The 57,075-nt window shown below is 63.7% G+C and carries 51 protein-coding genes, 1 tRNA gene and 2 pseudogenes (2 of these 54 running past the window's edge); 22 read left to right on the forward strand and 32 right to left on the reverse strand.

What is annotated here, in order from left to right; all coding sequences use genetic code 11:
* On the forward strand, positions 1-313 hold the final stretch of the coding sequence (locus IPF76_RS01170; protein ID WP_293838533.1) for a hypothetical protein. 1,856 nt of this gene lie to the left of the window's left edge; 313 of the gene's 2,169 nt are visible here — the last part of the coding sequence; the start codon falls outside the window, past its left edge; it ends in the stop codon at positions 311-313.
* 45 nt (positions 314-358) lie between these two features.
* Here IPF76_RS01170 and IPF76_RS01175 read toward each other — a convergent pair whose 3' ends face one another.
* The 7 genes and pseudogenes from IPF76_RS01175 to IPF76_RS01205 form a co-directional block, all read right to left on the reverse strand.
* Positions 359-2,416, reverse strand: a complete 2,058-nt coding sequence (locus IPF76_RS01175; protein WP_293838536.1) for an AAA family ATPase — start codon at positions 2,414-2,416, stop codon at positions 359-361.
* 375 nt (positions 2,417-2,791) lie between these two features.
* Complete coding sequence (locus IPF76_RS01180; protein ID WP_293838538.1) at positions 2,792-3,454, reverse strand: hypothetical protein; 663 nt, start codon at positions 3,452-3,454, stop codon at positions 2,792-2,794.
* The gene (locus IPF76_RS01185) at positions 3,358-7,125 is read right to left on the reverse strand and encodes a hypothetical protein (RefSeq protein ID WP_293838541.1); all 3,768 of its coding nucleotides are present in this window, start codon (positions 7,123-7,125) and stop codon (positions 3,358-3,360) included. Before IPF76_RS01185 ends, IPF76_RS01180 begins: the two co-directional genes overlap by 97 nt.
* Before the next feature lie 264 nt (positions 7,126-7,389).
* A complete protein-coding gene (locus IPF76_RS01190) occupies positions 7,390-8,238 on the reverse strand; it encodes a hypothetical protein (protein WP_293838544.1) in 849 nt (282 codons plus the stop codon).
* A gap of 191 nt (positions 8,239-8,429) precedes the next feature.
* Complete coding sequence (locus tag IPF76_RS01195; protein ID WP_293838547.1) at positions 8,430-8,933, reverse strand: hypothetical protein; 504 nt, start codon at positions 8,931-8,933, stop codon at positions 8,430-8,432.
* Positions 8,934-8,942: 9 nt separating this feature from the next.
* Positions 8,943-11,785 (reverse strand): annotated as a pseudogene (mobQ, locus tag IPF76_RS01200) (MobQ family relaxase).
* Between the two features lie 149 nt (positions 11,786-11,934).
* On the reverse strand, positions 11,935-12,150 hold the full coding sequence (locus IPF76_RS01205; RefSeq protein ID WP_293838550.1) for a hypothetical protein: 216 nt from the start codon (positions 12,148-12,150) through the stop codon (positions 11,935-11,937).
* On the opposite strand from IPF76_RS01205, the gene IPF76_RS01210 reads away from it, so the two are divergent.
* Together IPF76_RS01210 and traD are read left to right on the forward strand one after the other, a co-directional pair.
* Positions 12,052-12,276: a hypothetical protein gene (locus IPF76_RS01210; protein WP_293841832.1), complete on the forward strand. Its 225-nt coding sequence runs from the start codon at positions 12,052-12,054 to the stop codon at positions 12,274-12,276. The genes IPF76_RS01205 and IPF76_RS01210 overlap by 99 nt on opposite strands.
* A complete protein-coding gene (gene traD / locus IPF76_RS01215) occupies positions 12,233-12,502 on the forward strand; it encodes a conjugal transfer protein TraD (RefSeq protein ID WP_366499276.1) in 270 nt (89 codons plus the stop codon). The genes IPF76_RS01210 and traD overlap by 44 nt, the downstream gene beginning before the upstream one ends.
* Here the strand turns inward: traD and IPF76_RS01220 are convergent.
* From IPF76_RS01220 to IPF76_RS01235, 4 genes are read right to left on the reverse strand one after another with little or no spacing between them, the layout of a single operon-like run.
* Entirely contained in the window at positions 12,486-12,941 is a 456-nt protein-coding gene (locus IPF76_RS01220; RefSeq protein WP_293838553.1) for a MucR family transcriptional regulator, read from the reverse strand. The genes traD and IPF76_RS01220 overlap by 17 nt on opposite strands.
* A gap of 26 nt (positions 12,942-12,967) precedes the next feature.
* The gene (locus tag IPF76_RS01225) at positions 12,968-13,888 is read right to left on the reverse strand and encodes a nucleotidyltransferase and HEPN domain-containing protein (protein ID WP_293838556.1); all 921 of its coding nucleotides are present in this window, start codon (positions 13,886-13,888) and stop codon (positions 12,968-12,970) included.
* Between the two features lie 58 nt (positions 13,889-13,946).
* Positions 13,947-14,198: a sigma factor-like helix-turn-helix DNA-binding protein gene (locus IPF76_RS01230; protein ID WP_293838559.1), complete on the reverse strand. Its 252-nt coding sequence runs from the start codon at positions 14,196-14,198 to the stop codon at positions 13,947-13,949.
* Positions 14,195-15,088, reverse strand: a complete 894-nt coding sequence (locus tag IPF76_RS01235) for a zincin-like metallopeptidase domain-containing protein (RefSeq protein WP_293838561.1) — start codon at positions 15,086-15,088, stop codon at positions 14,195-14,197. Before IPF76_RS01235 ends, IPF76_RS01230 begins: the two co-directional genes overlap by 4 nt.
* A 492-nt stretch (positions 15,089-15,580) precedes the next feature.
* On the opposite strand from IPF76_RS01235, the gene IPF76_RS01240 reads away from it, so the two are divergent.
* Positions 15,581-15,808: an AlpA family phage regulatory protein gene (locus IPF76_RS01240; protein ID WP_366499278.1), complete on the forward strand. Its 228-nt coding sequence runs from the start codon at positions 15,581-15,583 to the stop codon at positions 15,806-15,808.
* A 102-nt stretch (positions 15,809-15,910) separates the two neighbouring features.
* On the opposite strand, the gene IPF76_RS01245 is transcribed toward IPF76_RS01240, so the two are convergent.
* The 5 genes from IPF76_RS01245 to IPF76_RS01265 form a co-directional block, all read right to left on the reverse strand.
* Positions 15,911-16,234 carry a DUF736 family protein gene (locus tag IPF76_RS01245; RefSeq protein ID WP_293838563.1) on the reverse strand — a complete coding sequence of 108 codons (324 nt, stop codon included), beginning with the start codon at positions 16,232-16,234 and terminating at the stop codon, positions 15,911-15,913.
* A 778-nt stretch (positions 16,235-17,012) separates the two neighbouring features.
* Positions 17,013-18,797 carry a ParB N-terminal domain-containing protein gene (locus IPF76_RS01250; protein ID WP_293838565.1) on the reverse strand — a complete coding sequence of 595 codons (1,785 nt, stop codon included), beginning with the start codon at positions 18,795-18,797 and terminating at the stop codon, positions 17,013-17,015.
* A gap of 490 nt (positions 18,798-19,287) precedes the next feature.
* Complete coding sequence (locus IPF76_RS01255; RefSeq protein WP_293838567.1) at positions 19,288-20,529, reverse strand: integrase arm-type DNA-binding domain-containing protein; 1,242 nt, start codon at positions 20,527-20,529, stop codon at positions 19,288-19,290.
* A gap of 215 nt (positions 20,530-20,744) precedes the next feature.
* Positions 20,745-20,819: transfer RNA gene (locus tag IPF76_RS01260), tRNA-Gln, on the reverse strand.
* 57 nt (positions 20,820-20,876) lie between these two features.
* Entirely contained in the window at positions 20,877-21,962 is a 1,086-nt protein-coding gene (locus IPF76_RS01265) for a branched-chain amino acid aminotransferase (RefSeq protein WP_293838569.1), read from the reverse strand.
* A gap of 78 nt (positions 21,963-22,040) precedes the next feature.
* On the opposite strand from IPF76_RS01265, the gene IPF76_RS01270 reads away from it, so the two are divergent.
* Positions 22,041-22,553, forward strand: a complete 513-nt coding sequence (locus tag IPF76_RS01270; protein ID WP_293838571.1) for a MarR family transcriptional regulator — start codon at positions 22,041-22,043, stop codon at positions 22,551-22,553.
* On the opposite strand, the gene proC is transcribed toward IPF76_RS01270, so the two are convergent.
* Positions 22,550-23,380, reverse strand: a complete 831-nt coding sequence (gene proC, locus IPF76_RS01275; protein ID WP_293838573.1) for a pyrroline-5-carboxylate reductase — start codon at positions 23,378-23,380, stop codon at positions 22,550-22,552. The genes IPF76_RS01270 and proC overlap by 4 nt on opposite strands.
* A gap of 20 nt (positions 23,381-23,400) precedes the next feature.
* Positions 23,401-25,068, reverse strand: a complete 1,668-nt coding sequence (locus IPF76_RS01280) for an alkaline phosphatase family protein (RefSeq protein WP_293841835.1) — start codon at positions 25,066-25,068, stop codon at positions 23,401-23,403.
* 130 nt (positions 25,069-25,198) lie between these two features.
* Here IPF76_RS01280 and IPF76_RS01285 point away from each other — a divergent pair, with 130 nt between their 5' ends.
* The 5 genes from IPF76_RS01285 to IPF76_RS01305 all read left to right on the forward strand — a co-directional run bounded on the left by IPF76_RS01285 (position 25,199) and on the right by IPF76_RS01305 (position 29,710).
* Positions 25,199-27,238: a thioredoxin family protein gene (locus tag IPF76_RS01285; protein WP_293838575.1), complete on the forward strand. Its 2,040-nt coding sequence runs from the start codon at positions 25,199-25,201 to the stop codon at positions 27,236-27,238.
* A gap of 103 nt (positions 27,239-27,341) precedes the next feature.
* A complete protein-coding gene (locus tag IPF76_RS01290) occupies positions 27,342-28,082 on the forward strand; it encodes a TlyA family RNA methyltransferase (RefSeq protein WP_293838577.1) in 741 nt (246 codons plus the stop codon).
* 61 nt (positions 28,083-28,143) lie between these two features.
* On the forward strand, positions 28,144-28,695 hold the full coding sequence (locus IPF76_RS01295) for a TspO/MBR family protein (RefSeq protein WP_293838579.1): 552 nt from the start codon (positions 28,144-28,146) through the stop codon (positions 28,693-28,695).
* 37 nt (positions 28,696-28,732) lie between these two features.
* Entirely contained in the window at positions 28,733-29,074 is a 342-nt protein-coding gene (locus IPF76_RS01300; protein ID WP_293838581.1) for an accessory factor UbiK family protein, read from the forward strand.
* 129 nt (positions 29,075-29,203) lie between these two features.
* Positions 29,204-29,710, forward strand: a complete 507-nt coding sequence (locus IPF76_RS01305) for a YbjN domain-containing protein (RefSeq protein ID WP_293838583.1) — start codon at positions 29,204-29,206, stop codon at positions 29,708-29,710.
* A 116-nt stretch (positions 29,711-29,826) separates the two neighbouring features.
* On the opposite strand, the gene IPF76_RS01310 is transcribed toward IPF76_RS01305, so the two are convergent.
* From IPF76_RS01310 to IPF76_RS01330, 5 genes are all read right to left on the reverse strand, one after another.
* Positions 29,827-30,783 (reverse strand): right-handed parallel beta-helix repeat-containing protein, encoded by a 957-nt coding sequence (locus IPF76_RS01310; RefSeq protein WP_293838586.1) that lies wholly within the window; start codon positions 30,781-30,783, stop codon positions 29,827-29,829.
* A 93-nt stretch (positions 30,784-30,876) separates the two neighbouring features.
* On the reverse strand, positions 30,877-33,504 hold the full coding sequence (gene metH / locus IPF76_RS01315; RefSeq protein ID WP_293838589.1) for a methionine synthase: 2,628 nt from the start codon (positions 33,502-33,504) through the stop codon (positions 30,877-30,879).
* Between the two features lie 147 nt (positions 33,505-33,651).
* Positions 33,652-34,701 (reverse strand): homocysteine S-methyltransferase family protein, encoded by a 1,050-nt coding sequence (locus tag IPF76_RS01320; RefSeq protein ID WP_293838592.1) that lies wholly within the window; start codon positions 34,699-34,701, stop codon positions 33,652-33,654.
* Positions 34,698-35,636 carry a methylenetetrahydrofolate reductase gene (gene metF / locus IPF76_RS01325; protein WP_293838595.1) on the reverse strand — a complete coding sequence of 313 codons (939 nt, stop codon included), beginning with the start codon at positions 35,634-35,636 and terminating at the stop codon, positions 34,698-34,700. Before metF ends, IPF76_RS01320 begins: the two co-directional genes overlap by 4 nt.
* A complete protein-coding gene (locus tag IPF76_RS01330; protein ID WP_293838598.1) occupies positions 35,633-36,625 on the reverse strand; it encodes a metalloregulator ArsR/SmtB family transcription factor in 993 nt (330 codons plus the stop codon). The genes metF and IPF76_RS01330 overlap by 4 nt, the downstream gene beginning before the upstream one ends.
* Positions 36,626-36,854: 229 nt before the next feature.
* Here IPF76_RS01330 and IPF76_RS01335 point away from each other — a divergent pair, with 229 nt between their 5' ends.
* From IPF76_RS01335 to IPF76_RS01350, 4 genes are all read left to right on the forward strand, one after another.
* Positions 36,855-37,175 carry a hypothetical protein gene (locus IPF76_RS01335; protein WP_293838601.1) on the forward strand — a complete coding sequence of 107 codons (321 nt, stop codon included), beginning with the start codon at positions 36,855-36,857 and terminating at the stop codon, positions 37,173-37,175.
* 192 nt (positions 37,176-37,367) lie between these two features.
* The gene (locus tag IPF76_RS01340; protein ID WP_293838604.1) at positions 37,368-37,697 is read left to right on the forward strand and encodes an entericidin EcnAB; all 330 of its coding nucleotides are present in this window, start codon (positions 37,368-37,370) and stop codon (positions 37,695-37,697) included.
* 68 nt (positions 37,698-37,765) lie between these two features.
* Entirely contained in the window at positions 37,766-37,996 is a 231-nt protein-coding gene (locus IPF76_RS01345; protein WP_293838607.1) for a hypothetical protein, read from the forward strand.
* Between the two features lie 148 nt (positions 37,997-38,144).
* On the forward strand, positions 38,145-38,834 hold the full coding sequence (locus IPF76_RS01350) for a DJ-1/PfpI family protein (RefSeq protein ID WP_293838610.1): 690 nt from the start codon (positions 38,145-38,147) through the stop codon (positions 38,832-38,834).
* Here IPF76_RS01350 and IPF76_RS01355 read toward each other — a convergent pair.
* The 5 genes from IPF76_RS01355 to IPF76_RS01375 all read right to left on the reverse strand — a co-directional run bounded on the left by IPF76_RS01355 (position 38,831) and on the right by IPF76_RS01375 (position 44,068).
* Complete coding sequence (locus tag IPF76_RS01355; RefSeq protein WP_293838613.1) at positions 38,831-39,577, reverse strand: glutaminyl-peptide cyclotransferase; 747 nt, start codon at positions 39,575-39,577, stop codon at positions 38,831-38,833. The two genes, IPF76_RS01350 and IPF76_RS01355, sit on opposite strands and share 4 nt — an antisense overlap.
* Positions 39,578-39,779: 202 nt before the next feature.
* Positions 39,780-41,429 (reverse strand): chaperonin GroEL, encoded by a 1,650-nt coding sequence (gene groL, locus IPF76_RS01360; RefSeq protein ID WP_293838616.1) that lies wholly within the window; start codon positions 41,427-41,429, stop codon positions 39,780-39,782.
* A 63-nt stretch (positions 41,430-41,492) separates the two neighbouring features.
* Positions 41,493-41,780 (reverse strand): co-chaperone GroES, encoded by a 288-nt coding sequence (gene groES, locus IPF76_RS01365; RefSeq protein ID WP_088440350.1) that lies wholly within the window; start codon positions 41,778-41,780, stop codon positions 41,493-41,495.
* Positions 41,781-41,900: 120 nt separating this feature from the next.
* Entirely contained in the window at positions 41,901-43,298 is a 1,398-nt protein-coding gene (locus IPF76_RS01370) for an MATE family efflux transporter (protein ID WP_293838619.1), read from the reverse strand.
* A gap of 197 nt (positions 43,299-43,495) precedes the next feature.
* Positions 43,496-44,068 carry a Pycsar system effector family protein gene (locus tag IPF76_RS01375; protein ID WP_293838621.1) on the reverse strand — a complete coding sequence of 191 codons (573 nt, stop codon included), beginning with the start codon at positions 44,066-44,068 and terminating at the stop codon, positions 43,496-43,498.
* Positions 44,069-44,232: 164 nt separating this feature from the next.
* Between IPF76_RS01375 and IPF76_RS01380 the strand changes: the two genes are divergently transcribed.
* The 3 genes from IPF76_RS01380 to IPF76_RS01390 all read left to right on the forward strand — a co-directional run bounded on the left by IPF76_RS01380 (position 44,233) and on the right by IPF76_RS01390 (position 47,762).
* Positions 44,233-44,469: an acyl carrier protein gene (locus tag IPF76_RS01380; RefSeq protein WP_293838624.1), complete on the forward strand. Its 237-nt coding sequence runs from the start codon at positions 44,233-44,235 to the stop codon at positions 44,467-44,469.
* A 7-nt stretch (positions 44,470-44,476) separates the two neighbouring features.
* Positions 44,477-45,679, forward strand: a complete 1,203-nt coding sequence (locus IPF76_RS01385; RefSeq protein ID WP_293838627.1) for an aminotransferase class I/II-fold pyridoxal phosphate-dependent enzyme — start codon at positions 44,477-44,479, stop codon at positions 45,677-45,679.
* Between the two features lie 112 nt (positions 45,680-45,791).
* On the forward strand, positions 45,792-47,762 hold the full coding sequence (locus IPF76_RS01390; RefSeq protein ID WP_293838630.1) for an ATP-binding protein: 1,971 nt from the start codon (positions 45,792-45,794) through the stop codon (positions 47,760-47,762).
* Positions 47,763-47,773: 11 nt separating this feature from the next.
* Here the strand turns inward: IPF76_RS01390 and IPF76_RS01395 are convergent, their stop codons facing one another.
* Genes IPF76_RS01395 through IPF76_RS01405 form a run of 3 tightly spaced genes read right to left on the reverse strand, consistent with a single transcriptional unit; the run spans position 47,774 to position 50,199 of the window.
* Positions 47,774-48,694, reverse strand: coding sequence for a hypothetical protein (locus IPF76_RS01395; RefSeq protein WP_293838633.1), 921 nt, complete (start codon positions 48,692-48,694; stop codon positions 47,774-47,776).
* Between the two features lie 8 nt (positions 48,695-48,702).
* A complete protein-coding gene (locus IPF76_RS01400; RefSeq protein WP_293838636.1) occupies positions 48,703-49,677 on the reverse strand; it encodes an acylglycerol kinase family protein in 975 nt (324 codons plus the stop codon).
* Between the two features lie 6 nt (positions 49,678-49,683).
* On the reverse strand, positions 49,684-50,199 hold the full coding sequence (locus IPF76_RS01405; RefSeq protein ID WP_293838639.1) for a DUF2141 domain-containing protein: 516 nt from the start codon (positions 50,197-50,199) through the stop codon (positions 49,684-49,686).
* Between the two features lie 134 nt (positions 50,200-50,333).
* Between IPF76_RS01405 and lptF the strand changes: the two are divergent.
* Positions 50,334-51,553, forward strand: a pseudogene (gene lptF, locus IPF76_RS01410) (LPS export ABC transporter permease LptF).
* Position 51,554: 1 nt separating this feature from the next.
* Positions 51,555-52,652 carry an LPS export ABC transporter permease LptG gene (lptG, locus tag IPF76_RS01415; RefSeq protein WP_293838642.1) on the forward strand — a complete coding sequence of 366 codons (1,098 nt, stop codon included), beginning with the start codon at positions 51,555-51,557 and terminating at the stop codon, positions 52,650-52,652.
* 183 nt (positions 52,653-52,835) lie between these two features.
* Here the strand turns inward: lptG and IPF76_RS01420 are convergent, their stop codons facing one another.
* Positions 52,836-53,942 (reverse strand): fatty acid desaturase, encoded by a 1,107-nt coding sequence (locus tag IPF76_RS01420; RefSeq protein WP_293838645.1) that lies wholly within the window; start codon positions 53,940-53,942, stop codon positions 52,836-52,838.
* 119 nt (positions 53,943-54,061) lie between these two features.
* On the opposite strand from IPF76_RS01420, the gene IPF76_RS01425 reads away from it, so the two are divergent.
* The 3 genes from IPF76_RS01425 to IPF76_RS01435 all read left to right on the forward strand — a co-directional run.
* The gene (locus IPF76_RS01425; protein WP_293838648.1) at positions 54,062-55,228 is read left to right on the forward strand and encodes an N-acetyltransferase; all 1,167 of its coding nucleotides are present in this window, start codon (positions 54,062-54,064) and stop codon (positions 55,226-55,228) included.
* A gap of 64 nt (positions 55,229-55,292) precedes the next feature.
* Positions 55,293-56,723, forward strand: coding sequence for a DUF1800 domain-containing protein (locus IPF76_RS01430; protein ID WP_293838651.1), 1,431 nt, complete (start codon positions 55,293-55,295; stop codon positions 56,721-56,723).
* A gap of 3 nt (positions 56,724-56,726) precedes the next feature.
* Positions 56,727-57,075 carry the beginning of a DUF1501 domain-containing protein gene (locus IPF76_RS01435; RefSeq protein ID WP_293838654.1) on the forward strand. Its footprint extends 773 nt past the window's final position, so 349 of the gene's 1,122 nt are visible here — the first part of the coding sequence; the start codon lies at positions 56,727-56,729; its stop codon lies off the right edge, out of view.

Genomic DNA, 57,075 nt, shown 5'->3' on the forward strand with positions numbered 1-57,075 from the left:
GCTCGACCGAGCCGCGCGCATTCTCGGCGACATCAATGGCGTCGTGATGGGCGAAATGGGCATCGTCGAAAGGCTGGATCGAACGCGCACACTGCTCCGGGATTGGCTCACGGACCCCAATGCGCGGGTACATACGTTCGCCGCCCGCGAGATCGAAACACTCGATCGCAGGATTGCCGCTGAAACGCGCGCCGCCGAGATTTCCCGTGCTGCCCGAAAGCTGGAGTTTGGCGACGATCTCGACGAGGTCGGCGATGGGAGCGCTAGGCCTTCACTGTTGCAAAGACGCCAAGTTGAAGCCGCTCGATTCTAATCACCTAGCCGTTCCAACTGTTAGGCCGTCGTTAAACCGCCGCTCTTACCGTCGTGTGAAGCTGATGACCCTCTGACTGAATCCCGTGAGTTCCTGGTTGTTTATTGCCTGCGTCTGCCATGCCGGGTTGGTGTCGTGGTGGAAGTTGTTGCCATAGTCCTTGAGCGCGCGAAGTTCATCGATGTTCGCTTGGTCGAGGATCGGGTCCCCGGCGCCGAGCCGCTGCACGCATACATTGATGAAGGGCCCGATCAGCTTGCCGGGTGGAAAATCCACGGGATAAGCGACGCGAAGATAAGCTTCGAGCATCGGACGAAGCGCGGTCGCAACCGCGCGCTCGATCGCCGGATTGCCCGTGTGGACAAACTCGGCGACGAGGGCATGATTCTTGTCATGCTCGGTGATGCAATCCTGCCGCACATCCCATTCGGCGATCGACGAGCCCTGCCCGTCGCGCCGAACAAGGAAAGCGCTCCGGTCATTTACGCCCGCGCCATTCCACACCTCGCAAAGATAAGGCTTGAAGTGCGAGAGAATGATCACCTGCCGGACACGGCCGAGCAGAGCCCTGATCTGCTGGACGGTCGCGACCGAGCGATGCTCGTCGAGGCTTGTCATCGGATCGTCGATCACGACGATCGCATTCGCGAGCTGCGCATTCTGCTCGAGCGAAGCGAAGAAGAATGCGAGTGCCAATGTGTTGCGATCCCCGGCGCTCAGCGTGTTGCGAAAGCTCGTTCCCTCGTTTGCGGTCACTGGCACCGCCACCTGGTTGATGACGACACTATAGGTGCAGGATGATCCACCACGGGTGTTCACCGAGTTCACGGCATCGATGCGAAAGCCCGCGCCGAAGCGCTGCAGATAATCGTTGGTCGCCTGCTGATAGGCGGGGAAGACATTCTCGCGGTAATTTGTGAGGGCGTCGCGCGCGGCATCGCGCAGACCTTCGGTGACGAGCTTCGCGGCCTTCTCGTCGATGCAGGCCTGGCAAAGCGTCGCGGTGGGTTCGCTATGACGAAGCTTGATGAGCCGCAGCCGCGCAAGATCGGTCTCGGCGTTACCGACATTCGCGCCCGCGGCCTGCTCCTTCACTAGCGCGATCGCGTCGTTCCGCGCCACAAGCTCCGCCGTCGCCGCACTCACCGCGTCGCGCTCCCGGTCATAGGCCGCGATCCCCTCCAGCGCGTCGGCACCGAGCTCCGCCGCCTCGAGCGGAGCCGCGAACTTCGCGCGAAGCGCGGTCAGGACAAGATCGCGCGCCGCATTCCAGTTCCGCAGAATCGCAGCTGTATCGAGCTCGAACGCCGGCAATTCGACATAGGCACTCCAGAAGGTTCGTGCCTCGCTCACCTCTCGCACCGCGCGCTCGAAGCCCGCCTGCACCTCGCCGCGATGGGCATCGGCGAAACTCTTGCCGGCATCGGTGACGGCTGCCTTGAGCGCGTCATAGGCCTCGCTGAAATAGGCCTGATAGTGGCGCAGCAGCGGCGAGGCAGCGAGATCCTGCTCGCAGAAGGGGCAAGGCTCGGCGGCGCCGTCGGCCGCCAGCGCGGGCAGGAAGCCCATGCCCCTCGCGACCCATTCCTCGCCCTCCTTGCCGAGACGCTGCAGATGCTCGCGCACCCGCGCCATCGCCTCGGCTTCGACATCGCCCAGCGTCCGTCCCAATATCGCGTTGATCGAAGCGGCGTCGATCGCCGGCAATGCGGCCGAGACGAATACTGCGCGAGCGCCAATGGCTTGGGCATCGCGTGCCGCCGCGAGAGCGCGTTCCGCGCCGCCGATCGCGGCATCAACATCATTCTCATTCGGCAAGGCGCAGAACTGGTCGACCGTGAGCGTGCCGCGCGTCGCCGCGGGAATCGCCGCCTCATGCTGGCGGATGGCGCGATTATGCTCCTCGATCCGCGCCACATGCCCGAGGAGCGCCGCGTTGAGGGCGACTCCCGGCGCACCGAGGATAAGCTCGTGCAGATTTTCGCGGTGCCCGGCCTCAAGCTCGATGCCCGAACAGACATTGGCGGCGACAAAGGCATCGTCGAACACCATGATCTCGGGCGAGGCGCTGTTCCAGGCGCCATTCTGGAACGTCCGGTTCACCCCGGCAACGCTCAGGACGATATGCGGCTGACCGGCGGCGCCAAGGCGCCGACGCTCGGTAACGCCTGCGGGATCGCCGGTCCCTGCAGACTTCAGGATCGCGGCAAGTGTCGTCTTGCCGCGTCCATTCTCGCCATAGACGAGGCTGAGCTTCGTCAGCGGGGAAGCTGCGCCGCCGCGACCGCATGATCAAATTGTCCGATATTGCTCAGTAATTGAAAGCACTCGAGCAACGCCCATCCCCCCTGCCAGATTATGCCCCAAAACTACCCCGTCGATCTCCGGGTCCGCGCGGCGGATCCCGCAGGCGCAGCGCGGCATCGATAGCCCATTCTACCGCCCAGTCACGCCCCAGACTGATCCAATCCGACTTGTTCAATCGCCGCCTCGCTGCCGCTCGCGCTCGGTCGGAAGCGGCGGCCGAAGATCGAGCCCGCGCGCAAAAAGCCGGACCGCGCCGCCAAGCTCCTCCTCGATCCTGGCAGCCTCCCCCTCAAGGAACGCCATCAGCCCTACAAAGTCCAGCATTTCAGCCGTCTCGGGATGCTTCCAGCTGCAGTCGGATCCGACCGTCACGAGCAGGCATCCGGTGCGGCGGGTCTCCGGGCCGAGATATTTCTCGACAATCTGTTCGCGGAGCGCCGCGCGAAGCTTCGCCGCCGACCGCCGATTCTCGCCGATTTTGAGCTCGATCACGCCCTCAATTGGTCCGCCGAGCGAGGACAGCCGGATATCGGTTTCCTTCTCCTCGGCGGTCACCCTCTCCTGATCGACCTTATAGGCGCTGCGTGCTGCATGCTCCAGTTCGCGCGCGATTTGCCGGCGCATCAGCTTCTCGTCGCTGACAAGCTGCCATACAGCGCGCGGCGACGCATCGTGGCGCAGTTGATCCTCAAGATCATCGAGCCGATCGACAAGAAGCGCCGCCATATCGGCATTGGTCATCGGCGGCAGGTCCCGGCGCGCGAGAAGCGCGACGACCGCCGCCTCGTCGAAGCTTGCCGCATCGGCTTCCTCGGCCGCCTTTTCGTGCGCCATGACCAGTGCCCGGTCGCGAAAATCCTCGAACAACGGATCGGCGGCGACGGCCAGCTTGTAGGGCCATGCCTCGGGCCCCGGCATGCGCAGCAGCATCGCCAGCACATGGCCGCGGCCACGCTCGGCATGATCGCGGGCCTTGGGCGAATAGGAGCCTTCGTGGACGAGGTCGGTAGCGGGATCGACGTGGACATAGGCGAGACGCGACAGCCTCGCGAGCAGATCGGCAGTGAAACCCGGCCGCGCCAGATCCACAAGGGCCTCGCTATGCCGGTCGCCAAAAGCAAGGAAATCCATTCAACTGCAGGGCCTTGCTGCGACGGCTCGTAATTCCCGATAATATCCTCGATCGCCCGCACGCCGGCGGGCGGGTCATGGTTCAGAAGGAAGGGCATCCATATGCGGGTCATCGCATTGTCGCCCCTGGCAACCGCCGTCTTCGCCATCGTAACGATGTCGCCCACAATCTCCGGCCCGCAATGCCGGGTGAGGATCTGCAGCACATCACGGAGGCGCTTGGCCTGCCCGCCCTCGTCGCCGCCGCTCGCGCGCCACTGCCCCGTGTCGAGCCACGCGCGAAGCCGGGGAACGAAAAAGGCCGCGATGGCGGGCACGGCATAGCGGATATTCTGGAGCTGGAACGACTGGAACGCGATCGGCTCTGAAAGTTCGGCCGTAAGCTCGCCGCCCAGCATCTCATCGACGATTGCAGGATGGAGCTCGACGAGACGGCCCAGCCATACCGGGAATCCCGGAAGTTCGAGCGGCGCGTAGCGCAGCGCGGGACGAACCTCGTCGGGCGACAAGCCGTCCGTCCATGCCGGATCCTCGGCTTCCGCCGCAATGCCCGCGAGCCCGAGCCGCCAGATCGTCTCATAGGCACCGCGTTCGTCGGCGGGCCGCTCGCTGCGCAGGCTCGGCCAGTCCTGCCGCCAGAAGCGCATGAGCGCGGCGCGCATGCGATCGGCGACATCCTTTCCGAACTGCCGCTCGATGAAGGCGCGGTTCCAGCCCGACGAATGGCAAATATCGCCGCCCTGCTCCATCGCATGCCAGAGGCCGCGAAGCGTGCCGACGACGCGCTCCTCGCTGAAGGCCGCATCGGGGCTCCGCGCGACCTCGCGCCAGAACAGCATCCAGCTCGCGAGCTCCTTCGCCTCGCGCCGCGCGTCGCTGCGTTCGCGGCGCTCGCGTTCGCGCATCATGCGTTTCGCCTCGCGGCTCATTGCGGAGGGCTTGGCCAGATCGCCGAGACGTGCGCCGAGCGCCGGCAGGTCGGCGACATAAGGCCCCAGCGTCGCGAGATGCTCGGCCCAGGGCTTTCCCTCCTCCCCCATGCGCGCCGCCGCCTCGAGGAAGAATGCGCGATCCTCGGCGGAGCGCGACCGGTCGGCGAGTCCGGCGATCGCCCAGGCCAGATCCTTTTCGTCGCGAGTCCATGATGTGAGCGAGGCGAGCCGCACATAGCGCGCGAACGGCGTAGAAGCGGGCTCGTAGCTCTGGAAGAAGCGATCTTCGAGTTCGAAGACCAGCTGCCGCGTCTCCGGCAGAAGCGCCGGCAGCGCCGCGCGAAGTGCCTTCATGCCGTCATCATGGTGAAGCCGGCGCGGCGCTGTTCCGATCGCGACGATGCAAGACCAGATGATCTCGCGCGTGACGGCGGTCTCGCGCAGTTGCCGGAGGCAGGTCGCGATCAGCGCGGGCGTCAGGAACGGCCGCGGCGTCGGCAGATGCGGATAGCTCCGCTCGTCCCATGTGAGACCTTCGACAACGAGCGCCGTGAGCCCGGCGCGGAGGCCGTCCAGCATATCACGGCCGACCTCGGACGAGGCGATGAGCCGCGGCAGGTTGAAGGAAATATCGCCGACCGTTCTTTTGGCCTCGGTCACGCGCGCGAGCGCGGCGCAGAGCGCATCCACCGGCATATGGCGCGGGAAGAGCCGGAGCAGCGCCGCTCGTCTCAGGCGGACCGACCAGCGCCCCTCGTCGCCGGCGACCGCCGCGACGACATCGGCGAGCCGCAGATCGCCGAGCAGGATGAAAGCGTCGAGCGCCGCGATGCGCTCATCGTCGGCCGCGCCATCGATGACCAGGCCATATAATATGTCGGCGCAGCCGGTCATGCGGCCGCGCCCCATCATCGCGATGAGGATTTCGCGCACCTCGCCATTTTCGACGCCCGCCGCCCAGATATCCTGCACGAGCGGATCGAGATCGGGCGCGGCGAAGCGGTGGATCTGGATCGAGGGCGCGCGAAGCAGCCGCCATCCGCCCTTTCCATAGCGATCAACGAGAGCGGTGAGCGCCCGCCCGCGCTGCGTGAGCGAGAGCGATTGCGGATCGCCCGCCATGAGGAGAAGCTCGGGCTCGCGCGTGCGGAGCTCCCCGAAGATCATGTCGTTTCCGATCGCCATCCATGCCGCGACGGGGCGCAGCGAAGGCCGGACGACATGCTGTCCATTGGCGGTACGAGCGAAGAGCAGCCGCTTGACCGATTTCAGCGGCAGGCCTTCGGCGAGAAGCAGCGCAAGCTGCTCGGCCGCGAGATATTCGATGACCGAGCGATGGTGGAAGCGGACGCGCCCGTAGGAGGCGAAGCCGAAAAGCGGCCGCTCGAGCAGGGTCGCGATATCCTCGGCTGCCCATCCGGTGAGAATGCGCGCCGGATCGAGCGGCGCCTGGTCGGCGGGACCGTCGCGGTCGGCCGCGGCGCTGTGGCGCAGCGTGAGCTTCCTTGCGAGGGTCGCCGCGAGCGCGAGCTTGCGCGCGCCCTCCATCGCCCGGTCGGCCGCGAGCGGCGTCGGTTCGCGCCGGTCGCTGCGCGGTTTCAGTTTCGCCGCGATATTGGATGCGACCTGGTCGCGGTGCGTGCGGATCCGTCGATGTTCGCGCCAATCGGCGCAAAGCTCGACAAGATCCTGCGGCCGGCGCGCGAACTCCTCGGCGCCCCGCTCCCGGATATCGGCAAGCAGCGCCCCGGGATCGTCGATAGCCTGCGAGCGCGCGAGCGCTTCGATATTGCCGAGCGAGAGCGGCAGTAGCGCGACATTGCGCCACTCGCGCGCCGGCGGCGGGTCATCCTCGCCGCGGCCCGGCCGAGGGCGACCAGTCGCGATTTCCGCAAATTCGCGCTCACCGCCTTCACCCATGTCGATCGCCGGAACGGGCAGATGTTTGCGGACGAGCTGCATGTCGAGCGGAATGGGGCGGCTGGTGATGACGATATGCGCCCGGCCCAATTGCCCGGCAAGCTCCCGTGCGAGGCGTTTCAGTGCCTGCTCGAACGATCCGAGACTGAGCTTGAGCTCGTCGATACTGTCGAGAAAGAAGGTCGCAATCTCGCCCTGCGAACCATGCCATGCGTCGAAGCGCGCCTGCTCCTCGGCCGAGAAGAGTTCGGCAAGCCCTTCGCGCGCGAGACCCGCGAGTTCGATGAAGAATGCGGGCTCGCCCGCATCGCGCATCGCCTCTTGCCGCGCGCGGCATTCATGCGTCTTGCCCGCGCCCGCTTCGGAGATGATCAGCACTCGCTTCGATCGCAGGAGATCGTCCCACGACGAGCCCTGGTGCCAGCCAAGCTCCATCAGATAGGCCGTCTGCTCGCCCTCGCTGAGCTTGTCGTCTGGGATATCCTGGAAGAAGCGCTCGATCAGCGCCGGCTCGCTTTGCACGGGTCATCGGGCGATTCTACATGATTTGACGGTTTCGCAAAGATCGTTCGCCGGCGTCGACAAGAAGTTCGATAAAGGTGTTCGAACGCTTTTCCGCTCGGACGGGGCGCAAAAAGTCCACACATTCCAGGCTTGGTTTGAACCGCCCTGGGCTCAGAGGCTATCTCGACCTGCCGCCAAAGTTTCACAAATCAATCCAGTGACCACTTTCAGGCGACGCGATCTAGATCCGAATGTCCGACATGAGGCGCGAAACTAGACCACTCAGTTGGGCAGCTTCACGATCTCGGCTTCGATATGCTTCACGATTGCGCGCACGTCAGCATCGATCTGTTTGACGAAGGTATCGTTGACTTCGGAACGCTCATTGCCCTCCTTGTCCTTGCCGTTCCTGTGAACACAGTCGTGCCGAATGGGCAGCGCCTTGAACATTCGCTGCCGGCAATCACTATCAGGGAAGAGATGGAATCCGAGAGTGGCGTGATAAATCGAGCCGACCTTTTCGAAATTATGGTACATGAGATCGCGAAGATTCCCTGCCACCGTGCGCTTCACGATGTCCGGGTCGGCATAGATGTCCGCGAGTGAAAGTTTCATGTCCCTCAAACCGTGTATCGCGGTCAGCGCCGTCGCCAGAACAGCTGGCTTGTTCAGGACCAAGCCAATCAGTGTGTCTGATAGATAGGCTTCCAAAGCCGCGAACTGCTGGATGAAAGCCATTCGGTTTACGGTCGGCGTGTAGAAGGACGCGTTCGCAGCCCTGAGCACATGGCTCACATCGACCAATGTGTTAATCAGACTTTCCGCCGGGTTCTCGGGAATGTCGAGGTCATCATAATCCGGCGGATCGGGCATGGTCATGAACGCGTTGCTGCATTCGACCTCCACTTCCTCATGATCGTAGACCATCGCAGCGATGTGGCAGTCGCCGTTCTGTACGTGGAGCATGAAACCAGTGCTGCAATGATCGCAGTCGACGTCGGCATCGTCCTCTACAAACCGCTCGTCCGCGTTGTCACCGATCCAGTGGGTCTCGGGCACGACGATGTCCGCCTGCACCACTTCGCTGCAGATCGGACACTTGAATTTGATCGACGATTCGTATCGCGCCATGCTCGCCCTTGTCTTCAGTCAAATCTATGCGGCATCCGAGGCGAAGTCTATTTTGTTGAAACCTGATGTAGGTGGGGAGAGCTGAAACGGCGCCGATACACCGTATCCTAACAACGGCAGCTTTCAGTTCACAATGGCGGACCATCGCAACGGCGACAATCAGGCGCGTTCCGGACATGACTGGCTGAACACTATTCTGTCCGCGTAAAAACGCAGCCATCTCCAGTCGGCGTCAACTCCAAGTCGCCACGCCGATCAGGGCCATGAATGCGCCAAGCAGGACGCCCCCGGTTGCCGCCCAAGTCACCCACCAGTCCTGCTCGTCGCTCGACCGTCGCTCCTTGATCATGCCCTCGACGCGGCCAAGTGCATGTGAAAGCGCGTCGCGAGGCGTCGCCGACAGATTTGCGATACTCCGCACTAAAAGCCATCGATGCTTGGTGACTTTCGGCGGCAAGGGTCAGTGGCGTGAGACGCATCGCGGGTTTGTCGTGGATGCTCGCGATGTGCTGATCGATCTGATCGAGGCGCGCTCCCATGTCACGAAGCGTCGGCAAATAGTCGGGCAGCTTTTCCTTGGCGGACGTAAGCCCTTCGATCGCGGACCGTTGCAGGGAAATTTCGCTGCGCAAATCATCGAAGGCTTTGGCAGCATCGTTAGCGGGCGGGGGGACGGGCGTGAGTTTGCGTGTCATGGACGCAGCCTACATCGAGATCCCCAGCCCGCGTCCAGCGCCTAGACTTAGCTGGAGATCCTGGAGACAGCGTTTTCCCTCTCATAGCGTCCAGCCCAAGCTGGGCGCGACGATTTCGAAGGAGCGACTCGAGCTGTGGATCGCGGTGTAGGCTCTTCGCCATGCTCGTGAGGTTGGCGCGCGCCTCGTCCCGCGCCGCATAAGTCGGTGCCTTGCGGGCTATCGTGCTCTCCTTCTTCCATGTCTCAACAAACTGGTCGGCACGCTTCTCGGTCTCGGCGGCGAGCCGCTTCGTTTCGACGGCGAGCCGAGCGCGATCGCGCGCCGCGCGCTCGGCCGCGACGCGCTCGGCGGCGCGTGCCGCCTCCTGCCGGTCCATCGCCGCGATCGCCCCCGCCGTCCGTCCTTCGGCCGCCTCGCTGGTGAGCTTGTAGCTTTTCCCGAATGCCTCGCGCAGATCGTTCGCGCCCCCCGGACGCAGCGCATCGAGTTCCTGCCGAGCCTTGCGATAGGCGTCGAGCTCGTGCGGCAGCTCCTTCCCGCCAGCGCGTCGGACATCGACGATGTCCTTTGTCACCCGCGCAAATCGCTCGACCGCCTTGTCGAGCGGCGGTTGCGCAACCGCGGGTTCGAGCGAACGGGCGCTGACGCGGACCTCCGATAGTTTGACCTGCCGCAGCCGCTGGGGTGGAGACTCATCAAGCGATTTGCGCGAGACGGTGAGTTCTAGCCCATCGAACATGCCGCGCTTGGGCTCGACCGTTTTTGCCGGTTCCGGCGCACGCACGCGATAGTCGCTAGCCATATCCTTGCCGCGCTCGCGGCTGAGGGTGCGGACAAGTTTGGACTGGTCGCGAAAGTCGTCACGGCCATAATGAAGATCAACGGACTCGCGGTGGCGCGACATCGCAACATAGGCTCCGTGCCGGTCCATCCCCGGCGTCGCAGTACCTGGACGCGGTCCACCGTCATGCCCTGCGCCTTGTGGATCGTCGCGGCATAGCCATGATCGATATGGGCGTAGTCCTTCAGGTCGAACGCGACACAGCGCCCATCGTCGAGCATTACCGCCATGCGCATCCGATCGATATTCTGGACCGTGCCGAGCAGGCCATTCTTCACGCCCATGTCGCGCTCGTTTCGAAGGAACGCTGATGCGGTCGCCTTCCCGCAAAGCTGCGATCGCCGCGCTCGACCTTGATCAGGATTTCGGCGCCAAGCGCGCCGCTCGCCTTCAATCGTTCGCGGACCTCCTCATTGAGCTGGCGAACTTCATCATTGGTGTGAGTGAGGATGATCCGGCTAGCATCGGGATGACGTTGCCGATCGCGATCCCACGCGTCGACCAGTTCGGTGCGCGCGGCATCGCGGGTATTGGCGGCGTGGACACGTACCGCGTCGGCATAGCGACCGATCGCTTCGCCGGTCCGCCCGGTGGCAAGCTCGCGCGTGGCATCGCGCTGCCATTCCTCATGCTGCCGGCGGATCGAACTGATCTCGACAGCGCCGTGGCGTTCGGCCGCGGCGCGGAACGCGGCGCCGGCCTCGATCGCCTGCAACTGCTCGGGATCGCCGACCAGCACAACCTTGGCGCTCCAAGGTTCGCGAGCCGATGCCAGAACCACGTTCCAAGCCCTCGGCGGCGATGCCCGACAGCGCGGCGCCCTGCACCTGATAGCCGGCGGCTTCCCACGCCTCGCGCGCGACCCCAAGCATCGCGCTCTTGCCGGTACCGGCATATCCGATGACGTTACTTACACCCCTTGCCGATGTGCATGCTCAAAGCGCGCCGCGCTGTTCAGCGGAAAGTTCTGAACCGCGGCCGCTGGCGCCAAGGCAAGCTGACGATGCCGATCGGCGACGCCGTGATTGCGGCGCGCGTCGAGCGTCGCTGTGGCACGCTCAAGCCGCTGCTCCGTCTCGATCATCGCCCGCGACGTAAAGCGATCGTCGCCGCGCCCGTCCTTGCCGAGCGCGATCAGGTCGGGCGACGCTTTCACCGCACCCATGACGGCATCGAACTGGATTGTTCCGGCACTATGCCGGTGCACGAACATCGCAAGGTCGCGGTTGGTAAACGTCGCCTGGTTATGCGGTGATCGTGTCGAGCGCGATCGACGGGTTGGCGAGTATCTTCTCGCCGTTCCGCCGCGCGATATCGAGATGCTCTTCGGCGCGGTCGACTTCGAGCCCCTGCTCGACCATGCGCGATGCGGCCGGGCCGATCTTGTGCTGGGGTTCGAGCTCGATCCCCTGCGCCTCAAGGTTCGATGATCGATGCGCGCATCGATATCGAGCGAACAAGGCGCTCATTCACGTGATCGGCCCAAGCTTCACGCCAGTGAGTCAACAGCTCAGTGCGATTCCAGTCGCGGACCTTGGCGCCAGAACTCGGCCGATCCATCTTCGCCGATCCTGATCTCGCGCATCGTCAACATGACATGCGTGTGCGGCCGCGCGAGTCCGTCGGCGCCGATGTCCCAGTGGACATTGAGGTCGGCGACCATGCCGCGGTCGACGAACTCGTCTCGGACGAAGTCGCGGGCAAGCTCAATTCCCTGTTCCTGGGTCATCTCGCGCGGGATCGCGAACTCGATCTCGCGCGCCAGCTGCGCGTCCTTGCGGATCTCCGCGGCCTCGACATCATTCCACAGCTTTTCGCGATCGCGCCACTCCTCCGGCGCGCCGTCGGGGCAACCTCGCTGTGGACGACGCCCGCCTTGTTCGAGAAGTCGTGGCTGCGACCGAGGCGTTCATCGTGGAGCCGGTCGGCCGAACGATAGGCAGCGGCGGCCACCGCGCTGCTCCCGACCGCTCGGGAAATGACTTTGGCCGAAATGATAGATCGCCATCGCGGCAATCCATTTACAGCAAAACGAGCACGTCGGCACGACGTATAAGCGCGCCCTCACGATTTCATCGCGCTCGGGATCACAAAGTCGCAGAGATTTCAGCTGCCTGAATGGCGATGGACTCGGCATAGCTGGTTCGTCCGACTCCCTCAAACGGAAGGACAGACGATGCGCAAACCCCGCGATTTCGATGCCGAACTCAGGCGCTCACCGACAAGGCAAAGGCGCTCAAAACGAAGAAGCAAGGGCAGCTGGGCGAGCTGGTCATCGCGACGGGCGCCGATGCGCTGTCGATCGAGCAGCTTGCGGGCGCGTTGATCAAGGCTGTCGGCGCAGAACGCAGCGCGGAAGGAGATGTGGCGCAAAAGCGGCGCGGCCTTCTTTCGCGAAAGCAGCACCGGTACTCGCCAGACGATCGCCGCAACGCAGGCGGCGCATCGGCGAGCGGTGCAGGCGCGCAATCGCCTTCAGGCGAAGCGGGCGCGGTATGACACGCGGGCGTGGCGGTTGAAGCGCCGCGAGCGCACGCGTCAGCTGATCGAGCTGGGCGGCCTCATTGCCAAAGGCCGATCTGATCGGGCTGACCGGCGACGATCGCGCGGTTATCCTCGGCTTGCTGGTCGAGGGCTGCCGCGACGCTGCGCGGCGAAGGCCGCGAGCAGCAGTTGTTGCTATGGCGCCGCCGGGGGGCGCGCGTTTTCTAACGGCAGACGCTGAGGCTATTTAGCCTTGGCGCTGCCACGCGCAGCAGGTTTGCGACCGCCGCCGCCATGGTGCCAAGGCCGATCTGCTTCGCGAGTACACGCCGCTTCTCGGCATAGTCGGGCGCGACCATTGGATAATCTTTAGGCAGGTTCCATTTCGCGCGATACTCGTCGGGCGTCATGCCATGGTCGGTCGAAAGATGACGGCGAAGCATCTTCATCTTCTTTCCGTCCTCAAGGCAGACGATATGTTCAGGCTTCACCGACGACCGGACGGAGACCGCAGGCTGCTGCGGTTCGGGTGCAGCCTCCGCTCCCGTGGCAAGTCCGGCGAGCGCATCATGTACCGACCGAATGAGTAGCGGGATGTCCGAAATGGCAACGCTGTTGTTGGTGACATGCGCAGCGACAATATCGGCGGTCAGCGTGACCAAAGTTTCGGATTCTTCCACGGCATTTCCTTTCGGGGCGGGCGAGACTATTTCGCCTGCGCCTCTAGCAGGGCAATGCGTTCCGAACAAATGGCATGCACGGCGCGGCCAGGTTCTTCGACGCGCTCGCCGAGCCAGCGCAATTCCTCTTCGGTGATCCGATAATGTTTTGAATAGCGAGCCTTCACATAGGCTTCCTTGAGCTTCTCGAAGTGCTTTCGATCAGCTTTCAGCTCACGCGGCCAAGCATCGACGAGACGCATGTCGATGCGCTCTGCCTGAGTGCGAAGAAAGCCCAAATTATGAACGTGCGGCGTGTAGAAAGTGCAGACTAATAAGACGCAGTGGTAGAGCGTCTCGGTCGTCTGATGAAGTTCGAACGCCGTTTCTTTGAGGTGGCCTTTCTCAAGACCGAACTTGGCGAAGTCATGTCGGCGCATCGCAGCAGGAAACCACTCGTCAAAATATTCCTGCGCCATGGCGAGCGCCTGCTCGGGCGTCTTGGGCTTAGGCTTGTGCAGTTCCTTGTCATCAAACTCGTAAAGCGCGACGCCGTCCTTCGCGATGTCCATGAAGAAATAGCGTCCGTGCGCGAGCCCGTCGTTCACTTCCTGGATGGTGTGGACGATGAAATTGACTGGCGTGTGCAGCGTCTTGTCGATCGCCAGCTCGCGGTTGAGCCGGTCCTCGACCTTGAGCCAGTAATCGACCTTGTCAGTCAGCCGCTTATCGCTGACGATGATGAGCAAATCGAAGTCCGAGCGATAGCCTTTCGCCGTGTGCGGTTCATCGACCCAGCCGCCGCGTGCATAGCTGCCATACAGGATGATCTTGTCGATCCGGCCCTTCTTCTTCCAGTTCATCGTCGCGAGCGCGATGCTGTCAGCAAATTCTTCGAAGATGATCTGCTTCACGCGCTCGAGTTCGCGCTGCTTGTTGGCTGGAAGATGGTCGAGGTCGGTACGCATTGGTTTTACCCTGTATTTGGATGCGCCGGATGGCAAGCGCCATCCGGCGCGAACATCGTCACCACAGCCGAAAACGCCACCACCATGGATCCTTTTCATCCATGGCTTTCATCATGATACGCAGGCTCGCTGCGAAGTGATTTTCGACGTCGGCGACGCTGATGTCGAACCGTTCTGCAATTTGCGGATAGGTCATCTCATCGACGCGGATCGCGAGGAAGACCTTGCGGTCCATGCCGTGCATCCGGTCCACCACGCGCTCGGCGCGCCATAGGCGAAGCCGCTCCTCGCGGGACTTGGGAGCGGTCACTGGTCGTCTCCCGCGAAGGCGAGCAGGAAATCGCTCGCCTTGCTGGCGAGACTGGCGGCGCGAAAGATCGCCTTGTCATCGTCGCGAAGGACCGAAAGCCAAGATGCAATATAGTCCGAATGACGCACGGTCGGCGCGATGCCGAGCGACGCGCAAATAAACGCCGCCGCCATCTCCGCGACCAACTCTTCCCTGGCATAAGCCTCCGATCCGAACCCGCCCTTCTGGTCGCGGTCCAACCGGCTGCCATGGCCGGTCCAGTGACCAAGCTCGTGAAGCGCGGTGCGATACCAGTTGATCGGTTCATGAAACGCCGCCTGCGGCGGCACCTGCACGAAATCATGGCCCGGGCTGTAGAAAGCCTCACCGCCGCCGATATTGACGCGCGCGCCGGTCGCGGCGATCAGCGCATCGGCCTCGACAATCGCAATCGCCGGATCGGGGCTGACCATTGGGGCGAAATAGTCTTCGGGTAATCCCTCGCACTGGTCGATGTTGAAGACGAAAAAGCGTTTCAGGAACGCTACCTGCCGCGCCTCGCGATCCTCGCCCCGCGCTGCCTCGGCTTCGGCCTTCGGCGTGAAGCGGTCGGCATAGCAGATGACCGTGCCTTTCTCGCCGCGCCGAACATTGCCGCCTACCGCCTCGGCCTGCCGATAGGTGAGCCAGCGCTGTGACGCATGGCCCCTCGCGACCGCCTCGGACCACAAGATCAAAACATTGATCCCGCTATATTTGCGGCCCGTACCTGCATTCTGCGGGATCGTGCATCCGCACGCCGCGCTGTCCCAAGGCTGCACCCAAGGCAGCCGACCTTCTTCGAGTTCCGCAATGATCCGGTTGGTGACCTCCGAATAGAGGCTCGCCCGTTCGATCCTGTCCCTGACCATATCCTTTCTCCTTCCAGCCACCGCACCCCGGCCCGGAAGGGGGCGGGGTGGGCGGCAGGAGGGAGCCGACAGACCCGCATCATCGGGCGGGCTGCATCCGCAGGACCGGAACGAAGAGGAGGACCCGCGGCACGCAGGTTGCGGCCCGGCCGGGCGGGGCTAGAGGCGAGTGACGCCCACCCTGCCCCCGACCTGCCGGGACAGACCAACGCCGCCGCGCAGCGGCGACCGCATGCGCGCCAGCGGCGCCTAACCGACACCGAATCGGAAAATGTCCGCGCCGGTCACGGCGCGTCATTTGCGAACGCGGCCGTCGCCGACGGCCTCATCAGACGGATGCGACTGACGACGAGACCTCATGAGACAGAAAATTTCAGCCTACGCCGCAACTGCCAGGAAGTCCCCATAGATACCGGCGGATACCCACAGCCCTACGCCAGCGCACTACGCCAGAAATGGCCGTTTTCTGCGGCGTTGACGTTAGCGCCCGTCATGCTTTCTTTATCTCGTGTCGACGCAAAATCGTTCAACAGATGGAGTAGAACATGGCATTCCAATCTCCCCTCCGCCTCATGCGGCTCAACAGAAGTCCTCGATCTGACGGGCCTCAGCCGCGCGACTCTCTACCGCAAGATCGCCGCCAGGACGTTCCCGACGCAGCACAAGCTCGCGACACGCTGCTGTGGTTGGCGCGCGGGCGAGGTCGGTGTGGCTGCGTAATCCGCACGCGTTCACCATCGCCGATCTCAAGCGCGAAGCCGCCTGAAAGGCCAGGCACGCAAAGCCCCGCGCCGCCAAGGCGGCGCGGGGTAGAACCAAGCTTCAGTTGTCGGGATTCCAGATGATCGCATAAGCGTCGTCGCTGTCCTGGCCGGCGGCGCGGCCGAGGTTGGCGTAGATGCGCCGCGGGCCGAACTCAGGTGCCGCCAGCGTCAGCGACACAAAGGGCTTGCCCGAGGTTTCGCCGATGCGGATCCAGCCGGCCCCGATCTCGACGCCTTCGGAATAGACCCGGTAGTCGGGCTGGACGTCGCCGTTCTTCGAGGGGTTGGGGCGGATCTCGATCGCGGCGCGGATCGAGAGGGTTTTCAGCTGGCCCACGAAGCCTTTTTCGATGGTGCCGTTCACAAAGCCGATAGCTGCCATTGGTCGTCTCCTTGAAACTGCCGCGGGACCATCCCTGCGACATGGGCGGACCAGAGACCGGCGCATGAGGCGCCGCGCGAACCCGTCAGGGTCGCAGCGCAGCGGAGGAGTGCGGCGGCGCGATTATTTGAAGCGCAGCGGCCGCGAGGAACCGGCGCAGCCGGCAGGGAAATAATCGCGCCGCCGCACTTTCGCGGGGCGCCGCGCCGGTTCAGGTCAGTCGCCCGTCGCCGAGGATGGTCCTGGGTTGATTTCGAGGCGACTTTGGCCACCGGCGCTGGACGGTGCTTTCAGGGATTCAGCGACAGCGGATGCAATCCGGTCCCGCACATCGGCGATCATCCGCCTCGGCCGCGACGGACTTTCCCTACCGAGATTTCCCAGAAGGCTGAGAGGCGCGTGTCGAATCTGTAACGCAGATGGCGGAAAAATGGAGGATTATTGCGTCGCTGCGCGTCGATTTGGCGGATTTGTACAATATCTTTAACCAGGCCATGCGAATGGGATGGGCAACAAGTTCTTCTGTCGGACGGTGATGGTAGCGACCCCGGTGACCGACCGGCGGCAGGGGCGATGATGTGCGAAAGCGTTCATCGTTGTAGGGCGGTGCGAAGCTGGTCTTCGCGCCGCCCTCTTCTTTTGTGCAGTTCGCGCGCCGGTGCCGCTTGCGGCGGCGGCGCGCCAAACATGAAAACGCCGCGCCGACCCGCAAGGTCGGCGCGTCATCATCCCGCGGGCGAAAAATGAGCGGGCGACCGTGGCCGCCCGCCCGTAGCGATCACGCTGCCAGCCGCTGCTCCGCACTATCGGCGGTTCCCCGATCCTCGGCAGGATTAGGAACGACCTCTGCGGCAAGCGCATAGCGCACCCGCGCCGCCGCCGTGACGCTGCCGACCCCGCCGCGCGCGGTGTAGGCGGTCGGCGGAAAGTTCATCCACCGCGGCACCCACGGCTCGACCTTAGCCCTGCCGTTGGTACCGGCAAGGCAATCAGCAATGATCGCTTTCAGCGCCTTGGTCTTCTCACCGGCGTTTGCCGCTGCAACCTCGGCCCCCGCGACCTCGCCGGTGATCGCGAGCAGCACTTCGCGGTCGCGCAGCTGGTCGAAGAATGCCGCGTCCGCCGACCAATGGCGCCGCATGTCGGTGCCGAGATGGAGGCCGATCATTTCGACCGCCTCGCTGCCCGCCGCCAACGTCTCGCCCATGACGATGGCGATGATCTCCATCACCACCGGATCGGGCAATTCGAGCAGCCGCGTGAACAGTGGTGCAAAAGGGGGGCGATGAAAACCCTCACGCGTGACCGTCGGTGCATCCTCGTCAAAGCCGAGCACCGCGAGAACGGCGCGGCGCTTTTCGTCGAACGCCGTCTCGGCAGAGCAGGTTTCCACACTCTCGGCGATATCTTCCTTCGGCGCCCGCTGCGCCTCGATATCAACCCGCCAAAGCGCCGAGCCCGCGATGACATGCGCGAGCATCGCCCGCAGGGCGACCCCGGCATGTCCTACCAGATCGGCGCGCACCGCCGCATGGCGGTGCAAGTCGATATAGGCATTCAGCGGACCCGACACTTCGGGACGGCTCGGCTTCTCGGGGGCCGCGCCATCATTGCCGTCGCCGCTCGAAAGCCGCTTCGCTTCTTTGGTGGTCAAAAAGCCTTCGTGGAAGCTCACCTCACCGCTATCGCGAACCTCGACATAGATGCGGCCACCCTTGCGCTTGCCCGCATGAACATGATCCCATGAGCGGAACCACTCGCCGCGCGGCATGATCTCAACACCGGACCAACCGGCGTTCAGATAGTCGGCCTTACGCGCTCCGATGGCATCCATCTGCGCCGACCAGAACGCATCGCTGTCGGCAAAGAAGCGGTCCTCGCCAAACAGGTCGGCGACGATGCCGCCCTTGAACATATCGATGTCGAACAGCGCATGCGTCACCGCAATGGCACTGCCACCGAACAGCCAAGCTTTGAGCTGATGGCCGGTCGGGCAATAGGCCGCTTCATCATCGAACAGCGCCAGCCATGCCTTCTGCTGGCTTTTCGACGCGAGGGTCAGATGGCGCACCGTGTTCACGTCGATCTGCCCGCCGCGATAGAGGGTGCGGATGCGGGGGAGCAGGTTGCCGAGTGCAAGGATGCGTTTCACCGCAGACGGCTCGAACCCGAACGTGTCGGCGACCTCGTCCACGCTGCGCCCCGATTTGACCAGCTCAACAAAGGCCTCCCATTGGCGGACCTCGTCGGGCTGCACCCGCGCAAGGTTTTCTAGCATCGACGCTTCGAGCGCATCCACATCATCGCCCTCGTCGAGGATCGCACAGGGGAGCGGCTTCACCGCCCCACCCTCGCGCGCCACGGCATTGACGGCGGTAAAGCGCCGACGGCCCGCGACGATCTCGAAATGGCCTTCGGCGCAGTTCGGACGAACGAGCAGCGGAACCAGCACCCGCGCGCGAACGCTGGGGAGAAGGTCGGACACATCGGCGTCTTTCCCCTTCCCGCGCATATTGGTTGCAGCAATCGACAGCTTGTCCATCGGGATAAAATCGAGCTTCATGACTTTCTTCCTTCCTTCAACCACACCCGGCCCCGGACGGCGGGGCGGGCGGCGAGGAAAGGCGACGGGACCGCGCCCAAGGACGGGGCGCACCCGCAGGGCCGCAACGCAGTGAAGGAGCCGGGGCGAAGACCCGGCTTGCGCACCGGCCGAGCGGTCCCATAGCCGTGCGCCGACTGCCCCGCTGTCCGTGGCCGGCCAACGACAACGCCGCCGTGCGATCAGCGCGGCGTCCACCTCGGACAACAAACGCGCCCTCGTCGCAGCCGCAGGCGCCGCAGCGTGCGCGGACCGGTGGCGGGTCGGGCGTGGCAAGGCCACGACCGGAGCAGCGCTACGCGCTGCTTACCCGCCGCAAGGGCCACGCGCCCGCGGCGCCAAGAAGCGAGACGAGAGCGCTGCGCGGCCAACCGTGCAAACGCGCGACCTCTGGCGGCGCCTGCCGCCGCCAGTGCGCGCTCATTTGAGGCCGCGCTCAATTTGCGGTGGTTCAGGCGGCGATCGCGCGCAAGCCCTTGACCTCAGCCTCGTCGAGATAGTCTGCCCACCACTGCATCATCGGCCGACGATGAGCGAGATAGCGCGCCGAATTATATGCCGCACGCACGCCGCGTGGCTGATGGGCAAGCTGGTTTTCGATCCAGTCCGGCTCGAACAAGCCGCTCTCGTTGAGCACGGTGCTGGCGAGACCACGAAACCCGTGCACGGTCGCTTTCCCACGAAGGCCCAAGCGATACATAATGTCGAGCATCCTATTGTCACTGATGACCCGCGACTTCGAATGTGCAACTGGAAAAAGGTAGCGGCCCAGCCAGTAGTTCCCAGCCTTGCGGTACACGTTGATCTCGCGAATTTCTTCGAGCAGAACGAGAGCCTGTCGCGGTAGCGGAACCAAGTGCTCGGAGCGCATCTTCATCCGGTCCGCCGAAATCCGCCAGAGCGGCTCGGTACCGTCAAGGTTCTCGAACTCATCCCATTCGGCAAATCGCGTTTCTTGCGTGCGCACCATGGTCAGAATGGTCCAGCGCAGGGCGAGATGGCTCATTCGTTCGGCGCCGTCCGCGTTCAACTTCATGAAGAATGCGGGTAAGTCCTTCGCCGCAACTTTCGGGTGGTGCTTCACCGGCCGGGCTTTCGTCATTGCAGGGGTAAGGTCGCGGCAGGGATCGCTCTCGCATCGCCCGTCGGGGATCGCGTAGCGGAAGATTTCACTGCAGTGGTTTTTCACCCGGTGCGCCATTTCGATCGCGCCGCGCGCTTCGATCTTGCGCACTGCCTCAAGCATCAAGCGCGGCGTAATCGTGCTGATGTCTAGATGACCGACGACGGGAAAGATGTCGGCCTCAAGGCGGCCCGACACAAGCGCCGCATAGCGGGGGGTCCAAGCGAGCGTGCGCGTTTCGAGCCATTCGCGCGCGACATGCTCGAATGTATTGTTGGACTCGACCGTTGTGTCAGTCGCCTTGGTTTTCGCCTTCTTGCGTTCTTGGGACGGGTCCATCCCCAGCGCCAGCTGGTGTTTCATCATGTCGCGCCAAGAGCGCGCGGCCAATAGCGTTGTCTGGGGAAAGGGCCCGCCGGAAAGCAGCTTCTGCTTTCCCTCAAACCTGTAGGCGAAGCGCCAAGATTTCCCGCCATTCGGCTGAACCAGAATGAAGAGGCCGCCGCCGTCGGATTTCTTGTACGGCTTGCTCGCAGGCTTGAGCGCCTTGATCGCGATGTTGGTAAGCATGTTGGTACCCTTTCCCCACGCGCACGGGTTCGGATCCCGAACGCTGAAATTTGTTGGTAGGAGCAAAATCGCTACCAACATTTTGGGTAAAAATGGGCTGAGCTGCAAGGGCAGCGCCTGAGCCGTAGCGCGATGCCGTCTCAAGATAACTCATTGTTTTCATTGAATTGATTGAAACACTTTGAGCGTCTCTGGTACGCTCTGAAAGCACCGGCTGGCTGGGGCGGCAGGATTCGAACCTGCGAATGGCGGCATCAAAAGCCGCTGCCTTACCACTTGGCGACGCCCCAACGGGCCGGTGCGAGCGCGCTCTATAGCGGCTTGATATATGTTGGCAAGGCGACCGCTTAGAGCCGCGTCACCCAGCCGTGCGGATCTGCGGCGCGGCCGCGCTGGATATCGACCAGCTTGTCCTTGAGCTTGGTCGTCAACTGCCCCGGGCCGCCCGCACCGATCGTGAAGCTCACCTCGCCGCGGGTCACCTTGCCCACCGGAGTCACGACCGCCGCGGTGCCGCAGGCGAAGCTTTCGGTCAGCTTGCCGCTCTCCGCATCGGCATGCCACTGGTCGATCGCATAAGGTTCCTCGCGCACCGTCAGGCCAGCGTCGCGCGCGAGCGTGATGATCGTATCGCGCGTGATGCCCGGAAGGATCGTGCCGGTTAGCGGCGGGGTGAGGATGCTGCCGTCGTCGAAGACGAAGAACATGTTCATGCCGCCCAATTCCTCGATCCAGCGATGTTCGGCCGCGTCGAGGAAGACGACCTGATCGTGCCCCTTGGCGATCGCCTCGCGCTGCGCGACGAGGCTGGAAGCATAATTGCCGCCGCATTTGGCGGCGCCGGTGCCGCCCGGCGCGGCGCGGGTGTAATCCTCCGACACCCACAGCGAGATCGCGGGCGCGCCCGATTTGAAATAATTGCCGACCGGCGAGGTGATGACGAGGAACTGATATTCGGCCGCGGGCTTCACGCCGAGGAACACCTCACTCGCGAACATGAAGGGGCGCAGATACAATGCGCCGCCCTCGACCGGCGGGAACCAGTGCGCGTCGGCGGCAACGGCTTCCTTGACCGCGGCGATGAACAGTTCTTCGGCCATTTCGGCCATCGCCATGCGGCGTGCGCTCGCGTTGAAGCGCGCCGCATTCGCCTCGACCCGGAACAGCGCCATCGACCCGTCGTCGAGGCGGTACGCCTTCAGCCCCTCGAAAATTTCCTGCGCATAATGGAGCACCGCGGTCGCGGGATCGAGCGTCAGCGGCCCGCGCGGCATCACTTGTGCGTCGTGCCAGCCCTTGCCTTCCGTATAATGGATCGACACCATATGATCGGTAAAGACGCGCCCAAAGGCGGGATCGGCAATCGCCACCGCGCGAACGTCGTCCGCCACGCGATTGGGGTGCGGCAGATGAGTGAAAGCGGGAGCGGACATGCGAAAACACCTATGGGTCGGGGGTCGATGGAGCGCGCCTCTTGCCAAAGTCGGGCGCGGCGCGCAACGGTAGTGACCATGGCTGAGGAAAATTTTCTTTCACAAACACCCGCTGCATCTGCCCTTTTCTTGCGCGAAGACGAAGTTCGGCGGGGGATTGAATTTCTGTTTTTCGCGCATGCTTCGCTCTGGCGGTCGATCGACGCAAAGCTGGCCGAACAGGAATTGGGCCGTGCGCATTACCGCGCCCTCTATTTTATCGCACGGCAACCAGGACTGACGATTTCAGACCTGCTTGCGTTGCTGGGCATCACCAAACAGTCGCTCGGCCGGGTGGTGAAGGAGCTGGAAACGCGCGAGATGCTGACGACGCGCCCCGGCAACCGCGACCGGCGACAAAAGGAATTACGCCTGACCGAAACCGGACGCGCGACGGAGGCTGCTATATTTATCCTGCTGCGCGATACGATGAGCCGCGCCTATACCCATGCCGGACAACAGGCGGTAACCGGCTTCTGGCACGTCAGCGAGGCATTGGTCCCGGCACGCGACCGCAAACGCATCGCCACGCTGGGGCGCGATCGGACTTAGCCCTCGCCGCGCGCCAGTTCGGCCAGCTCGCGCCCGCGGTCGCGCGCCGCGCGCAGCACATTGGTGAGCAGCGCGGCGATCTGTCCATCGCTGTCGAGCACATCGAGCCCAGCCTGCGTCGTGCCGCCCTTGCTCGCGACCTGCGCAATCAGCACGCTGGGCTTGTCGCCGCTTTCGGCGAGCAGCGCGGTCGCGCCGCCAAAGGTTGCCGTAGCCAGCGCAAGCGAATCTTCTGCCGACAGACCCAGCCGTTCGCCCGCGGCAGCGTAGGATTCGATCAGTCGAAAGACAAAGGCCGGGCCGCTGCCGGTAAACGCGGTGACCAGATCCATCGTCGAATCGTCGGGCAATGTCACCGTCTGCCCCAGCGGATGGAGCAGCGCGGCGATCGTCGCCTCATCGGCGTCACCCAGCGTCGCAACGGCGGTCACCCCGGCTCCAATGCGTGCAGCGAGGTTGGGCAAGATGCGAACCTGCGCATCTGCATCCGGAAAACGCGCCGCAAGATCGGCAAGCGATACGCCCGCCAGGATCGACATCAAATGGACGCTACGGGTTGCCAGCGGCGCCAGCATGTCAGCCACATCGCCCAGTTGCTGCGGCTTCATGCCAAGCATGATCCAATCGGCAGTGCCGCCCGCGGCCTGCCATTCTGCCAGCGATGCGTATTGGGCGACGCCATCGCGCGGCGTCGCAAAAGGATCGACGATCGCAATCTGCTCGCGGTTGAGCCCCGCCGCCAGCCAACGATCGAGCATCGCGCCCGCCATGTTGCCGCAGCCGACCAGCAGCAACCGGCCGGAGAAATTCCGCAAAACCTTCGTCATCTTCGTTTCTTTTCTTGTCCCTAACGGCAACTGCTGTCGGCACCCGACAACAGGTCGAGGCAACGTCCGTCGATCTTGCCCGTATCGACCGGAACCCCGATCAGCGATGCCAGCGTTGGCATGATATCAACCGTCATCACCGCATTGGGCTGTTCGAACCCAGCCAGCCCCTTACGCCAGAACAGCATCGGCACGCGCCGGTCATAGTCCCACACCGACCCGTGCGTCGCAACATAGCCGAGTCCCGATTCGGGAATGGGTGTAACGCGCGGCTTGAGCACCACGATAAAATCACCCGAGCGACCTTGGTGGAATGATGCGCGCAGCTTGTCATGCAGGCCCCACGTATCAGGTGCATGTTTCGAGATCGGTCGGTTCGCCAGCTCATCGGCGGTCACTACCGCCTCGATCTGCGGATGTTCGCGCAACCGCGCCAAAATCTCGGCCTGCGCGGCCTTGCGCTGCGCCGCGGTGAGCGCCTTCGACAGATACATGTCGCCGAAAGGGCCGTCGCCGTAAAGCAGCGGCTGCGGCAGCCCGAGCTTTTCTGCGACCGCCTTGCCCAGCGCGTCGGGGTCCAGCGCGCGATCGACGCGCTGCGCTGCAGTCCAGCCATTTTGGCGATTGCGTTCGGGCATGTCGTGCCCGCCATGGTCGGCGGTCAGCGCGACGGCATAGTCGATGCCGGTCGCATCGAGCCGCGCGAAGAAATCGCCCAGCTCGCGGTCGAGCCCCATCATCTGGAGGCACATTTCCGCGCCCTCGGTACCGACGCCATGGCCGACATAATCGGTCGCCGACAGGCCGACGATCAGCAGGTCGGTGCCGCTGCCTTCGCCCATCTTGCGCACCTGGCGCAGCGCCGCGGCGGTTGCGAGGACTGCGCCGTCGGCTTCGGGTGAAGCCATAAAGCGCCGGAAGTCGCCCGCATCGCGCGCCATACGTCCTGTGCCGACGGTAGCGCCCTTGTCGCCCACCGGAATGGCGATGTCGTGCGCCGCGCAATCGGCGGGGAGCGCCAGCCCCGGGCGTGGCTGTGCGATCGCCGCCGCGATCGCCGTACCGGCCTGCGTCGCGGTTGGCGACAGGGTGGTGCCGCGGTAGCTGGTGAGGCCGGTGGGCGCGAGCCACATCAATTCGTCGGCCTGACGCCCACCCATCATGATCGCCGCGCGATCCTTGCCCGCGACCGACACGACCTGCGCCTCGGGATCGCGCGCCTTCATCAGATCGCCGAGAGTCGGGACGAGCAGGTGGTTCACCGACGGCGCATATTTGCCGCCGCCTGATGCGGTGCCGGGGACGCTTTCGTCTTCGGCGCAATAGATGCGCTTGTCATCGCGGGCGACCGACAGGTCGAAATAATTATTAGCGACAATCCCCGCCCGCCCCGGATGGCTACCAGTCAGGATCGTGGCGTGGCCGGGGCAAGTTTCGGTCGCGCCATGCGCCTGATAGCCCGACGGAAAGACAACGCCCGACGCCAGCCGCGCGAGGCCGCCGGTAAACTTTCCGCGATATTCGGCGAACAGATCGGCAGAAAATTGGTCGACCGCTATCATCACGACCAGCTTGGGCGGCGGCGTCGCGGCGGTCACTTTTGCCACCGGGGCCGAATTTTGCGCAAGACCGGGGCTGCCGCTGCCGATGCAGACGGTGGCGGCCAAAGCGATTTTGAGATGGTTCAGCGTCACGAACGGTGTCTCCGTCATACAGGGTGTCAGCGCGGGCTGTCCTCTCGACGAAACCCGCCTATATGGCAAGCCTCGAGAGACAGGTGATAGCGGGACCGGCATGAATCGCGGCAACGACGTTTTTGTGACAGCGCTTTGGCGCTCAGTGCTCGCGCTGCTGGCGTTCGCCCTGCTCGCGCTCAGCCCCGCCAAAGCGCAAAAGACGCATATCCAGCCGAAACTGATCGCCGAATCCAGGGCTCCAGCCCCCGGCGGCGCAACGACGTTGGCGTTGACCATGACCCCCGAAAAGGGCTGGCACGGCTATTGGATCAATGGCGGTGATGCCGGCTTCGGGCTGTCGGTCGAGTGGAATTTGCCCGAAGGGGTCACCGTCGCGCCACTCCGCTATCCGGTCCCCGAACCGCTGATCCTGTTCGGCATGATGAACCATGTTTACGAGCATCCCTACGCGCTGCTCGCCGACATCGAAGTTGACGAAAGTGTCGCGCAGGGAAGTGACCTGACACTTTCGGGCGTCGCCAACTGGCTCGCCTGCACCGACAAGGTGTGCGTCCCGGAAAAGGCGGTGATTTCGGTGGCGTTGAAGGCGGGCGACGGCGCCGTACCTACCGCGTCGCGAACCCGCTTTGACAGTTGGCGCGCGGTGCTGCCGCAGCCGCTCGATCGCACAGGAACGTGGGAGCGGCGCGGCGACATGGTGCGCTTTGCCATCCCCCTGCCCGCCGGGTCGGCACTCGAGGCACCCTATATTTTCGTCGAGACGCAGAATCTGATCGATTATGTCGCGCCCCAGAAATTCAGCCGCAATGGCGATTTCATTATCGTCGAGACGCGCGCCAAGGGTGAAGCCGCGGGACCGGTCGCGGCGCTGCTCAGACTCGGCGACGGACGCGGGATTTCGGTTCGGTTCGCGCCCGGCGCGGTGCCCGCCGCGGGCGAGGCGATCACTGGACCGGCGCACGCCGTTGATATGCGCCTATTCTGGACTGCGCTCGGCGGCGCGATCCTCGGCGGATTGATCCTCAACCTGATGCCCTGCGTCTTCCCGATTTTAAGCCTCAAGGCACTCAGCCTTGCGCGCTCGGGCGGCGACGTGCGAAGCGCCAAAATCGAGGCGCTCGCCTACGCCGCGGGCGCTGTCGTCACCGCGCTATTGCTCGGCGGCGCGCTGCTCGCACTGCGCGGCGCGGGCGAACAGATCGGCTGGGCGTTCCAGTTGCAACATCCGGTCAGCGTTCTGGCGCTGCTGATCCTTGCGCTCGCGATTACGCTGAACCTGCTCGGTACCTATGAACTGCCGTCGTTCGGCGGTGGGCAGGCGCTGGTCGACAAGGGCGGTGCAGCAGGCGGTTTCTGGACCGGCGCGCTCGCCGCTTTTGTTGCGACGCCGTGCAGTGGTCCATTGCTCGGCGCCGCGCTGGGCGCCACGCTGGTGCTGCCCGCGTGGGCAGCGCTTCCCATATTCGGCGGCCTCGGCCTCGGCCTTGCCCTCCCTTTTATCGCGGTCGGTTTTATCCCCGCGCTGCGCAACCGGCTGCCCAAGCCGGGGCCATGGATGGACCGCTTCCGCAAATGGATGGCGCTGCCGATGGGGCTCACCGCCTTGGCGCTCGGCTGGTTGCTGTGGCGCCAATTGGGTAGCGGATCGCAGCTGATCTGGCCGATCGTTGCGGTCGGCATGGCGCTGGTCCTGCTCGCCCATTATGGCGCGATGCAGCGTGGTGACCGGCGGCTGTGGCTGCTGATCGCTGCGGGACTTCTCTTCATTGTCAGCCTTGGCGGCACGGTGACGGAAGTTGCCGACGCCGAACGCACGACTACAGCGAGCGGATCAAGCTTCTCTCCCGAAGCGCTCGCCAAGGCCCGCGCCACCGACAAGCCCGTCTTCGTCTATTTCACCGCCGACTGGTGCCTGTCGTGCAAGGCGAACGAGGCGGGCGCGATCGATCGCGAGGCGGTGCAGGCGGCGTTTGACAAGGCGGGCGTCGTGACGCTGGTCGGCGACTGGACCAACGGCGATCCGGTGATCACGCGCACCCTCGCCGAGCATGGCCGCAACAGCGTGCCGCTCTATCTGTGGTACGCGCCGGGCGCGGCGAAGCCCGAGATCCTGCCGCAGATATTGACGCCAAGCACGCTGACGGATCTGGCCAAGCAATGATTTTTCGCCTCGTCATTGCGAACGCAGCGATGCAATCCAGAGCTGTTTATGCCACTCTGGATTGCCGCGTCGCTTCGCTCCTCGCAATGACGGGATTAGGTTGATGGCCAAGCAGCGCGCCGACCAGTTGCTCGTCGACCGCGGCCTCGCCGAAAGCCGGACCCGCGCGCAGGCGCTGATCCTTGCCGGGCTCGCGTACATCGGTGACCGCAAGATCGACAAGGCCGGCCAACAGGTCGCCGACGACGCCGAGATCAGCGTCAAGGGCCGCGACCATCCGTGGGTGTCGCGCGGTGGGATCAAGCTCGACCACGCCCTCACCCACCTCGGCTGGGATGTGACGGGCGCGGTCGCGATCGATGTCGGCTCGTCGACCGGCGGTTTTACCGATGTGCTGCTCAGCCGCGGCGCGGCGCGGGTTTATGCGGTGGACTCCGGCACCAACCAGCTTGCTTGGAAACTGCGACAGGACGATCGCGTGATCGTCCACGAACAGACGAGCGCGCGCATCCTGACCGCCGTCCACATCGCAGAACCCATCGACGTGATTGTCTGCGACGCGAGCTTCATCGCGCTTTCAAAGGTGCTGCCGGTGCCGATGAGCTTTGCCAAGGATGAGGCGCGGCTGGTCGCGCTGATCAAACCGCAGTTCGAGGCCGAGCGGTACGAAGTCGGGAAAAAGGGCGTGATCCGCGATGCGGCAGTCCATGCGCGGGTGTGCGAAGAAGTGCGTGGCTGGATGGAACGCAGCGGTTGGCGCGTCGTTGACACGGTGGAAAGCCCGATCACCGGGCCGGAGGGCAATATCGAATTTCTGATCGCCGCAGTCAAAGCTGCCGCTTGACGTCAGCTTCGCCCGCCGCGACATCCTTGATCAGCCGATTCCCGCGCAAAGGACCATGTGCATGACCGAGATCGCTACACCGGGCCAACTTCGTATGTCGTATCTGCGCTGGGCGCTGGTCACCGTGCCGGCGATCGTCCTGATCGGCAGCCTGATGGGCGTGTTGTCGAACAGCGGTTACGGCAACCGCTGGTTCGCCGCGCTCGACCTGCCTGCGATTACGCCGCCCGGATGGGTGTTCGGGGTGGTCTGGCCGATCCTCTACATCATGCTCGGGCTGGCGCTGGCGATGATCCTGCATGCACGCGGCGCGAAGGGGCGCGGCTTTGCGCTGCTGCTGTTCTTTGTCCAGCTGATTGCCAATTTCGCCTGGTCGCCGCTGTTCTTTGGCCAGTATCAGGTAACAAGCGCACTCTATCTGATCATATTCATCCTGATGGTGACGATCGCCACCACTTTTGCCTTTGCCCCGATCCGCAAGGCGGCGGCGTGGCTGCTCGTCCCTTACATGATCTGGCTGAGCTTTGCCGCAATCCTGAATTTCCAGATCGACCAGCGCAATCCCGACGCCGAAACCCTTGTCCCCGCCGCCGCCAGCACCCAGATAGGGTGACGGCAAGGGACTGAACGCTCGACAAAGGAACTTTAATATGCAGAGCGAGAACCGCTTTTTCGACGATCTGGCCAAGATGGTGAACGGCGTCGCCGGTACCGTCGCCGGCGCTGGCCGCGAAGCCGAAGCCGCGATGCGCGAACGCGCCAAGGAATGGGTCGGCCGGATGGATTTCGTCAGCCGCGAAGAATTCGAAGCAGTGAAGCAAATGGCCGCCACCGCGCGCGCCGAAACCGAGGCGTTGAAGGCGCGGCTCGACAAGCTGGAAGGCACGGCAAAGCCTGCGGCGACGGCAAACGCGGCTGCGGCAAAGCCAGCGGCACCGCCAAGGGCTGCGGCCAAGCCTGCCGCGAAGCCGAAAGCGGCACCCAAGACATAGTCGTCATCGCGGCGCAGGCCGGGATCTCGGCTTTGCATCCCACGCACCATTGAGATCTCGGCCTCTGCCGGGATGACGTTTTTCTGTGCGTGACTCGCGTCGCAGGACAACACCCGCTAAAGCGCCTCCATGAGCGAAGATATCTACGACGACGAAGACGGCCAGGACGCCGCCCCGATGGACATGCTGTCGTCCTATTTCGCTGCGCACGACTGGCCGCACGAAATGGTCGGCGAGGACGAGATCGTCGCGACCGCGCAGGGTAGCTGGACGACCTATGAGTTGCGCGCGGTGTGGCGTGCCGATGACGGCGTCATCCAGCTGCTCGCCTTTCCCGACATCCGCGTGGTCGAGGACAAGCGCGCCGTGGCGCACGAGGCGCTGGCGCTGATCAATGAACAATTGTGGCTTGGCCATTTCGAACTGTGGTCGAACAGCGGCACGATCCTGTTCCGGCATGGCCTGCTGGTCGGCGGAGATGCTTCCTTATCGCTCGACATGACCGAAACGCTGATCGAAAGCGCAATCGACGAGTGCGAGCGTTTTTACCCGGTGTTCCAGTTCGTGCTGTGGGGCGGCAAATCGCCCGCCGAGGCGCTGGCGGCATCGCTGATCGAAACGCGCGGGGAGGCCTGAGCCTTTACCGCCTCAGCCGTTCGCCCTGAGCGCGTCGAAGGGCTGTCCTGTTCTTTGAACGTCGAGAACACGACCGGTCCTTCGACACGCTCAGGACGAACGAAGTCGAAGTTGGTTTAGCGTTTCTCGTACCGCGTCAGCCCGACGCCCAGTTCATTCGCCCCGATCGCAAGCGCCTCACCGCTCCAGTCGGCGACAAACACCGACTTGCGGCCGATCCCGGCGGGCAGACTGGCGCGATTGCCGACAATCGAAAGCCCGCGTGACGGGTTCTTGCGCTCTTCCGCCGCCACCGCGACCAGCGCCGAATAATTTTCCTTGTCGCGCCCCTGTACGAACAGGTTGTTCGTGATCTGGCCGACCGATCCCGACGGCAGGTCGATCATATAATTGGTCGCGCGCCCCTGGGTGTCGTCGAAGCTGTTGTCGTTGATGTCGACCGCGATCGCGCGCGTTTTAAGGTAGTGGCCGCCGCTGCCTTTTTCGAACCGCGTCCGCGTGACAACGACCTTGCCGTAAATCCCGGTATAGACGCTGTGCGCGCAGCTGAGCCCGCGGTCGCAGCGACCGAGGCCGGAGAAGGTCGAGCGATCGATGGTCAGCGTGGCTTTGGGGTCGTCGGCGGTCAATATCCCCTCCTCGCTGCTCCGGAACAGGCTGTTCAGAACTTCCAGATCGCTGGTTTCCAAGCGGATGCCCGCACCGTTACCGTCGGGAACGCGCATATTCTGGAACACCAGCCCATCGACCCGCGCCCCCGCGCCGCGCAGCACCAGTGCCGCCTTGCCCTCGCACGCCACCCCATCGAATATCGCCCGGCCGGGTTCGGCAGCAACAAAGGCGATGCGGCCCGCGGTCTGCACCGCACAGTCGCGGTGATAGCCGGGGGCGATGCGGACCGTCCCCTCGCCGTCACCGATCGCATTGACCGCGTCCTGCAGCCGTCCGAAGCTGCGGCCCTCGACGCTAAAGGGTGCGCCGCCGCCGGTCTGCGCAGGCAGCGGCGTCGGGGCGGACAGCAGCGGAACGGCGAGCAGCGGCAACAGGGGCCGGCGGAGAAGGGACTTTACCATGACGACCCTATAGCGCGTTTCGAGCCGTCAGTCGTTTGCGAAGGCGGTTAATCGCGCACGCGTCCCGTTGTCGCACAGACGCGCCGTGTGAGGTTAATCGAGATTTGGCCGCAACCAGCGCGTCGCGGTGTCGATATCGACCGCGCGCCGGGTCGCATAATCGGCCAGCTGATCCGGCCCGACCCGCGCAACCCCAAAATAGCTCGCATCGGGATGTCCGAAATAGAAACCCGATACCGCTGCGGTCGGCAGCATCGCGAAACTTTCGGTCAGGACCGCGCCGGAAGTTTTGCCCGCATCGAGCAAATCGAACAGGATCGGCTTCAGGCTGTGGTCGGGGCATGCCGGATAGCCGGGCGCCGGGCGAATGCCGCGATATTCTTCCTTAACGATCGCCTCCGGAGTCAGTTGCTCAGCCGGGGCATAGCCCCACAGATCGGTGCGGACATGCGCGTGCAGCCGTTCGGCAAAAGCCTCGGCGAACCGGTCGGCGAGCGCTTTCAGCAGGATGTCGTTATAATCGTCATGCTCCGCCTTGAAGCGCGCCAAATGCGGCTCGATGCCGTGGATCGCGACCGAAAAGCCGCCGATCCAGTCGCCGTCATGGCTGACGAAATCGGCGAGGCACATGTTCGGGCGCCCCTCGCGCTTCGCGATCTGCTGGCGCAAGAAGGGAATGCGGACATGCTCTTCGGTCTGTTCGAGATGGATGATCACATCGTCACCCTCGCGGCGGCACGGCCACAGCGCGGCGACCCCCCGTGCCGTCAGCCAGTCTTCGCCGATGATCTGGTCGAGCATCGCGCGCGCGTCGGCGTACAGGCTCGACGCGCTTTCGCCGACGACCGGATCGGTCAGGATCGCGGGATAATTGCCCGCCAGCTCCCACGCGCGAAAAAAGGGTGTCCAGTCGATCCAATCGACTAGCTCGGCCAGATCCCAGCTGTCGAAGACATGCACACCGGGGTTCTCGGGCGGAAACGGCCGGATGTGTTCGTCAATCGCAAAGCCGTTGGCGCGCGCATCCTCGATCGGGATCAGCGCGCTCTGCCCCTTGTTCGCGCGCACGTCGCGGACATGCTCATAATCGTCCTTATAGCCCTTCACATAGGCATCACGCCCGGTGTCGCTGACCAAGGCGGTGGCGACGCCGACCGCGCGGCTGGCGTCGAGGACGTGGAGCACCGGGCCTTTGTAGGCGACGTCAATGCGCAATGCTGTATGGACTTTCGACGTCGTCGCGCCGCCGATCAGCAGCGGCATCGTCATCCCGGCGCGCTGCATCTCCTCGGCGACCGTCACCATCTCATCGAGCGAGGGGGTGATCAGGCCTGACAGGCCGATCATGTCGGCGTCATTCTCGTTCGCGGCTTCAAGGATCTTGCTCCACGGCACCATCACGCCGAGGTCGACGATCTCGAAGCCGTTGCACTGCAGCACGACCCCGACGATATTCTTGCCGATATCATGGACGTCGCCCTTCACGGTGGCCATGATGACCTTGCCTTTGCCCTTCGCGCCCGGCTCCTTCGCCGCTTCGATGAAGGGCAGCAGATGCGCGACGGCTTTCTTCATCACGCGTGCCGATTTGACGACCTGCGGCAAAAACATCTTGCCCGACCCGAACAGGTCGCCGACGACGTTCATGCCGTCCATCAACGGCCCCTCGATCACCTCGATCGGGCGCGGCAGCAGCAGGCGCATTTCCTCGGTATCGGCGACGACATGGGCATCGATGCCCTTGACCAGTGCATGTTCCAGCCGCTTGGCGACCGGCCAGCCGCGCCATTCCTCGGCGGCCTTCTCCTGCGCTGGGTTGCTGCCCTTATAGCGTTCCGCGAGCGCGATCAGCCGCTCGGTCGGGCTTTCCGCCTCGCCGTCTTTCTTGCGGTTAAGCACGACATCTTCGCTCGCCTCGCGCAGTTCGGGGTCGATCGTGTCATAGACGTCGAGCTGGCCCGCATTGACGATCGCCATGTCGAGCCCGGCGGGGATAGCATGATAGAGGAAGACGCTGTGCATCGCGCGGCGCACCGTCTCGTTGCCGCGAAAGCCGAACGACAGGTTCGAGAGGCCACCCGAGAAATGGACGTGCGGACAGCGGACGCGGATTACCTTCACCGCTTCGATGAAATCGACCGCATAATTGTCATGCTCTTCGAGTCCCGTCGCGACCGCGAATACGTTAGGGTCGAAGATGATGTCCTCGGGCGGAAAGCCTATGCCCATCAGCAGGTCGTATGCGCGCGCGCAAATCTCGATCTTGCGTTCCATCGTGTCGGCCTGCCCGACCTCGTCAAACGCCATCACGACGACCGCGGCACCATAAGCCATGCATTTGCGCGCATGGTCGAGGAAGGCCCCCTCGCCCTCTTTCATGCTGATCGAATTCACGATCGGTTTGCCGGGCACGCATTTCAGCCCCGCCTCGATCACACTCCATTTCGAGCTGTCGATCATCACCGGCACCCGCGCGATATCGGGCTCGGCGGCGATGAGCTTGAGGAAAGTCGTCATCGCATATTCGGCGTCGAGCAGCCCTTCGTCCATGTTAACGTCGATGATCTGCGCGCCATTCTCGACCTGCTGGCGCGCCACTTCGACCGCCGCGGCATAATCGTCGGCGAGGATCAGCTTCTTGAACGCCGCGGACCCCGTAACGTTGGTGCGTTCGCCAATGTTGACGAAATTGGTGGCGGAGGAGGCGGTATTCTCAGTCATCTGATACTTTCAAGCCCCTCCCCTTCAGGGGAGGGGTTGGGGGTGGGAGCTATCAGCGTAGCGCAAGGCCGATGGCCCTCACCCCGCTGCGACGAGCGAACGCGTTCGCAAGCCTCGCTGCCCCTCCCCTGAGAGGAGGGGATAAAATCACGCCGCCATCGTGAACGGCTCCAGCCCGGCGAGCCGCGTCCGCACCGGCACTTGCGGGATATGGCGCGGCGCGAGGCCCGCGACGGCCTTCGCCATCGCCGCAATATGCGCGGGGGTCGATCCGCAACAGCCGCCGAGGATATTGACCTGCCCATGCTCGGCCCATTCGCGCACCAACGCCGCTGTCGTGTCGGGCAGCTCGTCATATTCGCCCAGCTCGTTCGGCAGGCCGGCGTTGGGATAGACCATCACCAGCGCGTCGGCGATGTCGGACAGCACGCGCACATGCGGGCGCAGCTGCGCCGCGCCGAACGAGCAGTTGAGCCCGATGGTCAGCGGCTTGGCGTGTCGCACTGCGTACCAGAAGGCCTCTACCGTATGCCCCGACAGGTTGCGACCCGACAGATCGGTGAGCGTCATCGAGATCATCAGCGGCAGCTCGCGCTCGATCTTCGCCTCGGCCTCGAGCGTCGCGGCGATCCCTGCCTTGGCGTTCAGCGTGTCGAAAATCGTCTCGATCAGGATGAAATCCGCGCCGCCCTCGGCGAGCGCGACGACCTGATCGAGATAGACCGCTTTCAACTCATCGAAATCGATCTCGCGGTAACCGGGGTTATTGACATCGGGCGACAGCGACAGCGTCTTGTTGGTCGGCCCGACCGCACCCGCGATAAAGCGTCGGCGGCCGTCCATCGCTTCATATTTGTCGGCAGCTGCGCGCCCCAGCCGCGCGCTTTCATGGTTGATATCGGCGACCAGATGCTCGGCTCCGTAATCGCCCTGGCTGATCCGGTTGGCGCTGAAGGTATTGGTCGACACGATGTCCGACCCCGCAGCCAGATAGGCCTCGCCGATCGCAGTCACCACGTCGGGACGCGTCAGCGCGAGGATGTCGTTGTTGCCCTTCTGGTCATGGCTCAGCCCGAGCGAACCGGCATAGTCGGCCTCGACCAGCTTGCGGTCCTGGATCTGCGTTCCCCAGCCGCCGTCAGTGAGCAGGATGCGGTCCTTTGCTGCTGCCACTAATGCTTCGCGCGCGCTTTTCATGCGATCTGATCCTTTGCGTTCACAACCGGCCGCAGCCCCAGCAGATGACAAATCGCATAGCTGAGCTCGGCGCGGTTGAGCGTGTAGAAATGGAAATCGCGTACCCCGCCCGCATACAGGCGGCGGCACATTTCGGCGGCCACGGTCGCCGCGACCAGCTGGCGCGCCGCGGGATGATCGTCGAGGCCGTCGAACAGCGACATCATCCAAGCCGGGATCGCGGTGCCGCACAAGTCGGCGATGCGGCGCGTCTGTGACACGTTCGAGACCGGCAGAATGCCGGGAATGATCGGCGCGTCGATCCCCGCTGCGGCTGCCGCATCGCGGAAACGCAGGAAGCTGTCGGGCGAGAAAAAGAACTGCGTGATCGCGCGTGTCGCTCCGGCATCGAGCTTGCGCTTCAGATTGTCGAGATCGGCCTGCGGACAATCGGCATCGGGGTGCGTTTCGGGATAGGCGGCGACCGAGATTTCAAACGGCGCCACCGCCTTCAGGCCCGCGACGAGCTCGACTGCATTGGCATAGCCGTCGGGATGCGCACTATACGGCGCTCCACCGGGGACGTCGCCGCGCAGCGCAACAATGTGCCGCACCCCGGCTTCCCAATAGGCCTCTGCTACTTCATCAATCTCGGCGCGCGATGCCTCGACGCACGTCAGGTGCGCCGCAGGCGGCACAGCACTTTCGGCGGCGATACGAGCGACGGTCGCATGGGTGCGTTCGCGCGTCGAACCCCCTGCGCCATAGGTCACCGAGACAAAACGCGGCGCCAACGGTTCGAGCGTCCGAAACGTGTCCCACAGCTGCGCCTCCATCTTTTCGGTCTTGGGCGGGAAAAATTCAAAGCTGACGCCGATGTCACCGTCCAGATTGGCGAACAGCGGCGACGCCGCGGCGCGGCGCGCTTCCGCGAGCGAGTTCAAGGTTGACGTCATGCCGCAAGCCTTTTGGGTTGGCCATCGCCATCCTGGGCGAGAGGCGGTTGATCTTCGTCGCTGCGACGGCGGCCGAGCCAAAGCTTGACGACCAGTTCGCCGCCTTCGAGCGTTTGGGTGTTTTCCAGCAGCAGTCCCGCCGATGCGAACCAGCCGCGGATCTGCGCGTCCGAAAAGCCGAGCCGCGCATGCGCCGCCAGGTTGCGAAGCGCCTCATCGTCATGCGGCGCGAAATCAACGACGAGCAAATGACCGCCGCCGCGCAGCACCCGGCTCGCCTCGGCAATCACCCGGTCGGGTTCGTGCGCAAAGTGCAGCGCCTGGTGGATGACGATACTGTCGACGCTGGCGGCGCCTACCGGCAAATTCAGGAAATCGCCCTGCACCAGATCGACCGGGATCGCTTGACCCGCGAGCTTGGTGCGCGCGATGCGCAGCATTTCGGGGCTGCGGTCGAGCGCAGTTATCCGGCGCGCCGTCGGCGCAAAAATCTCCGCCATCCGACCGGTGCCAGTGCCGATGTCGAGCAAATGCCCGAGCCGCCGGTTGTGCATCATCGCCAGCATCGCCGCCTCAACCTCGCTTTCGGCAACATGACGCGAACGGATCGCGTCCCATTCGGCGGCATGCTCGGCAAAATAGCGTTCGGCGACCGCGACGCGCTCGTCGCGCACCGCCGCCAGCCGCCGTGCATCATGCGCGATCACCAGCGCCTCGCGCGCCGAAAACGGCCAGCTTTCGGCCTGCCCGATAATCTCCGCAATCGGTCCGCCCTTGGCGATCCGCAGAAACACCCAGCTGCCTTCGCGGCGCCGCTCGACAATCCCCGCCTCCACCAGGATGCGGACGTGGCGGGAGACGCGCGGCTGGCTCTGGTCGAGAACGGCCGCCAGCTCACCGATCGCCAGCTCCATTTCGCGCAGCAGCGCCACGACTCGCAGGCGCGTCGGGTCTGCAAGGGCACGAAAAATGTCGATCAGCTCGCTCATGGGAATACATATAAAGCTTTCTTTATATCCGGTCAACCAAGCCGCGCACCCCTAATTTCCGCCATGCGCGATTGGGCCAAGGCGGGTTTGGGACGAAACATCCCGGCTGGCCGAAAAAGGGCGTTGCGTGCCATTTGTCGAGCGAGTAATTCTCCGCTCGATTGGCATATTCCGGGATCGATCTGTTCCTGTGCCGGTCGATCAGTTCAATCCGAGAGGGGTTTCCCAAATGAAAAAATCGATCACTCTGTCGCTCGTCCTCGCCGCTACGATGAGCCTCGCCGCTTGCGGTGAAAAGGCTGCCGACGACACTGCTGCTGCAACCGAAGACGCCGCTGCGACCGTCGAAGGCGCTGCTGACGGCGCTATGGAAGCTGCCGAAGGCGCTGCCGACGCTGCTGCCACTGCCGGTGCTGCTGCTGAAGGCGCTACCGACGCTGCTGCTGCTGGCGACACTGCCGTTGCCGCCGACAAGGCAACCGAAGCGGCTGACGCCGCCAAGGAAGCTGCCGACGCTGCCAAGGGCGCGATGGAAGAAGCAAAGAAGTAAGCTTCTTTCGGGCCAAATTGGTCAACAGAACAATGGGGGTCGTCGGTTCGCCGGCGGGCCCCTTTGTTGTTCTGGGGGATAGGCGCCGTGCCGCGAAGGGACAAAAGCTATTGATTGCCAAGCCCCTGAACCCTCGCTAACCCTCTGCGTCCATGACCGGTCACACGGTCATTGTTTTCGAAAGGAATACCCATGCGCAAGATCCTCATCGCTTCGATGGCCGCCGCGGCCTTCAGCCTCACCGCGTGCTCGGAAAAAACCCAGGACGCAGCTGGCGAAACCGCCGACTCGATGGCTGACGACGCCGCCGCCACCGGCGATGCAATGGCGGAAGGTGCTGCCGACGCCGCAGACGCTACCGCTGCTGCCGCCGACGACGCTGCTGCCTCGACCGCCGCTGCCGCCGACAAGGCCGGCAATGCTGTCGAAGGCACTGTCAACGCCGCCGGTGACGCCGCTGCGGCCGCTGGCGACAAAATCGAAGCCGAAACCGCTAAGGCCGAAGCCAACGACAAAAAGTAGGTCATTGGCGCGCGTCTGAACGCGCGACTATAGAAGGGCTCCATTCTTTATGAATGGAGCCCTTTTTCGTGGGAGAGACGTCTATGCAATGCCGTGGATTTGCGACAATCCTGACAGCGGCAACCCTTGCGCTGGCCGCGGGGTGTAGCCGCACCGATAACGAACCCGGCCCTGGCGGGGTAACGGTCAACGAGGCGAAGGCGCTCGACGATGCCGCCGAAATGCTCGAAAGCCGCGACGCTGCCCCCGCCGCCGGTGCTGAGGCAACAAGCAGCGCGAACGAGAAGGCGGACAAATAGCGCCTTTCCCTCGGCGCGGCGCGGGGTTAAACTGGGGCCACCCCGCGACTGGCGCTGAAGATGGAGACCCATCGGGAAGCGGGGCTGGCAGATAAGCCATGACGAGCCGCGCGCCTGGGTGATCCACAGCCAGCGCAAGGACATCCATATGACCGACGCACCGCCGATCCCTGCCGCCACCACGATCGTTTTCCTGCTGTTTCCCGGTATCACCCAGCTCGATTTCACCGCGCCCGCGCAGGCGCTCTGCCGGATTCCGGGCGCGCGCCTGGTTGGTGCGGCAGCAGACCGCGATCCGATCGCCACCGACAGCGGTTTTTCGATCCTGCCGACCGACGATTTCGCGAGCTGTCCGCAAGCCGATATACTGTGCGTACCCGGCGGGCATGGCGTTGCCGAGGCGCTGGGCGATGCCACAACTATTGATTTCATCGCGCGGCAAGCCGCCGGCGCAAACTGGGTCACGAGCGTCTGCACCGGCGCCTTCCTGCTCGGCCGCGCTGGATTGCTGACGGGCAAGCGCGCCACGACGCATTGGGCCTATGCTCATCTGCTGCCTCTGGTCGGTGCCGAACCGGTGAACTCCCGGATCGTCGAAGATGGCAATCTGGTCACCAGCGGCGGAGTGACGTCGGGGCTCGATTTCGCGCTGATGCTGATCGGGCGACTACACGGCGACACGGTCGCGCAGGCGATCCAGCTCGCCATCGAATATGACCCCGCCCCGCCCTATGTCGGCGGCCACCCCGACCGCACGCCGCCCGCCATCACTGCAGGTTTGAAAACGCGCGTCTATGACGCTGCCGCAGCGCGGATGGAGCAGGCGCTCAGCGGCTAGCGACAGTCAGCGAGCGCTACCTCATAGAGTTTGGGCCAATATTTTCCGGTCACGAACAGGCGCTTTTTCTTGGCATCCCACGCAATGCCATTGAGAACACTATCGTTTCCTATGGCGCCCGCCTGCTCTTTGAGCCCCGACAGATCGATGTGGGATTTGATCGCGCCGCTGGCGGGGTCGATCCGCACGATCATGTCGGTCATCCAGACATTGGCCCAGATTTCGCCGTCGATCGTCTCGAGCTCGTTGAGCATCGCCAGCGGGCGGGTGCCGAAGCGCACGGTGACGCGCTTTTGTTCGGCCATCGTCGCAGGATCGAAAAAGCGCAGCTGCGACGTCCCGTCGCTGAGCACGAGACTGTCGCCCACTAGCGTAACCCCCCAGCCCTCGCCCGCATATTTGAACGTGCCGACTGGTTTCAGATCTTTGATCTGCCAGCGGTTGCCGACCCCGCTCTGCCAGGTGACACCAATGATCTGGTCACGCCAGCGCGTGATGCCTTCGCCGAACTGGTCGTGGGGAAGCTTGGTCTGCGCGAGCGCCTTGCCGGTCTTGAGGTCGAGCCTCGCGAGACGCGAGCGGCCGTACTGGCCGGTCGCTTCGTAAAGGTGGCCGTCGTCCCAGAACAGGCCCTGGGTGAAGCTGGTCGCGTCATGGGGGTAGCTCTGGACGACGCGATAGCCACAGCGCTCGATCGACTGGATCGGGTCGGCGATCATGGCGAGGGCAAGGACGAGGCTCATCTCGCCTTGCTATGCGGGACAAGGTGAACTGGCAATGTCCTGGCTCCCCACTTTGTCAGCACACTCTGCACCTTCGTCATGCCGGCATGCCGGCATGCCGGACAGCACGCGAAAAGGTGGACCCTGGATCAAAGAAAAAGGCCGGAGGATTTCTCCCCCGGCCCCTTCTTGTCAGCATGCGCCGAGCGGTGAGCGGTTGAACTTAGAAGTCCATGCCGCCCATGCCGCCCATGCCGCCGCCGCCCATGCCGCCGCCCATTGCGGGCTTGTCGTCGGGCGATTCGGCGATGCCGGCTTCAGTGGTGATCAGCAGTCCGGCAACCGAGGCTGCGTCCTGCAGCGCGATGCGCACGACCTTGGTCGGGTCGATGACACCGGCCTTGACCAAGTCTTCATAGACATCGGTCGAAGCATTGAAGCCGAAGTTGCTGTCCTTCTGGTCGAACAGCTTGCCAGCGACAACACCGCCGTCAAAGCCGGCGTTTTCCGCGATCTGGCGGACCGGAGCCTGCAGCGCCCGACGGATGATGTCGATGCCGCGGGTCTGGTCTTCGTTGATGCCGGTCAGGCCTTCGAGTGCTTTGGTGGCGTACAGAAGCGCCGTGCCGCCGCCGGGGACAATGCCTTCTTCGACCGCAGCGCGGGTAGCGTGAAGCGCATCATCGACGCGATCCTTGCGTTCCTTCACTTCGACTTCCGAAGCGCCGCCGACTTTGATAACGGCAACACCGCCGGCGAGCTTCGCCAGACGTTCCTGCAGCTTTTCCTTGTCATAGTCGCTGGTCGTCGTTTCAATCTGCGCGCGGATCTGTTCGACGCGGCCCTTGATCGTGTCGGCATCGCCGGCACCATCGACGATCGTCGTGTTGTCCTTGTCGATGGTGACGCGCTTGGCCTGCCCGAGCATGTTCAGCGTGACGGTTTCCAGCTTGATGCCCAGGTCTTCGCTGATCATTTCACCGTTGGTGAGGATCGCGATGTCCTGCAGCATCGCCTTGCGACGATCGCCAAAGCCCGGTGCCTTGACGGCCGCGACCTTCAGGCCGCCGCGCAGGCGGTTGACCACCAGCGTCGCGAGCGCTTCGCCTTCGATGTCTTCGGCGATGATCAGCAGCGGACGGCCCGACTGCACAACCGCTTCGAGAATCGGCAGCATCGACTGGAGGTTCGACAGCTTCTTTTCAAAGATCAGGATGTACGGATCGGCCAGCTCGACGAGCATCTTTTCCGGGTTCGTGATGAAGTAGGGGCTCAGGTAACCGCGGTCGAACTGCATGCCTTCGACTACGTCGAGCTCGAAATCGAGACCCTTGGCTTCTTCGACGGTGATCACGCCTTCCTTACCGACCTTGTCCATCGCCTGCGCGATTTTCTCGCCGACTTCGGTGTCGCCATTGGCCGAAATGATGCCGACCTGGGCGATTTCAGCGGTGCCCGAAACCGGCTTCGACTGCGCCTTGATCGTTTCGACAACCTTGGTGACCGCGAGGTCGATACCGCGCTTCAGATCCATCGGGTTCATGCCGGCGGCAACCGACTTCATGCCTTCGCGGACGATCGCCTGCGCCAGAACGGTCGCGGTGGTCGTGCCGTCACCGGCGAGGTCGTTGGTCTTCGAAGCAACTTCGCGAACCATCTGCGCGCCCATATTCTCGAACTTGTCCTTGAGTTCGATTTCCTTGGCGACGGTGACGCCGTCCTTGGTAATGCGGGGAGCGCCGAAGCTCTTGTCGATAACGACGTTGCGGCCCTTGGGACCGAGGGTCACCTTCACCGCGTCGGCGAGGATGTCGACACCGCGCATAATGCGTTCGCGTGCGTCGCGGCTAAATTTTACGTCTTTTGCAGCCATGGGGCTATTCCTTTCAAAGGCGCAGAAAACTGCGCAACTTCACTCGAGATTCGATCAAATCGCTCAGGCGATGACGCCGAGGATGTCCGATTCCTTCATGATCAACAGCTCTTCGCCATCGACCTTGACTTCGGTGCCCGACCATTTGCCGAACAGGATGCGGTCGCCGGCCTTGACGTCGAGCGGGGTCACCTTGCCGTCGTCGGCGCGGGCGCCCGAACCGACGGAGACGACTTCGCCTTCCTGCGGCTTTTCCTTGGCGGTGTCGGGGATGATAATGCCGCCAGCCGTTTTTTCTTCGGCTTCGATACGGCGGACGAGCACTCGGTCGTGCAGCGGACGAAATTGCATGGATATCCCTCCAATGATGCAATGGATGTCATTTAGCACTCACAGGGTATGAGTGCTAACAGACGGCCATATGGGTGGGAGTCCGATAGGCGTCAACCACCGCTCGCCAAGTTTTTTGCGTCAGAGCGGGAGCAGGCCGAGACGGGCGCGCATCCGCCACCGCATCAGCAGCACCGCTGACACCACAATAAGCCCGACCGCCAGCCCGATCCACACCCCGACCCCGGCCAGCGGGGTCCAGAAGCCGAGGTAGATGGCGGTACCATAACCTGCGATCCAGTAACCGCAGATCGCGATGATCATCGGGGTTCGGGTGTCCTGCAAGCCGCGCAGCACGCCAGCGGCAACCGCCTGCGCGCCGTCGAACAGCTGGAACGCCGCCGCGACGACGAGGAACTGCATTGCGAAACCGACGAGCGCCGCATTGCGCGCCGCGTCGACATCGACATAGATCGACAGCACCAGCGTCGGGAATAACCACATCAACAGCGCTGTGAACGCCATGAAGCCGATGCCGAGCACGAGCGACGCCTGCCCGGCGTGCGCGATGCCGCGATGGTCGCGCGCACCATAGGCGAGCCCGACGCGGATCGTTGCCGCCTGTGCAACCCCGAACGGAATCTGGAACGCGAGCGCGGCGACCTGGAGCGCGATCGTGTGACCTGCGAGTTCGGTTTCGCCGATCCGTCCCATCAGGAACGCGGCGCCAGTGAACAGGCCGGCCTCGGCCAAAATCGTCAGAGCGATCGGGGTGCCGATGCGCAGCATATCGAAAAAGCGCGTCCATTCGGTGCGCCACCAGTTACCGAACAGATGATAGCGCCGCAGGCGCCGGTCGGACTGGATGACAACGACATAGGCGAGCAGCATCAGCACGCTGGTCAACACGCTGGAAATCGCCGAGCCATGGAGCCCGAGCGCGGGCATGCCGAGGTTGCCGAACACGAGCGCCCAGTTGCCGAGTGCGTTGACGCCAAGCGCGCCAAAGGTGATCGCGGTCGCGATCGTCGGCCGCCCGAGCGCGGAGACGAAGATACGCAGCACCGTTGCCGCGATCATCGGGAACATGCCCCACATCAGGATCAGCAGGAAACCGGCAGCGCGCGCCGAGGTTTCAGCGGGTTGGCCGGTCGCGACCATGATCGGTCCGCCTGCGGCGCAAATGACCATGAAGACGAGCGATACCAAAGTGCTGAGCCATAAAGCCATGCGCACCGTCCGCCGCACTTCGCGCACCGCATGTTTGCGGCGCCCAAGCTCGGCGGCGATCAGCGGCGCGGCGGCGCCGACCAGGCCGCTACCGGTCCATAACAACAGGCCGAAAATCGACACGCCGAGCGACGAGGCGGCGAGCGCAGCATCGCCAAGCCTTGCGACGAAGATGACGTCGATCGCATGGACGAGCATCTGGAGTAGGTTCGCCACCGCCAGCGGCAGGGCAAGCGCCAGTGTCGCCCGGAACTCCTGACGAAGACCCTGCGGCGTTTCCGCGGTCAAAGGCGTGGCCTGCTGCAACATAGCCGGCTCGGATAGGCGCGGCGGTGCGGCGGTTCAATCCGGGGCGATGGTCGGGGGAATTTTCGAGGGCGGGGGTGGCAAAAAGGCAACAACGCCGACAGCAAGGTGTTATTGCGAGCAAAGTGAAGCAATCCAGAGCGGTTTACGCACATTCTGGATTGCCGCGTCGCTTCGCTCCTCGCAATGACGATGCTATCTCACCCCCGCCACATCGCTACCATCTCGAACGCAAACGCCCCGAAGGTCAGCGTCAGCCCGACCACGAACAACCGATACGCATAGGCCAGAAAGCGATATTTGCGCCGCGCCAGCACGATGCCGTTCTGATAGGTGTCGCGCAGCATCGTCTCGTACAGATCTTCCTCGGTCCGCAGCCGCGCCTTGACCGCGTCGATGAACTCATCCTCCTCCATCTGGGCAAAGCGCCCGAAAAACAGGATGTTGCTGTGATCCTTGCCGTCTTTGAACACGATCGGCGGCGCCTTGCCGACGCGCGGCAGCACCGCCGATACCGCAAGCAGCGCCGACAGAAAGGAAAAGGTCGCGAGGATCGTCAGCGGCATCGCCAGCGCCCCCGCTCCGGCGCGCGCCTGCCCGACCGCGAGTGTGAACACGACAAAGGTCGCGCCCATCAGGATCGAAGCCTTCTGGTCGGCCATCTGCGACAGCTGCATCGTCAGCTGTTGGTTGGTGCGCACCAGATGCACCGCGTTCGGCGGGAAGGACACCGCGGGCGGCGTCGGTGGTGTCGATGCGTTTTCGCTATCCATGGCTTGTCCCCTTGCCTTAGCAATACGCCAGCGACCCGTCACAGCGATGCCATGAAGTGCCGCCAGCGGCAAGATGTTGCCCTGTTCCCGCCGCATTCGCTTGCCAATCGGACCATGGCGCGGCATTCCCGCGCGCAACATTATATCTTTATGGGACGCACCACATGAGCACCGCCCTGCGCGACCAGATTTTCGGCCTTATCGCTCCCTTCAACAAAAAGGGTGTCGAGCTGACCGATGCGACGACCTTTGCCGGCGACCTTGAATGGGACAGCCTGACGGTGATGGATTTTGTCGCCGAGGTCGAAGACACGTTCGACATCATCATCAGCATGAACATGCAGGCTGAGATCGAAACCGTGGGCCAGCTGGTCGCGGCGGTGGCGAAACTGCAGGGCTGACAGGGCGATGACCGATCTCTTCTCGAAATTCGATCCGCTGATCCAGCAGCGCGAGACCCTGCTCGCGACCGGGGTCACCGATCCCTATAATCTGGTGATGGAAAAAGTGATCTCGCCGACCGTCGCGATCTGCAACGGGCGCGAGACGATCCTGCTCGGCACCTATAATTATATGGGCATGACCTTCGACCCGGACGTCATCGCCGCGGGCAAGGATGCGCTCGACAAATTCGGCGCGGGCACCACCGGCAGCCGCGTCCTCAACGGCACCTATCAGGGCCACAAGGAGTGCGAAGAGGCGCTCAAAGAATTTTACGCCATGGAGCATGCCATGGTGTTTTCAACGGGTTATCAGGCGAACCTCGGCATCATTTCGACGATCGCGGGCAAGGGTGACTATGTCATCCTCGACATCGACAGCCATGCCTCAATCTATGACGGCTGCGCGATGGGCAACGCGGAAATTGTCGCCTTTCGCCACAATGACGTCGAAGCGCTGGAAAAGCGGCTGAAGCGCCTGCCTCCGGAGGCCGGCAAGCTGGTGGTGCTCGAAGGCGTCTATTCGATGCTCGGCGACGTCGCGCCGCTGAAAGAGATGATCCGCGTCTCCAAGGAAGCTGGCGCGATGGTGCTCGTCGACGAGGCGCATTCGATGGGCTTTATCGGCGAGAATGGCCGCGGCGTCGCCGAGGCGCAGGGGGTGATCGACGACGTCGACTTCATCATCGGTACGTTCAGCAAGAGCGTCGGCACCGTCGGCGGTTTCTGCGTGTCGAACCACCCGAAATTCGAAATTCTGCGGCTCGTCTGCCGCCCCTATGTCTTCACCGCGTCGCTGCCGCCCAGTGTCGTCGCGACCGCCGCGACGAGTATCCGCAAGCTGATGCACGGATCGAACAAGCGCGCGCATCTGTGGGAAAATTCGAAGGTGCTGCACAAAGGTCTGCGCGATCTGGGCTTCACGCTCGGCACCGTAGAGGCGCAATCGGCGATCATCGCAGTCATCATGCCCGACCTCGAAAAGGGCGCGATGATGTGGGAAGCGCTGCTCGACGAAGGGCTGTACGTCAATCTCGCGCGCCCGCCCGCGACCCCCGCGAACATGACTTTGCTGCGCTGTTCGCTGTGCGCCGAACATTCGATCGAACAGGTCGGCGAAATCCTCGGCCGCTTCGAACGCGCCGGCAAGCGCATCGGGATTATCGGCTGAACCGAGCCGGCCCCCGACCAGCGGATTCCTTTTTACGCCGAACCGAAGCGGCGTACGATTGCGGGGGGTTTCGGCGCTTTGCGGCGCCGCCCTTGTCCGGTAAGACGGACGCGTGTTCGAACGGGATGGCGATACCGAAACCGAGACGCGGCGAGAGCGGCTACGCTTCTGGCTGACAATCGGCATGGCGACGATGCTGACCGGCATTGTCGGGGCGCTTGTTCTGTTGCTCGTGCGCGCCAACGACAACTACGACCGCTCGCTCGGCTGGCAGACGCAGAGCCTGGAAGTCATTTCTCAGACCCGCTCGCTCGATGCCACCCTGGCGCGCGCCGAGGCGGCGCTTGGACGGTTCGCGGTCGGGTTGCAAAAAGAGGATGGCCGGGTCTTTGAACAACAATGGGGCTTGGCGCGGCAATATTTGGCCCGGCTCGACCGCACCGTCCGCGACAACGCCGTGCAGGCGAAGCTGGTCGACGAACTCACACAGGAGATGGACCGCCGGGGGAGCCAGCTTGGCGACGCGGCGCTCAGCGCCAATTACAGCCAGACCGTTGCCGCAATTTCCAAATACCACGCCGCGGGCCATGACGCCGCGCTCGGCCGTATCGACCGCCTGCTGACCCAAATCATCGGCAACGAACGCGCATTGTTGCGTGAGCGCAACCGCGTCGCCGCCGCCGACCGGGCGAGCTTGAACCAGGCGATCCTGCTCTTCTCACTGCTCGGCGCCGCCGCGGCGGCGGTGGCCATTGGCGCAACCTTTTCGCTCGTTCGCGCCGAAGCCGAACGCCGCGTCGCGCGGCGCGAACAAGCCGCCGAGAGCGACCGAGCGATGCAGCTGGAGCAAGCAGTCGAGGCGCGCACCGCCGAACTCGAACGCGCCAATATCGCGCTGCGCAGCGAGATGACCGAGCGCGAAGCGGCCGAGGCGCAGCTGCGTCAGGCGCAGAAGATGGAGGCGGTCGGCCAGCTGACCGGCGGCATTGCGCATGATTTCAACAATATGCTGGCGGTTGTCGTCGGCGGACTCGAACTCGCGCAACGCTGGCTGCCCGATACTCCCGAAAAGGCCGAGCGCCACCTTGCCAATGCGCTCGACGGCGCCAACCGCGCCGCCGATCTGACCCGGCGGTTGCTCACCTTTGCCCGATCCGAACCCGCGCGCCCCGAAATCACCGCCGTCGATGACTGCATCGCCAGCTTTGCCGAGCTGATCGAAAGAACCATCGGCGACCGGATCGCATTGACCCTCGACCTCAACGCCGACGGCCTCGCCTGCTGGCTCGACCGGCAGCAGTTCGAAAACGCGCTGCTCAACCTCGCCGTCAATGCGCGCGACGCGATGAACGGCCATGGTTCGCTGACGATCCGCACTCTGGACGATGGCAACGGCAAAGCACTGGCAGTGCAGGTGATCGATACCGGATGCGGGATGCCGCCTGAAGTGCTCGAACGCGTGTTCGACCCCTTCTACACCACCAAGCCCGCGGGTCAGGGAACGGGCCTCGGTATGAGCCAGGTCTTCGCCTTTTGCCGCCAGTCGGGTGGCGAGGTGCAGATTTCATCGATCGAAGGCGACGGTACCAGTGTCGCCATGCTGCTACCGGTGGCAAAGCCGCAGAGGGTCGCCGCCGCCGCGAGCGACAATGATAGCGACGCTGCCGTTGCTGCGCCGACCGAAGCGCTGAGCATATTGGTGGTCGAGGATGACCAGCGAGTGCTGGCAGCAACGGTCGATGCGGTCGAGGAACTGGGTCACAGTGCGGTCGCGTGCGGCAATCCGCTTGAGGCCGAGCGGCTCGTCGAGAGCCGGTTGGCAGATGGAGGTCGATTCGATCTTATCCTGTCGGACGTGCTGATGCCCGACATCACTGGCCCCGAAATGGTCGCGCAGCTCAAACGGCGCTGGCCCGCCCTGTCGGTGCTGTTCGTGACGGGCTATTCGGGTGACGCGAGCGGCATCGCCAGCTTCGGTGACCATAACGTGCTGCGCAAACCCTTCACGCTAAACGCGCTCGATCAGGCGATCCGGCGCTGCGGCGAGGTCCGGCCGAGCGAGGAGCAGCGGCTGGCGAGTTAGGCCGTGGCGGCCTACCGGATCGCACCGCTTTTCATCAGGCGCGGCACCAGCGTCAGCGCGGCGACCAGCGGCCAGCGGCGCTGCCACGGCTTGATCTCGATCTTTGTCCCTGCATGGCGATTGATCTTCCACGCCAGATAATCGATGCCGCCGGCGTAGGTCAGGCTGGCCTTGGCGAGCCGCGCGATGCTGAGCGCCTTGCCGCGGCGACGCATCTGACCCCACCGTCGGCGCGCTGTATCGGCATGGAAGGCGTTCGCAACCTCGCCATTCGGGCCGATTCCCCGGCGCGTCGCGATTTCCGCCAAGGTCGCCACAGCGAACCGCTCGTAACGGTCGAGATCGGCATCGACGATTGATACCGATCGCCCGTTCCGCTCGGCGCGCAATTCGGCTTGATAAGTGTGGGCAAAACCGGCGCGCCATATATCTACCGGCGGCGCCGATGCGTCCGGCACCATCGTCGGTATCGTCAATTCGAATAGCGTCACCGGTGCCTCCACAACGGCAGCGACGACACGATCGGCGGCGACATGATCGACCGACCAGACCAGACGACTTGGCTGTGCAAAACGCGCCCACACCGACACATTGGATGCCTCCCCGCTGTTGAGCAGTTCAAAGTCCCGTTCACTGAGCACCGCATATTTGGCGATCAGTCCGCCATGTTGGAACGGAAAGACATTGGGAGGAATCAACCGGTTTGCCGCCGCCATCCAGCGTTTGGAATAGGCGTCGCTATAATCGGACACGATCAGATAAAAATCGAGCATCAATCCGTCGAGCTCGCTCTCGCGCAGACAGCTTCCGTAAAATAGCACCGCGCGCGCGCTCCCGGGATATTGGGCGGCGATGGCCTGAGCCATCGTGGCGACACGGGGGTCGACGGGGGCCGATAATTCGGCATGGACCAAGTCGATCAGGTCGGACACGCGATCGCTCAGGCGGCGAGGCGCAGGAAGGGGACCGGCTGCGTCGAAGTCAGAATGATCGGCATGCCGGATTTCGCCTGGAAAATCTCGCCATCCAAAATGACGTTCGACCGCTCGCCCTCGATACGGATTTCGTCGCCCTGCTGGAAATGGACGCCGTTGAGCTGGTTCTGCCCCAGCGTGCCGCGCCAAGTGGCCCCGAGCATACGGAACAGCGCGCCCATGCCGCGTTCGACTGCAAGCAATTTCATCTGCCCGCTCTGCCCCGCGCTGTCATTGGTGCGGATGCTGAGCAGCAGCTTTTCCAGCGTGGTCACGATCAGCAGCGAGAATTTGCCCTTGAACTCGCCCTGGCGGATCAGCGACACTGTCATCGCTTCGGGCTTGGGCGGCAAGCGGCCGCCGCCGAGACCGAACATCATCGCGAACAGGCCCAGAATCGCGGCCAGAAAATGCGAGACGCCATTAGGCAGGCCGAGCGGGTAGATGCGGTTACGGCAATAGAGCATGACATCGGCAAGATAGGCACCGCCCAGAAACATGCCGAGCACCGGGCGCGCTTCGCCGCCGCTGTCGAGCGAGATCAGCTGGCGCTGGATCACATGATCTTCGAGCCGCCCCGATTCGACCAGTTCGATCACCCGCTGCAACGCCTTGATCGGATCACCTTCGGCGCCGAGGTCGAGCGCGATCAAATTGGTCTTCCCGTTGGGCAGCACCGCGACCGGCGGCGGCGAACCGCCGAAATGGCCGACCGAATAGAGCTCGGTCAGCGCGGCCTGGACCGTGCCATCACCGCCATTGATGACGACGACGCGTGGGCTGACCATCGCGATGGTGCGGATCGCCTCGCCGATCTGGTCGACGTCCTCGACTTCATAGTGAAAGATGTCGGGGTGCGCCGCGCAATATTCGCGAACCCGCGGCAACAAGGCACGGTTGCCGGTCGAACGCGGATTGGAAAGAAGCGCGACGCTGGCCATAAGTCCCTATTCGACCGGGTCGAACGACAGGCCGTTGACGTAGTTCAGCACCACCGGCACGCGCTTGGTGGCGCCGCCGACGGCAAAGCTGACCGTCGCCAATTTGGGCTTCCGCTTGAAGATGAAGTCGGTGACCTTCATGTCAGGATTGCCCGACAGGCCCGCACCATCGCTCCGGTCCGATTTGCCGTTGCCATTCAGGTCGTGGCGAACCGACACGACATAGCTACCCGGCTGCTTCACCGGTACGCAAACCGACATCGTGCCGCTGCGCGATACAGGAACATCAACGCGCTCGATCCACCTGCGCTTTTCCAGATAGTTGCTGTTCGCGCTGTAAATCTGCACGCGCAGCGTTCCGGTGCGCGCCTTGAAACCGCGCACATCGACCTGAACTGCGGTGGCATTGCTGTTGCACAGCGCTGCCGCCGGACCCAATGCCGCACCCTGCGCCGCGACGGGCGCGATCAGCGCTCCGGCTGCGCCAGCGGCGAGCAGGCCGGCGAGAAAAATTTTCGACATGACCTCAATACCTCCAGAGGTTATAGCCACGCCAGCGAACGCAAATTAAAGACGCTGGCACGGGTCCCTGTCGCCCTTGCATCGGCATATCGGAACCATTTGCGGCCAAATCATGGTGATGGGGCGACGAAAGATTGAATAAGCTGCCTGCCATCGACCGCTACATCGCGCGGCTCATCTTTTTCCCATGCTGGGTACGCTGGTCTTGTCGGCGATGCTGCTCGTGCTCGAAAAGATGCTGCGTCTGTTCGATTTCGTCGCGACCGAGGGTGGGCCGGTCAGCGTTGTGTGGCGGATGCTGGCGAACCTCATCCCCGAATATCTCTCGCTGGGGATCCCGATCGGACTCATGCTGGGGATTCTTCTGGCTTTCCGGAAACTTGCAACAACAAGCGAGCTCGACGTATTGAAAGGCGTGGGAATGAGCTTCGGACGCCTGATGCGCGTGCCTTTTGCCTTTGCAATCGCGCTTGCGGCGCTCAACCTGGCGATCGTTGGCTTCATTCAACCGGTCGCCCGCTACGCCTATGAAGGGCTCCAGTTCGAACTGCGCTCGGGCGCGCTCGGGGCGTCGATCAAGGTCGGCGAGTTCACCAAGCTGGGGGACCGGATGACGCTACGGATCGAGGAAAGTTATGACGACGGAAAGTCGCTGCGGGGCATTTTCGTGCGCGGCGACAACAAGGACGGGCAGCGGGTGTCGGCGACCGCAGCGCGCGGCCAGTTCCTTGCCACCGATGATCCGAACACGATCATCCTGCGTTTGACGCAGGGGGTGTTGATCCACGAATCGCCGAAATTTTCAGTGCCGCGCGTGCTGACCTTCGACAATCACGACCTGCCGATCCCGCTGCCCAAGATCGAGGCGTTCCGCCTGCGCGGCGGGGCCGACCGCGAAATGACCATCCCTGAGCTGTTCGTTGCGGGCAAGGATCAGCGTCAGTCCGAGCAGACACGGCTCGAATCGCGCGCCAATTTTCACTTCCGCATCGTCGAAGTGATGTCGATGTTCCTGATCCCGCTGATCGCAATAGCGCTGGCGATCCCGCCCAAACGGTCAACCTCTTCGCTCGGCGTGTTCCTGTCGATCGTGCTGCTGGTGACCCAGCACAAGATCAATCAATATGCCGAGGATATGGGTGCTCGCGGGGTGATGGACCCGCTGATTGCGCTGTGGTTGCCGTTCCTGCTGTTCGCGGCGCTGGCGATCTGGATGTATTATGTTGTCGCGCATGTCCCGGGCGGCCAGCCGATCGGCGCGTTGGAGCGGGTCGCGGCGAAGGCAGCGCAAAAGATTCGCGGCCTGCTCATGCTGTTCCAGCGCAAGCCACGGGTCGTGGAAAGCCTGGCCTGATATGCACCAGCTCCACTTTTTTCCGTCGCGCACGATGGCGCTCTACGTCGGCCGGCTGTTCCTGATCCGCTCCTTTTCGATCCTGTTTGCGCTGGTGCTGATCCTGCAAACGCTCGACCTGCTTGGCGAGAGCGGCAAGATTCTGGCCGTTGCGGGCAACAGCGATTCGGACGTCTGGCGTTATGTCGGGATGCGGCTGCCGCAAATTATCGAGACGTTTCTGCCCTTTTCGGTGCTGCTCGGCACGATCCTGACGCTGATCACGCTTAACCAGAACAGCGAGGTCGTCGCGATGAAGGCGTCAGGGATGTCCGCGCATCAGGTGCTCGCGCCCTTGTTCCTCGCCGCACTGCTCGTTGCTGCGATCAGCTTTGCCTTCAACGAACGCATCGTCACCCGTTCGACCGCCGCGCTCGGCGCCTGGCAAAAGGTCGAATATGCCCAGATTCCCAGGGACAATGGGGTACGAAGCAATATCTGGGTTCGCGACGGCGACAATCTGATCAACGCGACGACGGTCGAAACCGGCGGGCCGGCGATCATCTTGCGCGGCGTCACCATCTATGAACGCACCGGCGGGGTGCTATCGTCGATGCTGAAAGCCGACAGCGCGCGCTCGGTCGCGGGCGGGTGGGAATTGTCGGGCGCGACGCGCTTCCTGCGCCGCTCAGGCACAGTCGAACCGCTCGGCACGATCATCGCGGCGAAGAATGTGCGCCCTGACCAGTTCACGCTGGCGCAGGTCGATGGCGACGAACTGCCCTTCTTGCAGCTCCGAGCGGCGATTGCCGATCTTGAGGCGGCGGGGCGGCCGGTCAACGCACTGAAAGGCGTGCTCTGGCACAAGATCTCGGGGCCGTTATCGGCGATCCTGATGCCCCTGCTCGGCGCTGTCGCCGCGTTCGGCCTTGCGCGTTCGGGCAAGCTGTTCATCCGCGCGATCTTTGGCATGGCGCTCGGCTTCGCCTATTTCGTCGCCGACAATTTCGCGCTCGCGATGGGCGACTTGGGCGCCTACTCGCCCTTCCTCGCCGCGTGGGGGCCGTTCATCCTGTTTGCGCTGATCGGTGAGATGATTTTGATCAGGACCGAGGAATAATCCGGTTTCGACCGAAAGGCGGACCCTCCACTGTCGTCATCCCGGACTTGATCCGGGATCCATCCGCCCTCTCAGCCAAAGAAGTGCAAGGGGACTTGGACCCCGGATCAAGTCCGGGGTGACGAAAACATGAGGGCCGCTTGACCAAACCCCCAAGGCCGGCATTCGGCAATCGCCCGATGCTTAAGCCGCCTTGCCCCGCGCCGACCCCGCAACCAGATTCATCACAAGCTCCGGCAGGCTGCCGTAATTCGCGCCATGATATTGCGAATCGGTCGGCAGCGCGTCCTTCAGGCGGCGGTGCGCCTCGGGCAGCGCATGATAGGGGACGCCCGGCAGCAGATGATGCAGCGCATGATAGCGCAGCCCGACCGGTGCCCACAGCTCGGGGAGCAGGCCCGGTGGAGGCACATTGACGCTGTCGAGGAACTGGCCCGTCACGGTCAGCACCGCGCCGTCGTTTTCCCACAGATGCGCCACCAAGGTGCGGATCTGATTGAGCACCAGTGTCGCCGCAGCGATCGCGCCGAAGATCATCAGCGCGCGCAGCGGAATCCAGCCGAACACGCCAGCGGCGATCAGCAGGCTCGACCACGCCCACGCGCCGCCTTCCTGCCACGCCCACATGCGGCGGAACGCGCCGTCGGGCGCTTTGCGGCGGAACAGCGGGTTGATGATCATCCCCGAATAGCGTTCGACGACAATCCGGCGCAGCGGGGGGATCAGGAACGACAGCGGGGTGAGGACCGCGTATCGGAACAGCAACGCGAGCGGGGCAAAGGCTGCGGCGACGACGAACAGCGGCACCGTCCACGGCTTCATCAGCGCGAGCGGCAGATATTCGGGATCGTCGACCGTGCCATATTTGGTGCGGTTGTGGTGCAGGCTGTGGATGCCCTCATACATGTATGACGGGATCAGCAGCGGCACACCGACGAGCAGGTTCCAGCCGAAGCGAAAACCCGGCAGCGCATTCTTGCGGATATGGGTGAGCTCGTGGATGAAGCTGCCGGCACGGTAAAGCGCAAGAATCGCAACGAAAGCGGCGGCGATCGCCCACCCAGCCGTCGGCGCAAAAATCGCGCCCGCGACGCCGGCATAGCCGATCAATGCCGACGCCATAAAATCGGTCCAATAGATGCCCGGGCTGGGCGTGACGAGGTCGCGCGTCAGCTCCGACGCCGCGCGGATCATCGCCATATCGTCGGCGATCGCCGACTTGGGCGTTTTAACGGTCGACGGAGCGAAGGGAGTCGCGACCCGGTCGGCCAAGTGATTGATCGTCGTCATAACCTGCACTCTTCACCATGATTTCGTGGCAGCAAAATGGCCAAATGCGGGTCGCCAGCGCTGCCACTATGCCCTAATGCGGCCTCACCGATATAGGGTTGGCATCGCAGGAAACCAGTATGAGCGGACATTCGGACGGCCCAATCACCATCCACCCGGTCAAGAACAAGGGCGACAAACGCGAGTTCGTCGAGCTCGCCTTTCGTCTCAACCGCGGCGACCCGGCGTGGGTGCCGTCGCTCAAGGGCGAGGTCCATAACCTGCTCACCCCGGGCAAGAATCCGTGGTTCGAGCATGGCAAGGCGCAGCTATTCCTCGCGCGCCGCAAGGGTCGCACCGTCGGGCGAATTTCAGCGCATATCGACGAACTCGCGCTCGCCCAGACCGTCGAACAGGGCATGGGGCCGGGCACCGGCAATTGGGGCCTGCTTGAAGCCGAAAACGAAGAAACGACGCGCGCGCTGCTCGTCGCCGCCGAGGACTGGCTGCGCCGTCAGGGCATGCATCGCTCGCTCGGCCCGCTGTCGATTTCGGTGTGGGACGAGCCCGGACTGCTCATCGAAGGCTTCGACAACCGCCCGACGGTGATGATGGGGCACAACAGCCCGCTCTATCGCGGATGGGTCGAGGGCACCGGCTATCGCCCGATCAAACAGCTGATCAACTACGACGTGTACGTCAAAGAAGGCTTTTCGCCGCTGGTGAACCGCATCGTCGCGGCTGGTGAAAAGAACGCGCGCATCCGGGTGCGCAAGGTCGACAAGAAGAATTTCGACGCCGAAGCGGCACTGATCATGGGGCTGCTCAACGACGCCTGGTCCGACAATTGGGGTTTTGTGCCGCTGACCGACAGCGAAATCGCTTTTGTCGGCAAGAAGTTGAAGACGATCGTGTTCGAGGATCTGGTCCGTGTGGCCGAACTTGACGGCGAGGCGGCGGCGTTCATCATAGTGCTGCCCAACATCAACGAATTGCTGATCGACATGGACGGCTCGCTGCTCCCCTTCAACTGGGCGCGATTGCTGTGGTGGCTGCGCAAGCCGAAAAGTCGCACGCTGCGCGTGCCGCTGATGGGGGTCGCCAAAAAGCTGCAGAACAGCCGCATGGCGAGCACCCTCGCCTTTATGATGATCGAACTCATCCGCCGCGACGCCGTGCGTGATTATGGGACCGAGCGCGGCGACATAGGCTGGGTGCTCGACGATAATCAGGGAATGAAGGCGGTTGCCGAGGCGATCGACGCCAAGGTCAACCGGGTTTACCAGATCTACGACAAAATGCTCTGAACCCTGGGACAGGTTTGCGACAAAATTGGGCCAACGTGCGTTTGGGCCGCGGAAAGGCATTGTCATGGCAGTCCAATATCTTGCGGCCAGTCGCTTCGGCCTCGGTCGCCGGTTTGACGATCCAGCGATCAGCGATCCCAAAGCGTGGCTGACGCGCCAGCTCGGCGATTATGATCCTGCGCCCGCCGCAACCGCGGGGCTCGCCGGGCGCACAGCGATCGCGACCGCCTATGTCGAATATCGCGAGGATCGGCAGGCGATGCGCCGCGAGTCAGCCGACACGCCGATGAGCGAAGAAGAAAAGGGCATGGGCCCAGAACTGCGACGCCTGTCGCGGTCGACGATCCGGCGCCATTATGTCGACGCGGCGGCGGCGCGGCTGGCGGCAGCGGTCGCGACGCCGACGCCCTTTCCCGAACGGCTCGTCCATTTCTGGGCCAATCATTTTGCGGTGTCGGCCGACAAGCAGACGGTGATCGGTTTTGTCGGCAATTATGAAAATGAAGCGATCCGGCCGAACATCATGGGCAAATTTGCCGACCTCCTGATCGCCGCGGTGCGCCATCCCGCAATGCTGCTGTACCTCGATCAGGCGCAAAGCTTTGGCCCCGACAGCCCTGTCGCCACCCGGGTGCGCGACCGCGGCAGGCGGCAAGCCCCGGGACTTAACGAAAATCTGGCGCGCGAGATATTGGAGCTGCACACTCTTGGGGTGCGGACGGGTTACACACAGGCCGATGTGACCGCTTTTGCCAAGGCGCTCACCGGCCTCACCGTCGCCGGACTTGGTCGCGGCGTAGGGCAACGGCTGATGCCGGCCGATGCCGCGCCGGGCGCCACAGTGTTTATCGCACCGCTGCACGAACCCGGCGCGCAAACCGTTGTGGGTCGGCGTTATGACGCCGCCGGCGCCGCTCAGGGCGAGTCGATTCTGCGTGACCTTGCGGTTCATCCGGCCACCGCGCGGCACGTCGCGACCAAGCTGGCGCGCCACTTCACCGGCAACGAACCGCCGAAATCGCTGGTCGATCGGCTCGCCGCTGATTTCCTCAACAGCGGCGGCGATCTGGCGTCGCTGTATCGCCTTCTGATTACCTCATCCGAACCGTGGGTCGCCGCGCCAACGATGTTCAAATCGCCGTGGGACTGGACGGTGTCGATGCTGCGCGCGCTGAAAATCCCGGCGCTCGGCGAAAAGCAGAATGTCGCCGCGATGTTCACCCAGCTTGGGCAGCCAATCTGGCGCCCCGGGTCGCCCGCGGGCTATGACGACAAGGTCGCGACCTGGGCCGGGTCGGCCGCGCTGATGCAGCGCGTCGAACTCGCCAGCCGCATCGCCGGGCGGATCGGCGACCGCGCCGATCCCCGCCAGCTCGCGCCGCTCGTCCTTGCCGACGCACTTACCCCCGAAACCGGCCGGGCGATCGCGCGCGCCGACAGCCCGGGCCAGGGCATTGCGATGCTGTTCGCCAGCCCGGCCTTTTTGCGGAGATAGACGATGATCCTCTCACGCCGCTCGATCCTATTGTCGGGGATCACCGTCGCCGCCGCGGGCGCACTCCCCGGTTTCGCCTATGCCGCCGCGGGCACCCCGAAACGCCTGGTCTTCATCATCCAGCGCGGCGCGGCCGACGGCCTCGGGATCGTCGCGCCGACCGGCGACCCTGCCTTCGCCGCCGCGCGACGCGCGATGGCCGACGAGACCGCAGGCGGTGCAAAGCTCGACAGCATGTTCACGCTGCACCCCGCGATGGCGACCACCGCGGGCCTGTTCACGGGCAAGCAGGCGCATTTCGCCCACGCGGTCGCCACTGGCTATCGCGACCGGTCGCATTTCGACGGGCAGA

The organism is Sphingopyxis sp., assembly GCF_016704835.1.
Taxonomy (GTDB): Bacteria; Pseudomonadota; Alphaproteobacteria; order Sphingomonadales; family Sphingomonadaceae; genus Sphingopyxis.

What these genes read in the sequence shown, in the direction of transcription:
- IPF76_RS01180 (WP_293838538.1), bottom strand. Translation starts at nt 3,454, where the DNA reads ATGGCGCACGAAAAGGCGGCCGAGGAAGCCGATGCGGCAAGCTTCGAC.
- IPF76_RS01190 (WP_293838544.1), bottom strand. Translation starts at nt 8,238, where the DNA reads ATGGCGCGATACGAATCGTCGATCAAATTCAAGTGTCCGATCTGCAGC.
- IPF76_RS01195 (WP_293838547.1), bottom strand. Translation starts at nt 8,933, where the DNA reads ATGACACGCAAACTCACGCCCGTCCCCCCGCCCGCTAACGATGCTGCC.
- IPF76_RS01225 (WP_293838556.1), bottom strand. Translation starts at nt 13,888, where the DNA reads ATGCGTACCGACCTCGACCATCTTCCAGCCAACAAGCAGCGCGAACTC.
- IPF76_RS01235 (WP_293838561.1), bottom strand. Translation starts at nt 15,088, where the DNA reads ATGGTCAGGGACAGGATCGAACGGGCGAGCCTCTATTCGGAGGTCACC.
- IPF76_RS01240 (WP_366499278.1), top strand. Translation starts at nt 15,581, where the DNA reads ATGCTTTCTTTATCTCGTGTCGACGCAAAATCGTTCAACAGATGGAGT.
- IPF76_RS01245 (WP_293838563.1), bottom strand. Translation starts at nt 16,234, where the DNA reads ATGGCAGCTATCGGCTTTGTGAACGGCACCATCGAAAAAGGCTTCGTG.
- IPF76_RS01250 (WP_293838565.1), bottom strand. Translation starts at nt 18,797, where the DNA reads ATGAAGCTCGATTTTATCCCGATGGACAAGCTGTCGATTGCTGCAACC.
- IPF76_RS01255 (WP_293838567.1), bottom strand. Translation starts at nt 20,529, where the DNA reads ATGCTTACCAACATCGCGATCAAGGCGCTCAAGCCTGCGAGCAAGCCG.
- IPF76_RS01265 (WP_293838569.1), bottom strand. Translation starts at nt 21,962, where the DNA reads ATGTCCGCTCCCGCTTTCACTCATCTGCCGCACCCCAATCGCGTGGCG.
- IPF76_RS01270 (WP_293838571.1), top strand. Translation starts at nt 22,041, where the DNA reads ATGGCTGAGGAAAATTTTCTTTCACAAACACCCGCTGCATCTGCCCTT.
- proC (WP_293838573.1), bottom strand. Translation starts at nt 23,380, where the DNA reads ATGACGAAGGTTTTGCGGAATTTCTCCGGCCGGTTGCTGCTGGTCGGC.
- IPF76_RS01290 (WP_293838577.1), top strand. Translation starts at nt 27,342, where the DNA reads ATGGCCAAGCAGCGCGCCGACCAGTTGCTCGTCGACCGCGGCCTCGCC.
- IPF76_RS01295 (WP_293838579.1), top strand. Translation starts at nt 28,144, where the DNA reads ATGACCGAGATCGCTACACCGGGCCAACTTCGTATGTCGTATCTGCGC.
- IPF76_RS01300 (WP_293838581.1), top strand. Translation starts at nt 28,733, where the DNA reads ATGCAGAGCGAGAACCGCTTTTTCGACGATCTGGCCAAGATGGTGAAC.
- IPF76_RS01305 (WP_293838583.1), top strand. Translation starts at nt 29,204, where the DNA reads ATGAGCGAAGATATCTACGACGACGAAGACGGCCAGGACGCCGCCCCG.
- IPF76_RS01310 (WP_293838586.1), bottom strand. Translation starts at nt 30,783, where the DNA reads ATGGTAAAGTCCCTTCTCCGCCGGCCCCTGTTGCCGCTGCTCGCCGTT.
- metH (WP_293838589.1), bottom strand. Translation starts at nt 33,504, where the DNA reads ATGACTGAGAATACCGCCTCCTCCGCCACCAATTTCGTCAACATTGGC.
- IPF76_RS01320 (WP_293838592.1), bottom strand. Translation starts at nt 34,701, where the DNA reads ATGAAAAGCGCGCGCGAAGCATTAGTGGCAGCAGCAAAGGACCGCATC.
- metF (WP_293838595.1), bottom strand. Translation starts at nt 35,636, where the DNA reads ATGACGTCAACCTTGAACTCGCTCGCGGAAGCGCGCCGCGCCGCGGCG.
- IPF76_RS01330 (WP_293838598.1), bottom strand. Translation starts at nt 36,625, where the DNA reads ATGAGCGAGCTGATCGACATTTTTCGTGCCCTTGCAGACCCGACGCGC.
- IPF76_RS01335 (WP_293838601.1), top strand. Translation starts at nt 36,855, where the DNA reads ATGAAAAAATCGATCACTCTGTCGCTCGTCCTCGCCGCTACGATGAGC.
- IPF76_RS01340 (WP_293838604.1), top strand. Translation starts at nt 37,368, where the DNA reads ATGCGCAAGATCCTCATCGCTTCGATGGCCGCCGCGGCCTTCAGCCTC.
- IPF76_RS01350 (WP_293838610.1), top strand. Translation starts at nt 38,145, where the DNA reads ATGACCGACGCACCGCCGATCCCTGCCGCCACCACGATCGTTTTCCTG.
- IPF76_RS01355 (WP_293838613.1), bottom strand. Translation starts at nt 39,577, where the DNA reads ATGAGCCTCGTCCTTGCCCTCGCCATGATCGCCGACCCGATCCAGTCG.
- groL (WP_293838616.1), bottom strand. Translation starts at nt 41,429, where the DNA reads ATGGCTGCAAAAGACGTAAAATTTAGCCGCGACGCACGCGAACGCATT.
- groES (WP_088440350.1), bottom strand. Translation starts at nt 41,780, where the DNA reads ATGCAATTTCGTCCGCTGCACGACCGAGTGCTCGTCCGCCGTATCGAA.
- IPF76_RS01370 (WP_293838619.1), bottom strand. Translation starts at nt 43,298, where the DNA reads ATGTTGCAGCAGGCCACGCCTTTGACCGCGGAAACGCCGCAGGGTCTT.
- IPF76_RS01375 (WP_293838621.1), bottom strand. Translation starts at nt 44,068, where the DNA reads ATGGATAGCGAAAACGCATCGACACCACCGACGCCGCCCGCGGTGTCC.
- IPF76_RS01380 (WP_293838624.1), top strand. Translation starts at nt 44,233, where the DNA reads ATGAGCACCGCCCTGCGCGACCAGATTTTCGGCCTTATCGCTCCCTTC.
- IPF76_RS01385 (WP_293838627.1), top strand. Translation starts at nt 44,477, where the DNA reads ATGACCGATCTCTTCTCGAAATTCGATCCGCTGATCCAGCAGCGCGAG.
- IPF76_RS01400 (WP_293838636.1), bottom strand. Translation starts at nt 49,677, where the DNA reads ATGGCCAGCGTCGCGCTTCTTTCCAATCCGCGTTCGACCGGCAACCGT.
- IPF76_RS01405 (WP_293838639.1), bottom strand. Translation starts at nt 50,199, where the DNA reads ATGTCGAAAATTTTTCTCGCCGGCCTGCTCGCCGCTGGCGCAGCCGGA.
- lptG (WP_293838642.1), top strand. Translation starts at nt 51,555, where the DNA reads ATGCACCAGCTCCACTTTTTTCCGTCGCGCACGATGGCGCTCTACGTC.
- IPF76_RS01420 (WP_293838645.1), bottom strand. Translation starts at nt 53,942, where the DNA reads ATGACGACGATCAATCACTTGGCCGACCGGGTCGCGACTCCCTTCGCT.
- IPF76_RS01425 (WP_293838648.1), top strand. Translation starts at nt 54,062, where the DNA reads ATGAGCGGACATTCGGACGGCCCAATCACCATCCACCCGGTCAAGAAC.
- IPF76_RS01430 (WP_293838651.1), top strand. Translation starts at nt 55,293, where the DNA reads ATGGCAGTCCAATATCTTGCGGCCAGTCGCTTCGGCCTCGGTCGCCGG.